A 57,671-nucleotide genomic window follows, 5' to 3' on the forward strand; every position below is an offset into this window, starting at 1 on the left:
CCAAGCTAACGATAGCAAAAATGGCTGGTGTTGAGGAAAATGATATTGACAGGCTTTTAGCCAATCCACCAGAAAAGATTGAAATCGAAGTAAAGTATAAAATTGCTGTGACGGTTATGGAACTGCGATTTTGGCTAAAAGATTGTGAATCACCGATATAATCGGGATTTGTGAGTAGAGGGCACTTATGAAAAATAAAAGTATCAATCAAGTTTCCATAATAAATGGTGAAGATGGTCCCACAAGTGTTTTTATATTTGGAGAAGCTCAAAAGCAATCTCTAAAGATTAGAATCCAGATAAAAGATCAAGTCTCAAAATAAATATTTTTTAGAGAAAATCAGAGATTTCGATAAAATGCAATATACCAATACATACACTTATGAAAATATATTTGAATAATTAAAATTATGGAGGACACAATGAAAGTTCAAGGAAATAGGTATATTAATAATCCAGAGATGATAAAAAATAAGGTTGAGAAGAAAACAACTGTTCCTCAGAATATTATTTCGGAGGATGATGTGAAAATCAGTGATTCAGCAAGAAAGTTAGTTGAGACTGCTCGTAATAAGGTATCGGATTTTCATACAATGCATTTTTCATCTATTAATGGAGAAATAAGAGAGATACCAGCAGAATATAAATGTGAAAATTTATTCAAATTAGATTTGAAAGCAACTTCCATTTCTGGAGAACAAAGTGCGTTTGAAGGCTGTTCGGAAAATCAGTCAGAGGTTTTTGAAAAATGGCTGGACGAAAATGCTTCTGAATATTTGACAGAAGATGAAATGAAAGATTTAAAAGAGAAGATTAATGCAATGACAGCAGATGTAGATTTTTTGAATGCTCAGGAGGGATATAGAGGAACTTCCTATGAATCTGTATTTTTGTTAAGTGCAAGTGAAGCGGGGCTAAGAAAAGTAAATGAAATGTATGTTCCAGAGCAATTACAAGCAGGTTTTTCAGACATGATTGACGAATATGTTCATTTTAATGATTCGGCACGTAATTCTATCATGGAGAAAATGACACCAGATTACATGGTTGTTGGAATTGGAAGCAAAACAGAATCTTATAAGTACAAGTCAGAAATAATCTCAGATGAGACAGCTTTTTATACAAATGAGAAGAAAGAGATAAGTGGTATCTGCAATCAGTTTTTAAATGGTAAAACAGATCAAAAATTATTTTGTAATGAGATGAAAGACCGTTTAAATGATTACTATGGAAGCAGGTATGAATTAAGGAATCAGCCAGAAGCTGTTGAAGGAAGAGTAAATAATATGCTGGACAAATTGCAGCATATGTTTGGCGTTTAATGTTGAAAAAGGGTTTGGAGAATAATTATGAAGACAGTGACTGATGTAAACACAGTAAACCAGCTATTGACATATTCAAAGCAGGCAGAGGCAGGAATACACCAAAAAGCAATACAGATGTTGCTTGGAGCAGGAAATAATAAAAAACAGGACAGTTTAAGTATTTCTGATGCTGCACGAGGCTTTTCAAAGCAATCCATAGCTGCACTGATAGATAAAAATGCGAATATTTCTAACAGTGAATTGGCTTATTATTTTGCAAATTATAATAATTCAAGTGCTATTTTGGATGCAATCAATTTTGGGGAGAATGTTTCCTGTGGATATAATTCTGATTTTAAGGAGTATGGGGTTATTTCCTTTGACCTTAATGGGAGCAGACAGGTAGTACCTAATTATGCAGTACCGAAAATGAATACAAGCACCATGTCAGGCATTTGTGCTGCAAATAATTCTTTGGTATTAAGTAATAAAAGTTATTATTCATGGACAACATCAAGTGGCGGTAAATATACATGGACGGTCAACAATGGAAGGATAGGCTGGGCAGCCTCGGAATCGTTGCTTGCAGAGAATACAAATCAAAAAGGGACAAATTATAAGTGGGAAATGTGTAAGGCAGGCAATATCCTGTCTGATCTGGCACAGGGAAAGAGTGTGTGGGGGTATCTTTACAGCAATGAGGAGGTATTGTCCGTCTGTGAGAAAGTCGGGATTTCTCCGGGATTCTTTTCTATAGAAGCGGGAGCAGGAAAACACACTTATTTATTGCAGGAATCAGGAAAGACCATAAATGTTGACGCAAAGATAAAACAGTTAAATGATATAAACTGGATAGAAATCGGATTTAAAGAAGGAGATACGTTTTCCGTTTATGGTAAAGAGTATGCTATTGACAGCAGTGGGCATATCAATGTTTCGGCAGAAGATGAATTTACATCAACGGAAATTAAATATCCAAGTCGTTCAATATAATAGAAATTATTTTAAGTTTCAATAACAGGGAGGTAGGATTATGGCAATTACAGGTATCAATAACAGCAGTTGCACATCGTATTATGCTTCAAATTACAAGAATACTGTTAAAAAAACAGATAGTGAAAAGGATAGTACAAATACAAAAGACGGCAACGTGACAACAAGTACAGTTGAATTAAAAACATCACGTCCCGGTGTGACAAAAACAGAGCAGATTAAGACGGGGTATAGCAATGTAAATGATTATTCAAAATACTTGCAAGGAAAATACCATTATATGAATATAGGGCTGACTTCAATGCAGGGTATTCCGACAACGGTATCTGTTTCAAGTGCATTTTTACAAAAGTGCATGAATGATCCGGAAAAAGCAAAGTATTTGGAGGAAAACTTAGCAGCCATTCCGGATTGTACAAAAGATACGATTAATGGATGTTTGGGCACTGTGACAAATCAGAGTTATATGATTGATGCAAACGGAAATATTATAGAGACAGCATCTTGTACAAATGATCCAGATGGGAAAATAGCGAAAGAGAATGCTGAACGAAAGGCAAAAGAGAACAGAGAAAAAGAGGGAAAAGTAAAAGAGAAAAGAGCTGCTAAAAAAGCAGAGGAAGAAAAAGCTGCAAAGAAACGTGCAGAAAAATCGGCAGAAGGAAAAGAAACGGGTGATTATACCTTATCCGTAACTGGTAATGATGTAAAAAGTATGACACAGAGCCTTGTAGCAGAATCTGTGAGTATTTCTGCACCTGATAGATCAAATTTTGATATTAAGGCATAAGAGGGTTCGGTAAAAGGAAAATATCAAATTGGTGCATAGGATGGCATCACCAGAGAGTAGAGTGGCAGAAAGTCAGTAGATATAAAGTTATAGATAGATTTATTTATGAACCGTGAGGTGGATTTATGGGAATCTCTTTTTCAAATATAGGAACAGTTGGAAGGGAACAGCTAATTACTTCTGGTAGTAATGGAGAACCAAACTGGTCTTATATTCCATCGAAAGGAAAAAGTACAAAAACGCAGACTGAATTTGTAAGTGAGATTAGGAAACTGGCACAAAAGGCTGCCAATGCTACTGATAAGACAGAACAAGACGCTATTTCAAGGCAGGTATTGCAGTTAAGGGCAGAATATTTGTCAGAGGTTGCACCGGATAGAAAGCAGTTATACCAACAGGCAAAAAGTGCAATGAAAAATCAAAATACCAATCCAAAATGTAAAGGGATTGGAGAATTAACCTTACTGGATTTTTTGGAACAGGCAGAGGGAAAAAATCAGAATCTTGCAGACAAGCAGATTGTATTGGCAGGAGGCGGAACATTAAAATTCACTATTTTAACATCAGGTGGTTATGGTGTTCAAATTCAGAGTCAGGGCGTGAATGTATTGTTAAATACCGGTGCCGGCTGGGGATACGAAATGACTCCGGCAGAACTTACAAAAAAAGATGAATTCTATTCCATTTACTGGAAGGAATATAAAGCCGTAAAGAATGGTATGAATTCTGAATTAAAAGAACTACCGGATTATCTGGAAAAAAGACCAGTTTTTGAAGCGAAAGCCTAATAAATGGAGGTGATTTTGATGTGATGTTTCAATAGGTGTACTTATATATTTATAAATCACTTGGACCATATAAGGAAAGTGATTGCAAATTCCGAATGACAGAGGAATAGCAACGAAAAAATGCAATGGGTATAACAGGCGTAGGAAGTTCTTATAATTTTGTTTATAACACAAAGACAGGTAAGCTATCTACAAAGGATGGCAGTAAAAATGAGTTTGTTGATTTTTGCAATGGAGATGTAAAGGGAGAAGATACAGAGTCACTGAATCATTTTGATGCACATACAAGGTATCAATTTCAAAGAATGCTCTATGTATATGGAACCGGAATGACAGGATAGAATCCTTTTGAAAATGATGAGGAAGTTGAGATTACAGCGGATATAGACAGTGCAACCCATACATCTTTTTATGTGAATGGGCAGAAAGCGTTTACTGCAATTACGGGTATGTCATATCTACCATATGAGATTAGAACTTTTGGAACAGTACAACAACCATTTAAAACTAGGGGATCAATACCATATGATCCACAGACGAATAGTATCACGATTGGAATTGGAAGCAGGTTTGATCTGGGAAATGGATATAGTGTGACGGTACAGGAAGATTGTGTCTGGGGTGAGGGCTATGGAAAGGGAAGCCTGGCGGATGATGAAAGATGTAATATGATGGTCGGGGGCTTAAGTTCCTTGATCCATTTTGCAGATCAGCAGTATTTTTCAAGTATGACGGATACATACACAGATTATATTTTAGAATTTCTTTCTTCTCAGGGAGTAGATACAAGTAGAGAATTTGTGATAAATGGGACACATTGTGAATTGGTAAATGGAAAAATAAGAGAAGTTGGTAACGATTATGTGGTGCCTAGTGCCATTCAGCAGAAAGCAGTGAAAAGATATGAAGAAAGAATGGCACAGCTTTTAAAGGATGGAAATTGGTATCGAATGGCATAGGTAAAAATTATAAGGAATGGTCTGCCAAAAACACTGGATGACCTGTTAAATAATCCGGGCGGGAATCTGATCTATCAGGATTACGCAAGTGATATCCGGGAAATTTTAGCATATAAACAGACGCAGCACAAAGATATTATGTCTGAGTTAAACGTACAGTTTTTCATGGCAGACGGTACAATTCAGATAAAAAAATAAAGCAAAGGTAATGAAATGAATAATCAATTTATACAAGGAGTAACATTCGATTGGGATAGAATTGATAACGATAGTTATTTAAAGAGAATTGAGGCTTTTGGGGGTGTTAAAAAACTTGATTTCAACAAACCGGTTACTTTTTTTGTCGGAGAAAATGGCAGTGGTAAATCCACTTTATTGGAGGCACTTGCCGTAGCACATGGTTTTAATCCTGAGGGTGGAACAAAGAATTATGTTTTTTCTACGCATGATACACATTCAGAATTATGTGATGCGATAAGAATTTCAAAAGGCTATCGGAAGGAAAAATGGGGATATTTTCTTAGAGCCGAAAGTTTTTATAATGTTGCAACGCAGGAAGAAGAATATGCAGATTTTGCGCATCCTTCTGCTAAATATCATGAAAGGTCACATGGAGAGAGTTTTCTCGCGTTAGCGCAGAACAATTTGCAGCCAAATGGTCTGTATCTTTTTGATGAACCGGAAGCTGCATTATCACCTCAGAGACAGCTTACATTGTTAATACAAATATATAGATGTGCAAAAGAGGGAGCACAATTTTTTATAGTTACACATTCGCCTATTCTGTTAGGCATACCAGATGCAGATATCTATTGTTTTGATAATGGAAGCATACATTTATGTGAATATGAAGAAACAGAGAGTTATCAAGTGACAGAAATGTTTATAAACAATAGGCAGATGTTGCTGGATAAATTGTTGATAGAGTAAAGAAACAATGTGTTAGGGCACAAATATGATAAAAACAAAAAATATTTCAGAAATGTTGACTTCTTTAAATGAGGAGTATCGTTTTAATAAAAATACTCTTTCAAAATATTTAGAAATAACTGAAGAAACAGTAGATGGAGTAGCAAAGGGAAATGTGGAATGTCTGCCAGATGATCCTGCATTGCGTCTTAAAATACTTAGTAAAGTAGGATTTCTGTATTTTGGAGCGATTGAAGATAAGGATAAGCAATTAAGCGGTTTTTTGGAAGTGCTTGTTTCCTATCATGGCATATCCAAGCTAACGATAGCAAAAATGGCTGATGTTGAGGAACAGGATATTGACAGGCTTTTAGCCAATCCGCCAGAAAAAGTTGAAATCGAAGTAAAATATAAAATTGCTGTGACTGTTATGGAACTGCGATTTTGGCTAAAGGATTGTGAGTTACCAATATAATCATGTGGTGCTTGGGAAACTGGTGGAATAACAGGAAATGTAATTAGAATAAAGAAAGATAGAAGGCGAGTAGCGGATTGGTGTCTGCTGCTCACTTTTCGTTTATGGGTATATGTCGCAATACGACTTTTGAAGTGTTGTATTGCAATCTGTTTTCGGGTATTCCTCGTTGGTATCATTACCATAAAAGCGAGGTGAATTCCATGAAAGCAGAGAAGAAGGAAATCAATATACAGATCGGAAAAAGGTTGCAAACCGCCAGAGAAAACAGTGGATATACGCAGGAAGTTTTTGCAGAGACGCTGGATGTAGGGGTAGAGCATTATCGCAAAATCGAAAGTGGTGTCTATGGCTTACAGCCGGAGAAAATGCTGATCTTGTATGAAAAGTACAGGATTGAGCCGACTTATCTGGTTACGGGGGATACAAATCATAAGGTTGATATTGAACTGTTCCTTGCAAACTGCAGCAGGGAGGAACGGGATGTATTTATAGACAGTATGCTTGCGTATATGAGAAAGCTGATGACAGGCCGTTAAAGCAGCACAGTCTCCGGGATGTATATTTGATCAATATATTTTGAGAAGGAGACGATATATGAGGGTAGTAATCTGCGATGATAATCAGCAGGACATTGAAAGGATCAGACGCTATACACTGCGTATGATCGACTATGCGGTGGAGTATGTGTTTTATACCAGACCGGAAGAATTATTGAGGGAATGTGCAGATGCGGAGCAAAAGCCGGATATGTACATTCTTGATATTGAGATGCCTGGAATGGACGGACTGGCGGTGGCAAAACAGATCCGTGAGACAGATTCCAAGGCATTACTGGTGTTTCTTACCAGCTATACCAAATACATGCCAAGTGTATTTGAAGTTGTCACATTTGATTTTATTCCAAAACCAATCTCAGAAGAAAGGCTCCGTGTGCTGTTTGAGAAGGCAGGAACCTATCTGAATCTGACCAATCAGAGTTTCTCATTTTGTTACCGCAGGGTGCGGTACAGTCTGAAGTTTGACGAAATCCTGTATCTGGAAAAGCGGGGGCGTCAGGCGATAATCCACACAAAGAAAATGAAATATCAGTCCAACATGAACCTGAATGAAATATGGGAGAAACTGGACGAGCGCATGTTTGCCGCCGTTCATGGCTCTTTTATCGTTAATTTGAAACATGTTCATTCCGTATCCAGCGGCATGGTCATGCTTACAGACGGCACAGAGTTGGGAGTGACAAGAGGGTACCGGAAGGAGCTGACGGAAAAGCACATCGCATTTGTGCAGGGAGGAATGTGACATGGCATTATATGGGGTGAGGCTTGTCATAAATCTTTTTGACCTCTGCATTTACCGCAGGTATTTAGAGGAGTTCATTGGAAACAGAAAAACTTCCATGGAGTTTTCTGTTCTTCTGCTGATAGTGTGCGAGCTGATTGGAAGTGCGGTGAACCAGATGGGGATAAGCTGGCTGAATTTTGTGACGATGGTGGCGATTCTCTGTGTATATGTCTGCCAGTATGAGGCAGGGATTGTAAGCAGGCTGATTGCGGTTCTGCTGTATATGGGGATTATGGGAGTTGCAGAACCGTTAGGATATTTGTTTAATAAGGCATTCATGGAAAAGGTGTTGGACGATACCACGGTTTCATATTATTTTATCGTGTTTTTTATGGCACTTTTGAAAGCAACAATTGTGGAGGTGTTTTGCAGACTGAAATCTGGAAAAAGCATTCGACTATCAGCAATGCCAAAAGAAACGCAATATATGTTGACAATGATACCTTTATGCAGCCTGATCAGTTGCTTTTTACTGATAGAGGTTGCAAAAGAATTAATCTCGGCACAGATGGTCGTGCTGTGCATGTGCATTATCTTTGTCATTATCATCACTAATTATGTAATTTTTCTGATGATTGAAAAGTATACGACAGTGGAAGAAAAACAGCACGAAGAGGAAATGATCCAGAGGGAAATCTTATACCGGAACGAATATTATCAGGACATGGAACGGTATCAGGAACAGATACAGGACATCCGGCATGATATGAAGAACCGGCTGACGGGACTGCTCGCAGCGGCAGAACAGGGAAGTGCGGAACTGATCAGGGACAGACTGCAGGAAGTATTGGGAGATATCCAGCTGGCAGAGGAAATCATCTATTCTGCAAATCCTGTGGTGAATGCCATATTAAAAGTAAAAAGCATAAAGGCAAAAGAGAAAGAGATACCGATGCAGGTTACAACTCTGCTCCCCCAGAGAGTATCTGTGGATATCGGGGACATGGGTGTTCTGTATGGGAATCTTCTGGATAATGCGATAGAGGCGGCGATGGCGGTGGAACAGGAAAAACGGTATGTTCATGTAGAATCAAAGTTTCAGGAGGGCAGACTGCTTTTATCCATTAAGAACAGCAAGCCGTCCGGGACAAGTTCCTGTCAACAGACAAGCAAAAAAGATAAAATAAAACACGGCAGGGGAATCCGTTCGGTGCGGAAAGTGGCAGAAAAATATGGCGGGGAGCTTCTGTTAAAAGATCAGGGGGAACATTTTGAGGCAGTCCTTCTGCTCAACGGAGTTGCAAAACTGGAGTGAGACTGCAACTTATTACAGCAAACCTGCAACTTGTTACAGATAGATTGATTTTTACATGGAAACTGTTAGAGTGAAAACATCAAAAAAAGGAGGGTTTTACTAAAAATGAAGAAAAGAAACTGGATGTACCGACTGAGCAGCAAATCCATGAGTGTGATGGCAGCACTGGCACTTATGGTGACAACCATGGCAACGAACCGTTCCTGCATGTGGTATCTGGGACAGGACAAGATGCCGGAAGATTCCAAAAAACTCAGAAGGTTTTAAATCATGACGAAATGGCTCAGCCATCGTATGGTTGAGCGGGGAATCATAAAAGAGGAGGAGCAGGAATTATACCAGTTTGGAATATGCAATGGTATGATCCTGCTTCTAAACGTTGTGACAGCACTGGTCATCGGCCTGCTTACAGAGCAACTGGCGGTTGTGGCAGTGTTTACCCTGTCTTTTATGGTTCTTCGCAGTTATACCGGTGGATATCACTCAGACAGCAGGATTTTCTGTTATCTTGGTTCTAATCTGGTGCTGCTGGTTCCGGTTTATACACAGGCTGTGTTTTACAAGACATCGCTGGCATGGCTGCTGGCAGTATTGCTGGTGTCCGCAGGGATCATTTTTTTACTCAGTCCCATGCACAGCAAGAACCGGAAGCTGGATAAAGAGGAACAAAAGCATTTTGGCAGAAAAGCAAGGCTGATCGCAGCTTTGGAACTGGCTGTGCTTGGCATTTTGTGGCATGCAGGCCAGATACCGTATGCTTACGCTGTTTATACGGGAATCTGCATCACGGCACTGTTCATGCTCGTAGGAAAAGCACAGTTATGGATACAGTCACATACCGAAAATGGATAGTCCTTTCCGAACATGCGGAAGGGACTTTTTTTCTGGAAAACAGGAGGGATGACAAGACGAAACGGTAACTTATTACAGGTACCGTAAGACTTATTACACTTATATTGAAGCGAACTTTCTTTCCAAGTATAGTACCGCAAAAAGGCTTAGGAGAAGAAAGGCGTGGCATGTTTTGGGGAATTCATGCCGCACCGGATTGCAGGGAGCGGCAGAAAGGGAAAAGTTCATAAGGATAACATCTGGGTGCAGTTTTGCATGCTTTATTTTGCATGGGAACAGCACCTTTTTTTATTGTCTTTTTCCAGTAAAGCAGAACCCAGAGGTCCGCCAGATGTCATTCATTTCAAAAAAATTACGAAATGGAGGACATTTGAATGTCAGAATGGATCAGGATCAGAGTAAAGGATTTTTATAAAGATGCAGTTGGTGAGCTGGAATACACCTATGTGACCAGAGAAGTCTACGAGGCACTTGTCGATACGTTCCGCAAAGAAGCCCACGCACAGGAAATGCGGGATATCAGACATACGACCAAGGACGGATATACAGAAGGAGAAACGGAAGATCTGGTGGAGCTGACCGGGGAATCGGTAGAGGATACGGTCATCCGGCAGATGGAAATAGAAACCCTGCAGAAAGCAATGCAGTCACTCACCCCAGTGCAGAGAGAGCGGCTGCATTTTTATTTTTTTGAGGGCATGACATACCGGCAGATTGCAGCGAAAGAAGGGGTCGGAGAGAAGAACATCCGGGAGAGCATAAACGGTGCGGTAAAGAAAATAAAAAAATATTTTGATTAATACCCCCTCAAAACGTGTTTTTCTGTGAGTACCTTATGAGAGGAACTTTTTCTGGACAGATGGTCTCTTCCGGGAATCCTCTCATGTCTCGTGTGTGGATACGACACAGGCAGACAAAACGCACATTGAAAAATGCCGGAGAGGAATGCAGGGCTCCGAGCGCAGGATGGAATCACGCCATATCCTGCCAGCTATATCCAGCAGTTCAGATACGTTAGCCGTTTCATGAGCCGTAACCGGGGCGCAGTGACACTCCTGCAGCAATCGGGCAGATGTTCTTTCTGCCAGCCATGCTGTGAAAAAGATCGCATCTAAGGAGCCGAGCGGGAAAGCCGGGGTACAGCCTGTCTGTGGTGGACAGGCGCGAAGAGGGGAATGGCCTATAATGATACACCTTGAGATTAGCCAGCACGCAGTGGTGGAGGTGAAATACCTGTGATGTCTGCCTGTCCGAGTGGCAGGGACCAAAGACAGTCTGGACTGACTGCCCATGAAATGCCGGCTTTGGGATTTTTTCTTCTCTGTTTTGGCGGCGTTTTGGTTCCGGGGAGTAGTGACGAATAGGGACAGACACTTTTTATTTATGAAATGAAGGATTATGGCAGTAAGACTTAATTACAGAAACCATGCGGCGGAGGGGAACTTCCGCCGTATTCTTGTGGAGTTAAGAAAAGCAGAAAAATGGGGAATGGAGGAAAACAGGAGATGAAGAAAGAAGATACCGAAATGATGTTAAGGATTTTTGAAACGGAGAGGGCAGGATATGCCTATCTTTATCTGAGTGATGGAGGGGAGCGGAAAGAGGACTATATCTCGACCACGGCAGAAAATATCGCAAATTATATCGGCAGCCACATGTTTGAAGCCGAAAAGATCGTCATCACAGATATGTGTGACAGGCTGATATTAGATACCTGCGGCTATTTTATCAATAGCTGTCCCAATCAGGAATTCTGTAAGGAAATCCATCCGTTCTTAATCCCGATCCAGATGGGAGAAAAGGACGCGGGAGAGGTGCTTTCAGTCAGCAGGGATGTATCGGAACAGTATTTCCGGGAAGAAGATGAGGCTGCAACCATGGCTGAAATCGGGATGATGTAAAGGTGTTTCTTCTGGGCAAAAGTGTTTGGCTTGGGAGAATGAATTTAACTTACTTAAATTGTGGGAGGAAAAAGGGGAGAGATGATGGAAAGCGGAGCGAATGAGGTGCGGTATAAGATTGCTGAATTTCTCTTAAAAAGGATGCATGAAGATAAGCTGTTAACCGAGGAAGAATGGGAAAAAATCCGGGTTTTGAATGTCAAGACCTTTTCCCCCGAACTGGCAAAAGTATATCTGTAATAACACTGGATATATATAAAACTATGTGGTAGTGTATGTTGCTGACAGGGAGTGAAAACCATTGAAAATACTGGGAAAGGAGAAAAAAGTATGGTAAAAAAAGTGACTGTCATAAAGGCAGCAAAAGCGCAGAAACATACACAGGAAGAACGCAGGCTGAAAGTGTGCGGATATGCCAGAGTCAGTACCGGCAGTCAGGCACAGGCAACTTCCTATACTGCACAGGTCGAGTACTATACGGAAAAAATCGAGAGCAACCCCCTGTGGGAGTTTGCAGGGGTGTATGCGGATGAAGGAATCAGCGGAACAAACGTAAAGCACAGGGATGAGTTCCAGATGATGATTTCAGACTGTGAGGATGGGAACATCGACCTGATCCTTACGAAATCCATCACAAGATTTGCAAGAAATACGGTGGAATGCATCCAGACCATCCGAAAGCTGAAGGAGATTGGCGTTGGAATCTACTTTGAAAAAGAGAATATCAACACGCTGTCAGAAAAAAGCGAGCTGTTCATTACCATCCTGGCATCGGTGGCGCAGGGGGAATCAGAAAACATCTCAAGCAACAACCGATGGGCGATACAGAAACGCTTTCAGGATGGAACCTATATCATATCGACGCCAGCGTATGGCTATGGAAAAGACGAGGATGGAAATTTAGTCATCATAGAATCCGAGGCAGAAACCGTAAGGTGGATTTATGAGTCTTACTTAAACGGCATGGGAGTGTATGTGATAGCAAAGGCACTGAACCAGAAAGGCATTCCAACAATCCGGGGTGCAGAAAAGTGGCAGGACGGGGTGATACAGGACATTCTGAAAAATCCCATTTATGAGGGAGATATGCTTCAGCAGAGGACATATACAGAAACAAGGTTCCCATTTGTCCGCAGGGTAAACAACGGACAGAGAAACCAGTATCTCATCAAAGACAGCCATCCGCCAATCGTCACTCATGAGGAGGCAGAAGCGGTGCGGAACCTAATGGATTACCGGGTGGATGTACTGCACATGAACAAGAGTGACTACACCAAAAGATACCTGTTTTCCGGCAGAATCATCTGCGGGGAGTGCGGAAGAACCTTCCGGCGGCAGAAAATCTACATTGGGAAACCTTATGAGAAGATCATCTGGACGTGCAGCGGACATGTGGAGGATAAAGAGAGCTGCTGCATGAAAGCCATCCGGGAGGATGTGCTGCACCGGGCTTTTACAGACATGTGGAACAAGCTGTACACCAATCAGGGAATGATATTAGAGCCGCTGTTAAAAGAGCTGACAGAACTTGTGGCAGCAAGGCAGGACAGTGAGGAAATCAGACAACTGGATAGGGAAATCAAAGATATAAGCGGGCAGAGCCAAATCCTAAACCAAGTCATGAGGAAAGGATATATGGACTCTGCTCTTTTTATGGAGAGCAGTAATAAACTTGGCTGGCAACTGACGGAATGCAGGAGAAAAAAGACACTTTTGACCAGAAAGCTGCGGAGGACAAAAGAAATCGTGCGGACCGAACAGCTTATCCAACTGATCGCAGAACAGGACGGATTAAGGGAGGAGTTTGACGAGCAACTGTTTAAAATGACAGCGGAGAAGATCGTGGTCTCCAAAGAACACGACATCACCTTCTGCCTGCACAACGGACTGAAACTGACGGAGAGGGGAGGCGGACAGGATGCAGTGGCACATGCCAATCGGCTATAAAGTTGTGGATGGAAAAATCACCATCTGCGAAGAGCAGAGAAAGATTGTGGAACAGATATTTACAGACTATGACAGCGGGGTGGCGGCAGGCAGGATTGCCCAGAACCTGAAAGGGAGAAACATATGCAATGCAAAAGGGAAAGTGTCCTGGACCCATGCATCCATCGGCAGGATACTGGAAAACCCAAGCTACCTTGGCACAGAATACTATCCGCAGCTCATAGGAGAAGAACTGTTTGAGAGAGTCCAACGCAGACGGGAAAAGGTGAGGGCAGAGCTTGGAAGGGCAGACCACCGGCCCGGCAGGGATGAGAGAATCCTCTTCGGAGGTGTCATCTGGTGTGCAGAATGTGGGGCAGTATGCAGCCATATCCAGCCGAACCACAAAAAAGAGCGTGGCGGCACTGCCAAGTGGAAGTGCAGGAACTATGTGACTGGCAGAGCAAAAAACTGCAGGAACAGTTTTATTACAGACGGGCAGGCAAAGCAGGTGTGTGTGGAAGCCATCAATGCAGTGATACGAAACAAAGGCCTGCTCCGGGTACACAGGCAGGAGGAAAAGGTCAGCCCTCAGTACCGGGTTCTGGAGCGGAACCTGCAGCGGATGAAAGAAGAACAGGAACGCACAGAAACAGACCTGATGAAATTGCTCTATGAAAGGGCAGAGGAACGCTACCGGACACTGGAGGTCAGGGATGGGGAGTTCCGGACAGAGGAGGTCAAAAACATCCTTGCAGGAAAAAAGGAACTGGAAACGTTTGATGAAAATTTATATAGAAAAATAATCGCACGCATCTGGGTGCATAGCGGAAACATGGCAGAAGTGGAGTTTATCAATGGGAGCCGTGTCACAGTCGGATATAAGGATTAGGAGGGAGAGCAGATGGCAGAAACAGCAAAAAAGATCAGCATGATACCTGCCAAGGTGCAGTATGACCGGAATGTGAAACTGTCAGAGAAGAAAATGAAGGTCGCTGCCTACTGCCGTGTCAGTACGGAACTGGAAGAGCAGGACAGCAGCTATGAGGCACAGGTGGAGTATTATACCAGCAAGATATCCGAAAATGAAAACTGGAAAAATGCCGGCATCTATGCGGATGACGGAAAGAGCGGAACAAACACCAAAAAGAGGGCAGACTTTAATGCCATGATACAGGATGCCCTTGCAGGAAAGATCGACATGATCCTTACAAAGTCGGTCAGCAGGTTTGCGAGGAACACGGTAGACTCGCTGGTGACCATCCGAAAACTCAAGGAAAAGAATGTGGCGGTGGTGTTCGAGAAAGAGGGAATCAATACACTGGAGGGAACCGGCGAAATCCTTATCACCATCTTAAGCAGCCTGGCACAGGAGGAGAGCCGCAACATCAGTGAGAACATCCGCTGGGGAGTCGTGAGGAAATTTGAAAAAGGCAAGGTCATCGTAAACTGCACAAAGTTCATGGGATACACCAAAAACGAGGATGGTGACCTGGTCATCGTACCCGAAGAGGCAGAGATCGTAAAGCTGATCTTCCGCCTTTATCTGGAAGGCTACAGTACCGGGAAGATCGCAAAGCATCTGGAAGAGCAGGGAATCAAGACCGCCACAGGGCAGGACAAATGGCATTCCACGGTAATAGACAAAATGCTCCGCAATGAAAAATACATGGGAGATGCATTACTGCAGAAAACCTATACGGTGGATTTCATGACAAAAAAGAAAGTCAAGAACACTGGAATCGTACCGCAGTATTATGTGGAAGATGACCATGAGGCAATCATTCCGAAAGAGCTGTTCTACAGGGTACAGGAAGAGATGATGCGGAGGGCATCCTTATGCAAGGCGGCTGTCACCCGGAAGAAGAACCAGAAAAGCAGGTATTCCTCCACCTATGCACTGACCGGCATGCTGATCTGCGGAAAATGCGGACAGGAGTACAGGAGAGTCACCTGGGCGAGAAACGGGAAAAAGAAAGTGGTCTGGAGATGCAGCAATCGGCTGACCAACGGAGTGAAGAAATGCGGGGAATCCGAGACACTCGAAGAGAACGCATTAAACAGGGCGGTGATGGAAGCCATCCACAGGATCACAAGTGATGATATGGAATTTATGGAACACTTCCGGCAGAACATCATCCATGTCATCGGGAGCTATGGCACCGCAAAAGAGTCCGGGGAATACGAGGAAAAGATAAAAGAAAAACAGGAAGAGATGGTGGCACTGATTGCAGAGAATGCAAAGACCGGTTCCTACACACCGGAGTTTGATGAACGCTACCGAATCATAGCAGAAGAAATCAATGCCTTAAAAGAGGCACAGAAAACAGCCAGAAACGAGAAATGGATGGCTGACAGCTATGAACAGAGAATCCAAGATATCGACCATTACTTAAGCACAAGCACCTGCCAGATACAGGAGTTCGACAATGACCTTGTCAGACGGCTGATCTCGACCATCAAAGTGGAATCCAGCGAGAAGCTGCTGATACAGTTCCAGTCAGGCATTGTCATGGAACAGGAGATTCGATATGAGTAAGACTGCGGCAGGAATGGCAGCAAGCAAATAGGAAACGTTGTTCCTGCCAGTTTATGGTAAGAATAAAATGCCCGATGATCCGGGCGTTTTATTGTTGGCATAAAAATAGGAAACAAATGCAGAACAATAGGAACAGAAAAGTGTGCAATAGGGAAATAAACGGAAGAACGATTATAGAAAGAAACACAAGATTGTGTGACAGGAGAGGAGGAGAAAAGCGTATGAATTATGAGCAACTGATAGAAGAACTGAGGGAGGAAATGTTACAGCTTGTAAACACCAAATGTGATGCACTGCTCCAGATGTACCGGAGTGGCGAGGTGCATACAAGTGTGAAAGATACGATCCGGGAAAGCAGCCTTATCACAGTGTCCCCGGCAGAACTGAAAGGGAAAAGACCGCTGGCAGTCCAGTTCGCACCGGGAGAATGGATAGAGACACCTACATGGAGAAAGGTGGCACAAAGGATTTTGCAGACCTGTAATGAACAGCCGGATATCCATGAAAGATTTATGGAAATGTGTGGAAAAGTAGCCGGACGCTGGAGGACGATCCTTGGCAGTTCACCGGAAGAAATGGATGTACCGATAAAGGTGGATGAGGAACTTTATTTTGAGGGAAAATTTGACACCGAGGCGATGTTAAACATGTTAGAGAAAAAAGTGCTGGAACCGGCAGGGGTTGATTACAGCAGCATTAAAATCCGGTATATGGTAAAAGTGCAGGAGCAAGCAAAAAGTATAGAGCATGTGCCAGAGCAGGATGTTTTGGAGCATGAGGAGCAGGAACAACATGCACCGGTGCAGACAATGTAAAAAATGGATGGAATCAAGACTCCGAGTCTATGACAGGTTTGGAGTTTTTCTTATGTTCCTTTTTCAAATGTAAAAATTGATTGTATAAAAGAAATGGGTAAGTTATAATATAGGTGTGGTCAGATGCCTTTTTGGGGATGACTATATCTGTTACCAAAAGGAGGAAGGCCAGTGAATACAGAATTAAAAAATGCAGTGAAAGCAACAGACAAGGATGCACAGTATGATACGAGTGCAAAGCGTCTGTTAGGGCAGAAGAGCATACTGGCACATATACTGGTAAAAACAGTTGATGAGTTTAAGGGCATGAATCCCAAGGATGTGGTCAACTGCATCGAGGGAACACCACATATCAGTACGGTACCGGTAGAGCCTGGACTCACAAATGCAGCCAGCGAAAAAAATGGTGAGAGGCTGGTCGGTTTCAACACAGAAAATGAAGAAATTAATGAAGGTCTGGTAAGATTTGATATCGTTTTCTATGTGCGCATGAAAGATGGATTGTCACAGATCATCATCAATGTGGAAGCACAGAAAGACGAGCCGAAGGGATACGAAATCTTAAACAGGGCAATCTTTTATGTAAGCAGACTGATCTCATCACAAAAAGAACGTGATTTTGAGAACTCCAGCTACAATGACATTAAGCGTGTATATTCGATCTGGGTATGTATGAACATGGAAGAGAGCAGCATGAGCCATGTGCATCTCACTAAGGAAGATTTGATCGGTTCCTATGAATGGAAGGGAAATCTTGACCTGCTGAATATCATCATGCTTGGACTGGCAAAGAATCTGCCGGAACATGATGAGACGTATGAACTGCACCGTCTGCTGGGAGCATTGTTATCCAAGGAACTTACAATAGATGAAAAACTAAACATAATTGGAAATGAATACGATATTCCTATTGAGGAGAACTTCAGGAAGGATGTGAGCGTTATGTGTAACTTGAGTCAGGGAATAAAAGAAGATGGTATTGCGATTGGAGAGGCAAGAAAAGAAGAAAAAATTATTCTTAATATGCATAACAATGGTTTTACTGTAGAGCAGATTGCTATGGCTACAGATAAAAACGTAGAAGAAGTGAAAGCGATTATTGCAGGGAAGGAACCTGCGCTTGCATAAAGTTATGTAAGAAAAAGAGAGCCTTTGAGTTTAAATAACTTGGAGGCTCCTGTTATATGAAGATTTGGGAAATAATAGATACAGTTAAATTATCTGATGAAAAAATGGGTATATGTGGAAATACAGATGGAGAGTGAATGTGTAAATGAATGAAAAACAATTCTTAAAGACAATGATAGAAACTATAAAATATGATGAAGATATTCAGAACAAAGATGATTTGTTGGGGATTTTAAGATATTCTATAGTTACATTTAGAAAAACCGGTGCATATACCCATGTATCGAATCAGAGGCAGGAATATATGGATTTAAGAGTGCCAATTCCAATGCTGAAAAAAGCAAAGGAATATAAAGATGTTTTTTTTGACTTAGCCAATGATATTTATATTCCAGATGATGACTATGATTTGTATGGAGTTGAGATTAAACCTAAATTGGTAGAGTTGGAAGATGATGGACAAAATGAACATGATGTAGCATTTGATGGAATCAAAGATGTAATTATTCAAGGCATTCGGAATGCAAAGTATACAATCTGGGTAGCGGTTGCGTGGTTTTCTGACCGAGATATCTTTCAGGAATTACTTGCAAAGAAAAAGCAGGGCATAAGTATTAGAATTATTACATCAAATGAAAAATCTAATATGACGTTGATGAGTGAATTGGAAAGTAATTTTGAGGTGGTAAAAGTGCCACTTAAAGGAGCATATTTGTCCAATCGGCTGCATGATAAATTTTGCATTATAGATTTTGAATTTGTAATGCATGGTTCATATAATTGGAGCAAAGCAGCACAGTATAATGATGAAACATTGGCAACTGCTTTGGATAGAGATTTTGTAAAGAAATTTGCGGATGAATTTATGAGACTGTACAATAATCATAATGAGTAGTTTGCTAAAAGCTTTAATTGTATAAATGGCTGGGATCAAGCCTCCAAGTTTGCAACAGATTTGGAGGTTTTCTTCTGTCCATTTGCGAGGAAGGGAAATTCCAAAACATAATCATCTGTGATACAATATATAAAAAATTGAAGTGAAAGTTAAACGATGTAGATAATATACTAGGGTGAGGAGGATTAAGCTATGGCAGAGAGAATTAGAAAACTTACTAATTCAGAAGTTGAGGTTTTGGCGCGTATAATTGCAGATACCATGACGGGAAGTCAGATGAATGAAATTTTTCAGGAATGTGGAGTTCAGGATGTCAGTAATGAAAGTACAAAATGGAAGAGAATTTATTATACATTTTTAGCAAGACAAGAACAGGATGGAGCATCGAATTCATTTCTTAATTTTATAAAAAAGAGTCTGAAACCGGTAAGGTTTATCAGTGGCCAGAATGGTAATTATGATGAGATTTTATTAGAAATTAACAAACCGTTAATGTTAATTGGACTTCAGATGACAAACGAAGGAAAATTGTTAAAGGTTCAGGCAGCAACTACAATTTCAGAAGTTGAAAGAAGAACCAGAAATCTGGTGAGTGAATTACAAAAAAGACATATTCATCAGGATGTAATAAAGTGTTGCAAAGAGGAATATTTACAAGAAAATTATTTTCATGCAGTTTTTGAGGCGGCTAAGAGTTTGTCTGAGAAGGTAAGAGAAAAAACAGGAATGCAGGAGGATGGTTCAAATTTATTTAATAATGCTTTTGCAGTTAATAATCCTCGATTAGCAATAAATTCATTACAGACACCTTCGGAAAAAAATGCTCAAAACGGTCTAAAAGAAATGTTAAATGGGGTTACGCATATGGTAAGGAATGTAACAGCACATGAGTTGAAAATAAAATGGATTGTAAATGAGCAGGATGCAATTGATATATTAACTACAATTTCTTTTTTACATAAACAGTTAGATGAGAGTTTTGTTGTTCCGCAACATATAGCATAGATTTCTTTGAAAAAGAGTAAATGGTCGGAATCAAGCCTCCAAGTCCACAACAGATTTGGAGGTTTTCTTCTGCCCATTTGAGAGGAAAGTGATTTCCAAAACAAAATGATCTGTGATACAATATATGAAAGAAATTTTGGAAGTATTGGATCATAGAGAAAGAGCAGAGTCAATCGTAAGCTAATCTGGCTTACATCTAAAATACAATGCAATCTTTTTCTATGCGGGGGCAGGAGAGAGTGCATCATGTCAATTTTTTGCAGCCTCATCAGAGAGGAGTGCAACACTTTTCACTCCCAGAGTACAGTGAAAACTCTGGAAAGTGCATCTCAATTACCCTATCGACACATGTAGAAACTGTTGTTTTACTTTCTAAGGGTATAATCGACTCGCAGAAAGTAAAGGTTGAGATGTCTCTCGAAGATATGGATATGTCTGGATTTCAATAGCATGTATTTATAAGTAGATGGATATTATATTATAAGTAATACTAAATTGACCGCATAGCCTTATGCTCGTAAAATAATTTTGTGATTTTTATTAAATAAGAGTATAAATATTTGGAGGAACCAATGAAAAAGACAACAAACTCTTCACCTTACCAGTTTGAGGGCAGAATACCTCTGTCTCAGGCTATTCCGCTTGGACTGCAGCATGTTATGGCTATGTTCATCGGAAACCTTACACCTCTTATCATAGTTATGGGAGCATGTGGACTCACAGCGGACGCAGGCTTTGCGGAGCTTAGAACAGCTCTCTTACAGAATGCCATGATTATCGCAGGTATTGTCACATTAGTACAGATGTTTTCCATCGGACCGGTCGGCGGAAAGGTACCTATCGTTATGGGAACCTCTTCGGGCTTTCTTGGAGTATTAAATAATACAGTTGCAGCGTGTGGCGGCGGAGTTATAGCATATGGAGCTATTATGGGAGCCTGCATTGTAGGAGGTATTTTCGAAGGCATACTCGGAGCCTTCTTAAAGCCTTTACGCAAGTTTTTCCCTGCAATCGTTACAGGCTCAGTTGTTATAGCAATAGGACTTTCACTCCTTGGAGTGGGAATCAACTACTTCTGCGGTGGCACAGGCAAAAATGATTACGGCTCACTGCCAAACCTTTTTCTTGGAATGGTTGTACTTATGGTAATCGTGCTTCTTAAGCATTTTGCACCGTCGCGCAGTATTTTTTCATCATCTGCCATCCTTTTTGGTATTCTGGCAGGATATGTTGTAGCAATCATTATGACACTTACCATGTCACATACAGGTGTGACTGCTGACGGTGTCAAATACACATATTCATGGGTAGTAAACTTTGACGAGGTTAAAAATGCAGCATGGATAGCAGTTCCAAGCTTTATAGGCTTTGGAAAGCTTTCAGATGTGGGAATTTCCTTCCATGCCAATGCAATCATCCCAATCGGCATCATGTTTATCGTTACTGCAATCGAGACAGTTGGCGATATCTCAGCCTGTGTGGAGGGTGGAATGGACAGAGAGGCTACAGATTCAGAGCTTTCCGGCGGTGTTATCTGTGACGGTCTTGGTTCATCATTTGCAGCGCTTTTCGGAGTACTGCCAAATACCTCATTCTCACAGAATGTAGGTCTTGTTTCAATGACAAAGGTTGTCAATAGATTTGCTATTTCAATGGGAGCTATATTCCTCATCATTTGCGGCTTCTGCCCAAAAATTGGAGCTCTCATGTCAATCATGCCTCAGTCGGTGCTCGGCGGAGCTGCGGTTATGATGTTTGCCTCTATCCTGATTTCCGGAATTGAGCTCATCACAAAGGAGCCAATCGGCAGCCGTGAGATTACAATTATCTCAGTTGCAATCGGTTTAGGCTACGGACTTGGCGCTACAACAGGTGCTACATCACACCTGCCATACTATATACAGCTTATATTTGGCGGTTCAGGTATCGTGCCTTGCTCACTTTGCGCTATTCTTCTCAATATTATTTTGCCGAAGAAATCTAAGAACGCACCATATATGTGGGATATGGAAGAAAAAGATGATGTGAAGCGTGTGGATGATTAACGCTTAGGATTTTAAAGTCGTCCGGTGCATTAAGTACACCGGCGGCTTTATTATTTGTGGGAAAGTATGGAAATATATGGAAAAAGTGATTTCAATAGTGGGCGCAGGTGGAAAGACCACACTCGTCCATAAGCTTGCAAGGGAATATCACAGGAGAGGAAAAGGTGTGCTTGTCACAACAACAACGCACATGTATGTCGAAGCTGACACTGACCTATCCTGCGATTTTTTTGCGTTAAGGGATAAAATAATAAAAGATGGATATTGCATGGCGGGGCAGAAAATATCAGAACAGTCAAAGCCAAAAATGTGCGGACTGCCGTATGATTTGCTTGATAAACTGATTAAAGACATGCCACAGGCGTTAGATTATGTTATAATCGAAGCAGATGGAGCAAAGCACCATTCTCTCAAATATCCGGCAGCGGATGAGCCTGTCATATATCCGCTCACCACAGATGTTATCATAGTGCTTGGCACGTGGGAAAAGGGCAAGCTGTGTAAAGACGTTGTGTTCAGATATGAGCTTATGCAAAACGAGCTAGGAATGGCAGAGGATGTAGTGGTTGATGACTCGGTTATAGACACGCTGCGTCAGGTCTATGTCAAAAAGCTTCGCGACAGCGGGTTTGAAGGACGGATTTCGACATATTACAGATAAACATGGAAATAATAAGTTAACAGGGTAACTAATTATATGAGCAATAATCAAATAAAAGAGAAAAATTTGTTAATCATATGCCGTGGTGCAGGCGATCTTGCGACAGGCATCATCCACAGACTGCACCGTGCAGGACATCGGGTGATAGCGCTTGAGACAGACTATCCGGCAGCCATACGGCGTCAGGTGTCCTTTTGCGAGGCAGTGTATGATGGGAGCGCAACTGTAGAGGGTCTGACAGCCAGACTGCTTCCTGCCTTGAATGATGCAGAGACAATTTCCGGGATAAATGACACACCGCAAGCTCATATTGCATCGCAAAAGTGGAAGAGCTCAGCTATCGAAGCTGTGCTTGAGGCCGGAGAGGTTCCGCTTCTCATAGACCCAACCGGTGAATCAATTGCACTTTTTAGACCGGATGTTGTGGTAGATGCCATAATAGCAAAGAAAAATCTGGGCACCACAATAAATATGGCACCGCTTGTGATAGGAGTAGGTCCGGGCTTTACGGCAGGCAAGGACGTGCATCTGGTGATTGAGTCCATGCGTGGGCACAATCTGGCGCGCATCATTACCGATGGCATGGCACAGCCCAACACAGGGGTTCCGGGAAATATCGCAGGCTTCACAAGTGAGCGTGTGATACATGCCCCGGCAGCAGGATATATTTATGATGTCAGAAAAATCGGAGATATTGTGCAAAAGGGCGATGAGATAGCGCGGATATATCCGGATAAAGGAAGCTATGACAATAAATTGTCTGAATATGTTCCGGTAAATGCTACAATTACAGGCATCATACGAGGTCTTATCCGTGAGGGTTATTATTTCAAGGAAGGCTTCAAGATAGCGGATATCGATCCACGCGAAGGGGAGCTTTCAAATTGTTTTACGATCTCTGACAAGGCAAGGAGTATAGCAGGCAGTGTGCTTGAGGCGGTATCGGCATTTGAGCACGGCATAAGGATTTATTAAATGTGCAGTTACTAATAGATAATAAATTATGGTAACTGAACAGTTACAATGAGGATTAATTAATTGACGCAGCAAAACGGATTAGATATCAATAATCAGGAACAAAATAAAGAAAAGCTCACACATTTTAATGAGGCAGGGGAAGCCCACATGGTGGATGTGCACGCAAAGGATGACACATACCGCGTGGCGAAAGCCTGCGGCACGATAAAGGTAAATGACGCTGTATACAGGGCTGTATCTATGGGCACGGCTAAAAAGGGTGATGTGCTGGGAGTGGCAAGGATTGCAGGAATCATGGGAGCAAAGAACAATTCCATGCTTATTCCGCTCTGTCATCCTATTGCTATGACAAAGTGTGATGTTGAGTTTGAGCTGGATGAAAAAAACAGCAGTATCACGGCAATTTGCACGACAGCCTGTGTGGGCAAAACCGGTGTAGAGATGGAGGCCATGACAGGGGTCAGTGTGGCGCTTCTTACCATATATGATATGTGTAAGGCGCTAGACCGTGGAATGGAAATCGGGCAGATACATCTGCTTGAAAAATCCGGTGGAAAGAGTGGACACTATACAGCTGAATAGTTAAAAATACACATTTAATCAAGGATAACAGGGTGATGTAATGTATACTGTAGGGATTATAACGATAAGTGATAAAGGCGCAGCGGGCCGGCGCGAGGATAAAAGCGGCCCGAAAATAAGACAGATGCTTCCCAAAGATGAGTACGAGGTGGTTTCATATAAAATCATACCGGACGAGAGAAAACAGATTGCAGACGAGCTTGTCAGGTTGAGTGATGACATGAAATGCAATCTGGTGCTTACAACCGGCGGCACAGGTTTTTCACCTAGGGATATCACGCCGGAAGCTACAATGGATGTTGCACAGCGCAATGCACCAGGTATCGCTGAGGCACTGAGAGCGTACAGCATGAGTCTTACACCGCGCGCCATGCTTGGCAGAGGCGTTTGCGTCATCAGGAAAAACACACTGATAGTTAATCTGCCCGGCAGTGTGAAGGCAGTGTCGGAGAGCATGGATTTTCTGATGGGAAATATAGAGCATGGGCTTGATATTTTACTGCAGTATGACAGTGAGTGCGGTCGGTGTACTAGGTGTGGTTTGGAATAGTTAATATTTACAGAGATAATAATTGGAGTGTGGGATTATATGAAGCTTATGAAGACAACTGAGGCAGTCGGACAGGTGCTCTGCCACGATATCACACAGATTATTCCCGGCGTGAAAAAGGATGCAGTTTTTCGCAAGGGGCATATCATAACAAAAGAGGACATACCGGTGCTGCTTAGTGTCGGAAAAGATACCATATATATATGGGAAAATGATGAGACCATGATGCACGAGAATGAGGCTGCGGAGGTGCTTTATCGTATGAGCGCATGTGGCACAAAGAAAATTGAAGCAGACACACAATCAGGCGTTTCTTGCGGCACTGTGAGTAAAATGCATCCGTCCCCCGTAAAGGAGGGCAAGATAGAGGTAATCGCAGACTGTGATGGACTGCTTAAGGTGGATAGCAAAAAGCTTGAAAAGGTCAACTCCTTTGGAGAGCTGATGATAGCCACAAGGCACGGCAATACCACTGTGAAAAAGGGTGATAAGCTCGCCGGAACAAGAATCATACCGCTTGTCATAAAAAAAGATAAGCTAAAGGAAGCTTCTAATATATGTGAGGATGGTCCAATCCTTGATATTAAGCCGTTTGTGGTCAGAAAAGCAGCAATAATTACAACCGGAAACGAAGTGTACCATGGCAGGATACAGGATGCATTTACACCTGTTATAGAAAAAAAAATAGCAGAGTTTGGCGCACAGATGATGTTTCATGAGGTGTTTGATGATGATGACAAAAAAATCACAGACGGATGCTTACGCGCGATAGAAGCAGGAGCGGAAATTGTATTCTGCACAGGTGGAATGAGCGTGGATCCTGATGATAAAACGCCGCTTGCCATCAAAAATACAGGCGCACGGATTGTGTCATACGGCTCGCCGGTGCTTCCGGGAGCCATGTTTTTGCTGTCGTACTATGATGCAGGTGACAGGCTGGTGCCGATATGTGGGCTGCCCGGCTGTGCCATGTACAATAAGCGCACGATATTTGATATTGTGTTGCCTAGGCTTATGGCACGTGATATGATTTATGCAGATGAGCTTGCCGGACTTGGAGAAGGCGGCCTCTGCCTGAATTGTGATGTCTGCACGTTTCCTAACTGTGGTTTTGGAAAGGGCTTTTAACATGCGCGATGGATTTGGCAGAGAGATTGACTATATGCGCATATCGGTGATAGATAGCTGTAATTTAAACTGCTATTACTGCAATCCCTGTGACAATAATGAGCACTGTCATGCACTAAATATACTTAGCGTAAAAGAGGTGCTTTACATAGTCCGCGCAGCCACAAGGCTTGGAATTAAGCATTTTCGTCTGACAGGCGGTGAGCCGCTTTTGCATCCGCAGCTTGATGAAATGGTTTTACAAATCAAAAAGATACCGGGTGTCAGCAGCGTATCGCTTACTACAAATGCAGTACTGCTTGCGCAGCATGCAAAGTGGTTAAAGGAAGCAGGCATAGACAGCATAAATGTGAGCCTGGACACTATAGATGCGTCAGAATATGAACGCATCACAAAAAAACCGCTGCTTGAAGAAGTAAAGCATGGAATCAATGCCGCTATAGAGTGCGGAATAAGAGTGAAAATCAATGTGGTGCTCACACCGCAGACAGATGTGGTGGCGCTCACACGATATGTTGCAAAAAAAGGTACAGATATCCGCTTTATAGAGATGATGCCGGTAGGTGAAGGACACACCAACGGAGTCGAGCCATATAAGAAGGTTATTGGTACACTTTCAAAACTGTATGGAGAACCTTGCCGTATAAATACTGAAAAAACAAAAGAAATTAATTCGGGAAATGACAAACGGAAAATTCCGGATAACGGCCCGGCAGAGTATTACATTTTTCCGGAACTTGGTATCAGAGTAGGTCTGATTCAGGCAATTCATGGGAAGTTCTGCGACACCTGCAACCGCATACGTGTTACGGCTGACGGCAGGCTTATGCCATGCCTGGGAAGCAGCGTGACGATGGATTTAGTACCTGATTCATGGGATTTTGCAGATGATGTGGAAAAAGATTTTGCAATAGTCCGGGCACTAAGGGCTGCCATAAAGGCAAAGCCAAGGTGTCACAATTTTAATGATAATGCAGTGACATATACAAAAACTACAGAGACAAAGACTACAGAGATAGAAGCTGCGGAAGTAAATGCAGCAAGAAATATGAGCCGGATAGGGGGCTGATAGAAAATAATGGGAAAGCTTCTTGCAATCAATATAAGCAAAGAGAGAGGAACTGAAAAGAGAGAGGTGCCACAGGCGGAGCTTGTTGCAGACTACGGCATCATGGGAGATGCACATGCCGGAAAGTGGCACAGGCAGGTCAGCCTGCTTTCCGCGGAGAAAATAGATGACTTCAGGGCAAGAGGGGCACAGATAGACAACGGTGCATTCGGTGAAAATTTAATTATTTCAGGATTTGATTTAGGAAATCTGCCTCTTGGTACACGCTTTTGCATAGGAGATACCATCCTTGAGATGACGCAGATAGGCAAGCAGTGCCATTCGCATTGTGCCATATACAAGAGGATGGGCGAGTGCATTATGCCAAAGGAGGGTGTGTTTGCGGTAGTCGTAAGAGGTGGTCAGATTCATGCCGGTGACGAGGTGAAGTTGATTCCGGCCAACATATATGCTTCGATAAAGGACAGACCTGTGGACAGCCGCTGTGAGCTTTTGACAGTCATAGAAGGAGCACATGCCGGGGCAAAGGCACTCTATATAGATGGCAGAATAAGAGTGGCATACGGCAATGTGTGGGCAGATGAAATAGATGACAATGATAATTCCATTGTGATGTTCAGACAGCAGATAGGCAGCAGACCACGTCTCATAATCTGCGGTGGAGGGCATGTATCGGCGGCACTTGTACGCATGGCATCGCTTTTGGCATTTGACATATGGGTGATAGAGGACAGACCTTTGTTTGCAGACAATGCAAAGCGCCAAGGCGCAGACCATGTGATTTGCGGCGATTATAAAGAAACTCTCGCCAAGCTACAGCCGCAGGCGGATGATTACTATGTATGCATGACAAGAGGACATCGCTTCGATATGGAATGCCTCACAGAGATATTCAAAAAGCCCTATGCCTATGTGGGTATGATGGGCTCAAAGAAAAGAGCTGTGATAGTGAAAAAAGACCTTGAAGAATCGGGGTTTTCACAGGAAATTATATCAGGATTACATTCTCCGATAGGCCTTGCAATAGGTGGACAGACACCGGAGGAAATTGCTCTTTCGGTGATAAGCGAGATAGTAAAGTGTAAAAATGAGCGTACAAGCTGCACTCAGATAGATAACGAAGTGCTTGACGCACTTACTGAGGTGGCTGGGCATTGTGCATCAGTTACACACTCCCCGGATGAGAAGTACATACTGTGTACCATCATAAAAAAGAACGGCAGTGCACCGCGCGGAGTTGGCACACAGATGCTTGTGAGCTCAGACAACCGTATTGTTGGAACAATAGGCGGAGGCTGTGCGGAGGCTTTAGTTATAAGCCGCTGCAGGAGGCTGTTTCGCAATCAGGAGTTCAAATGTGAGCTGATTGATGTCAGCATGAATACTGACGATGCCGAGAATGAGGGAATGGTGTGCGGAGGCAGCATTTCAGTGCTGCTGGAGCAGATCAGATGATGAATAAATAAAAAGAAAAGAGAGATTAAAAGTGTGATTTTAAGAAGAGCAACAGGCACTGATAAATCAGTAAAGGAGCGCAAGGGTTTAAAGAGAAAATTTGCAGCATATGCAGGACTTACGCTTGGACTTATTCTTACAGCAGGACTTTTTGCAGGCTGCGGAAAGAAGGATACTGCAGAGAGCGGTAATGTAGATGTAGATTTATCGATTTTTGCGGCAAAGAGCTTAAACAGTGTTATGGATGAAATTTGTGCAGCCTACACCAAGGAGCATCCAAATGTAAACTTCCAGAACAACTATGACAGTTCGGGAACTCTGATGGCACAGATTAAAGAGGGTGCGAAGTGCAATATCTTTTTCTCAGCAGGAGTGGCACAGATGGATGAGCTTCAGAATGGTTATGAAGCAGGAAGCGTGGTTGATGATACTCGTGTTGACCTTTTAAATAATCAGGTGTGCCTTGTTACATATAAGAATAGTGGCACGGCAGTTACCAGCTTTGCAGACATCTCAAAGGCTAAAAATATGGCACTTGCTGACGGAACAGTTCCTGTAGGACAGTACACCAGAGTAGCACTTGTAAATTCAAAAATGGTTGAAGGAGATGCTTCAAAGCCACAGGATATTTCAGATTCTGATATCTCAAAGGCACTTGGCGGTCTGGAAATCAACAGCTGTGCAAATGTAGGTGCAGTTGCATCTGCCGTAGCTGAGGGTGCAAACGAAATAGGAACAGTTTATTACTCAGATACATTCGGATACGAGAATCAGCTTGACATTATAGAAAAGCTTCCAAACAGTTTAACAGGTGATGTTATATATCCGATAGCAGCCTTAAAGGGTGACAACACTACAGCAGACGAGCTTGAAGCCGCAAAGGAATTTATTGCATATCTTCAGACAGATGAGTCAATGTCAGTATTTGAGAAATATCATTTTACGGTAAATGAATAATGGGAACGATTGATTTCGCACCGCTTTGGATAACATTAAAAACAGGAATAGTAGCGTCGGTTTTTTCATTCTTTATTGGAATAGCTTTTGCTGAGCTTGTTATAAACACAAAGGGCAGAGTGAGGGCATTCTGGGATGGACTGCTGACACTTCCGATGGTATTGCCGCCTACCGTGGCTGGATACATCCTTTTAAGGATTTTCAGTACAAGACGTCCCTTTGGAAGTTTTTTAAGCAATAGCATGGGTATACAGGTAGTACACACGTGGCTTGGCTGTGTGGTTGCAGCGACCATCATTGCACTCCCTCTCATGTACAGAAATGCGAGAGCGGCATTTGAGCAGATAGACGAAAATGTCATATATGCGGCGCGCACTCTCGGCATAAGTGAGTGGAAGGTTTTCTGGAAAATACGTTTGCCGATGGCAAAGCCCGGCATCATATCGGGTGTCACACTGGCCTTTGCCAGAGCTATCGGTGAGTACGGCGCCACATCAATGCTTGCCGGAAATATAGCGGGAAAGACATCGACCATATCACAGCAGATAGCAATGGTCATCCAAAGTGGTGACTATGCCACAGCGGGCTTCTGGTGCATAGTAATCATAGCGATTTCGTTTGCATGCCTTGTATCGATAAATATGATATGCGGCAAAAGCAAGGGCATAAAGAGAAAGAGAAAAAATAATGTCGCTCATAGTAAAAATAAAAAAACAGTTGGATAATTTCATGCTTTCGGTTGACATGGAGCTTACGGACGAGATTGTGTCCGTAATTGGTATGTCGGGCTCAGGAAAGAGTATGACACTCAAGTGTATAGCAGGGATAGAGACTCCTGATTCAGGCTTTATATCATTAAATGACCGGGTGCTGTATGACTCAAAAAATCGCATAAATCTGCACCCCGGTAAGCGCAGGGTAGGCTATCTGTTTCAGGACTATGCACTTTTTCCTACAATGACCGTGATGGAAAATATATGCATAGCAATGGGACATCGCGATGAAAAAAAGGTGAAGGTCTGGCTGAAGCGGTATGGGCTTGATGGCATGGCAGACACATATCCGGATCATCTCTCGGGAGGCCAGAGGCAGCGCGTGGCAATGCTTCGCATGCTTGCGGCTAAACCGGAGTGTATACTGCTCGATGAGCCTTTTTCGGCACTGGATGAGCATGTGAAAAGAAGTATGGAATCAGAGCTTATGGAGATGCTTTCCGATTTTCACAATCCTGTTATCTTTGTGTCACACAATCGCGATGAGGTGTATCGTCTGGCAGAGCGTATCGGAAGTATTGAGAGCGGCATGCTGAGTGCAGTCCGCGACAAAAAAGATTTCTTCATGCGGCCTATGTCTGTGGAGCAGGCACTGCTTGTGGGCTGCAACAATATATCACAGGTGAAATGGCAGGATAAGCATCATGTTCTTGCCGTGGAATGGGATAGCGTATTTGAGGTCACTGATGAGCAGATTGAACAGCTTGCGATGGATACGGACAACATATCACACATAGGTGTTTTCCCTCAGGATATAATAATATCTGCAAGTAAAGCAAAATCGGTACTTGCATATAACAATAAAAATATAATCAGGATTAAAGATTATAAAATAGTTGAAGAACTAAAAACATGGGAAGTATCGTGTGGATTAAATAATGATTCAACAATTTATGCAAATCTTCCAAAGCATACAGAAGCAAATATGCTTAGCAAAAATATAAATGATGAGCTTTATATAAAGAAATTTTATCTGCTTGGATGAGAAGTAAATGAGGACATACTATGATTTACCTGGACAACGCTGCCACAACAATTAAAAAGCCGGATGCGGTATATGATGCTGTGCTTGATGCAATGAAGCACTGCGGCAATTCAGGTCGGGGAATGTCGGATGCATCGCTTGATGCGTCAAGGAAAATATATGAGGCCAGAATGTGCCTTACAGAATTTTTCGGCGGGGAGGATGCGGATAGACTTGTTTTTACGGCAAATTCCACTGAGTCGCTCAACATTGCAATCCACGGACTGCTTGAGCCGGGGGAGCATGTGATTACGACACAGCTCGAGCACAATTCGGTGCTCAGACCTCTTTATATGCAAAGGGAGAGGGGAGTGTGCGTGGATATTGTGCCATGCAGTGATGAAGGAATAAAAAGAGGGATAATTTCCCCGCGGGATATAGAGGCTGCAATTTGTCCGGAAACAAAAGCCATCGTCTGCACACATGCTTCAAATCTCACAGGCAATGTGGTGGACATTAAGTCAATAGGGCAAATCGCACGAAAGCATGACCTTTTATTTATAGTTGACGCATCGCAGACAGCCGGTGTGCTTCCGATAAATGTAAAAGACATGAATATTGATGTGCTCTGCTTCACAGGGCACAAGGGGCTGATGGGTCCACAGGGGACCGGAGGACTTTATGTGGGAGAAAGAGCAGATATAAAGCCGGTTAAAAGCGGTGGCACCGGCGTGCTCAGCTTTCTTGAGAGCCAGCCTATGGAGCTTCCGACAAGACTTGAGGCCGGTACCTTAAATGGCCCGGGAATTGCAGGGCTTTTGGCAGGAATAAAGGCGATTGAAGAAATTGGTGTGGATAACATATATGCTAAAGAGTATATGCTGATGAAGGCTTTTCTAAAGAAAATAAAGATAATCCCGGGAATCAGGATATATGGGGATTTCGACATGCTGCCCGATAATGGAGCACATTGTGCGATTGTTTCAGTAAATATAGCTGATATGGATTCTGCTGAGGTGTCGGATATACTTATGAATGAGTATGGCATTGCAACAAGAAGCGGCATACACTGCGCACCACTGATGCATAAATTCTTTGGAACACAAAAACAGGGTATGGTGAGATTTTCATTTTCATATTATAATACAAATGATGAGATAAATGAGGCCGCTGAAGCGCTTATGCAGATTGCGGCATTGAGATAAACAGTATTAAACAATTGAAAGGAGCAAACATGCCACAGGAAATAGTGTTTTGCAAAGGCGGTGGCTGTACTGCAAAGCTTGGTCCGGATTTGTTAAGTCATGTTTTAGCAAAGTTACCAAAGGGCGAAAAAGACAGCAATCTGCTCGTCGGATATGATAGCAGCGATGATGCGGCAGTGTACAGAATTTCAGATGACACGGCGATAGTCCAGACGCTTGATTTTTTTCCACCGATGGTTGATGATCCATATACGTTTGGACAGATAGCGGCCGCAAATGCGCTCAGTGATATCTATGCGATGGGCGGCACAGTTAAGAGTGCGTTGAACATCGTTTGTTTCCCTGAGAAAATGGATTTGAATATACTCGGTAAAATAATGCAGGGAGGCGCTGACAAGGTGATAGAGGCAGGCGGTACACTTGCAGGTGGTCATTCCATAGCAGACAGCGATGTGAAATACGGACTTTCTGTCATGGGCACAGTTCATCCCAAACACATCTACAGCAACAATACAGGGCAGCCGTCAGATGTGCTTATACTGACCAAGAAGCTCGGAGTTGGGCTTGTGTGCAACGCAAACCGTGTCGGGGAAGCTCCGTTAGGTGCAATTGAGGATGCGGTAAGCTCCATGACCACACTAAACCGCGCGGCATCAGAGATCAGTCACAGCTTCGAAATACATGCATGCACAGATGTCACGGGCTTTAGTTTTTTAGGACATCTGAGCGAGATGTTAAATGATGATATAACAGCACTTATCGACTCGATTTCCATCCCGGTCATTACCGGAGCACTGCGATGCGCAGATGAGTTTTTCCTCACGGCAGCGGCGCAGCGCAACAGAAACCATGTAGGTGACAAGGTGCGTTTTGCAAAAAATATACCTTTCTCAATGGAGGAGGTGCTCTTCGATCCGCAGACCTCAGGAGGACTGCTGTTTGCAGTAAAAGCCTTTGAGGCAGATACCTTTTTGCATGAGCTTAAAGCCACAGGGCTTCCGGCTGCAAAGGTGGGACGATTTGTTAAGCGCTGCGATGTGCCGATATATGTGAACTGATTTTAAGCGATCATAGCTTATGTAAATATGCTGACAGGCTGCATGCCCTGCATTTTGAGGGTTGACAAGTTAAATAACATAGGGAGGATTATAAATATGATTACAGTAAATGCAATCGGGGATACATGTCCAATCCCGGTAGTAAAGACAAAGAAGGCAATTGAGGCTCTCACACAGCCGGACACAGTGGAGACACTTGTGGACAATGAAATTGCAGTAGAAAATTTAAAAAAGATGGCTGCACAGAAGGGCTATAGCTGCGACAGCAATAAGCTCGACGACGGAAGCTACAGTGTAAAGCTGACAATTGAGACTCTTAACACAGGAGCGTTTTCGGATACAGACGAAGCTTCACAGTACACATGCAGGCCGGCTACAGATAACAGAGTCGTTGTAATCCGCTCTTCCTATATGGGAGAGGGCAGCGAGGAGCTGGGCAGTGTACTCATAAAGGGCTTCATCTATGCACTTTCGCAGCAGGACAATCCGCCTGAAACCATGCTTTTCTACAATGGAGGAGCAAAGCTGACCTGTGATGGCTCAGAGTGCCTTGAGGATTTAAAGGAGCTTAAGAATCGTGGCGTGAAAATCTTTACCTGCGGAACATGTCTGAATTACTATGAGCTGTCAGATAAGCTTGCAGTCGGAGAGGTGACGAACATGTATGATATCGCCGAGAAAATGGCTGCAGCCTCTCTTATTGTGAGTCCTTAGTGTTATATTAAGTGTGATGTGATGGATAATAATTTGGTAAGAGAAAAGAAAAAGCGGCTAATCATTACCTTCGAGACTACCACAGCGCCGTTAAAGCTGGATATCAAGGGCAAGGCATGTGGTATTCCGGGGCGCACGATTCCTCTTCCGTCTGCTATATCGGCGGGCTGTGGTCTGGCATGGCGTGCAGAGCTTTCAGACAGGGAGAGCCTCATAGCCTTTATGAAGGAGCAGGACATTAGGTGGGAAGCCATGTATGAGCTTGAAATGTATTGATATAGGAGAAAAATATGTTTTATTACAATCAGTATGTGAGGGCGCAAAGCCTTGATGAAGCCTATGAGCTTTATCAGAAAAAAACGAATTTTGTGCTGGGCGGCATGCTCTGGCTCAAAATGAAAAATAAGACACTTGGCACGGCAATTGATTTGTGCGATCTCGGACTTGACTGGATTGATGAGGATGAAAACGAGTTTAGAATCGGTGCATATGCAACCCTCAGGCAGATAGAGACACATGAAACCCTGAATGCATATACACACGGTGCAATCGCAGAGTCGGTCAGACATATCGTCGGAGTGCAGTTTAGAAATGTGGCGACTGTCGGAGGAAGCATCTGGGGCAGATTTGGATTTTCAGATGTCATGACGATTTTCAGGGCGCTGGGAGCAAAGGTGCAGCTTCACAAGGCAGGAATTATGGATTTGGACGAGTTTGCGGCACTTCCAAGAACCACGCGCGATGTGCTCGTATCAGTAATAGTGCCGAAAAATGCAAAGGGCGTAGTATACTTAAGCCAGAGAAACCAGTCAACAGACTTTCCTGTGCTCACATGTGCAGTGGCAAATAGAAACGGCAGGTATGTGGCGGTCATCGGAGCATCACCATATATGGCAGAGCCTGTGTGGGATAAGGACGGCATACTCGATGGTATAGTAGATGCAAAGACGCACGGTAATGTAGCTTTGACGGAGAACTCCGAGAACAATGCAAAAATAGATAAATTTGCAGAATATGTTGCAGAGCATATCCGTTTTGGAAGCAATATCAGAGCAGGAGCCGAGTACAGAGAGATGATCTGCCGGGTGCTTACACGCCGCGCTGTCACACAGTCGCTTGACATCTGCGATGATATAAGGTAATCGCTACCGGATGCATGGAAGTTATGCAGGAAACTTTGGGAGCTTTATTAGTGTAATGACATCAATGCACGAGCATTAAGTAGGAAGGAATTCATGTATATGGATGTTAAAATAAAATTAAATGGAAAGTTAATAATCGACTCGGTTGACCAGGATATGGTGCTTTTGGACTTCTGCCGCAAGCACAACTGCTTTTCAGTGAAGAGGGGCTGTGAGTCAGGCAACTGCGGTCTTTGTACAGTGCTTCTGGATGGAAAGCCTGTGCTGTCATGCAGCATGCCGATAGGCAGGGCAGACGGCAGAGCCGTGGATACCCTTGAGGGACTTGAGGAGGAAGCTAAGCAGTTTACAGGATTTTTTGCTGCACAGGGAGCGGATCAGTGCGGCTTCTGTAATCCAGGTTATATTGTAAATATTGTGGCACTTTTAAGAGAAAATCCTGACCCGACTGATGAGGAAGTTCTTGAGTATCTTTCAGGAAATCTGTGTCGTTGTACAGGATATCAGAGTCAGCTCCGCTCAATCAGAAATTTCTTAAACAGTAAGAAGGAGGGCGCACCTCTTAATCTCGAGGCAGGCGTCTACGGAGAGGATATCGGAAAGGAGTGGCAGGATGAGCACAAATCAAACTAATGTAAACAGCTTCAACCGCGCGAGAAGGGATTACCACGCAGTTGGAAAATGTATACCGAAGAAGGATTCGAGCCAGCTTTTACTCGGAAAGCCGGTATTTACTGATGATATCACACCGCGTGATGCGCTTGTCATAAAGCTTCTTAGAAGCCCCTATGCGAATGCAATTGTCGAGGATGTAAAGACAGATATTGCTCTTAAGGTACCGGGCATGGTCGCAGTATACACCTGGGAGGATGTTCCGAAAAAGCGTTTTTCTATCGCAGGCCAGACCTTTCCGGAGCCGTCACCGTACGACAGACTAATCCTTGACCGTCATGTTAGAAGTGTAGGTGACGCTGTCGCTATTGTGGTAGGTGAATCGGAAAAGGCTGTAGACAAGGCTCTTAACATGATAAAAGTAAAGTACACGATTCTTGAGCCGGTGCTTGACTTCAGAAAGTCGCTGGACAACAAGGTGCTTGTGCATCCTGAGGATGACTGGTCATCCAGCATAAATACAGGCGATGTAAAGCGCAATCTCATTCATCATGAGGAGGATGAGCATGGAAATGTAGAGAAAATTCTGTCGGAGTGCGATGAGATTATTGAGCACACCTATCGCATAAAGGCAGCGCAGCAGGCATATATGGAGACCTGCAGAGCATACTGTGAGATAGACAGATACGGCAGGCTTCACTGCATCAGCTCGACACAGATTGTTTTCCACCTGCGCCGAATACTGTCCAATGCACTCGATATTCCTAAGTCCATGGTGCGTGCTGAAAAGCCGCGTATCGGAGGAGGCTTTGGTGCCAAGCAGACAGCGGTCTGTGAGGTATATCCGGCATTTGTTACCTGGAAGACAAAGCGTCCGAGCAAGATAATCTACAGCAGAAAAGAGTGCCAGACTATCGCGTCACCGCGTCATGAGATGGAGGTCACCGTGCGTCTTGGAGCAATGAGGGATGGTCATATAAGGGCGATAGATCTTTATACGCTGTCAAATGGTGGAGCATACGGAGAGCATAGCACTACAACAGTAGGACTCTCAGGTCATAAATCGCTCCCTCTTTATACAGGAGGCTGCGAGGCAACCAGATTTTCGTGCGATGTTGTGTACACAAACGTGCAGGCGGCAGGAGCATATAGAGGCTATGGAGCTACACAGGGTATCTTTGCACTTGAATCAACTGTCAATGAGCTCGCTGAAAAGCTGCATATAGACCCGGTTGAGCTTCGTTTGAAAAATATCGTCCGTGAGGGCATGTTTATGCCGGCATATTTTGGCGAGACAGCCAATGCATGTGCACTCGACAGATGCATAATGCACTGTGCGGATAATTTCCATTGGGCAGACAAGTATCCTGTCCGCGATATGGGAAATGGCAAGGTTCGTGCGGCAGGCATGGCACTTGCAATGCAGGGCTCCTGCATATCAAATGTAGATGTCGGATCGTGTACCTTAAAGCTTTCAGACTGTGGCACCTACAATATGATGATAGGCGCGGCAGACATGGGAACAGGCTGTGATACCATACTTGCGCAGATGGCGGCTGAGGTACTCGACTGCGAGCCGGATGATATAACCGTGTTTGGAGCGGATACGGATGCTTCTCCTTATGATTCAGGTTCATATGCCTCATCAACCACCTACATTACAGGAATGGCCACACAGAATGCAGCACTTGAGCTTCGTGAAAACATAAAGAAAATCGGTGCACAGATGCTGGGCCATGCTGCATCAGAGGTGGATTTTGACGGCAAAGAGGTGTATATCATAAATCCGGACGGTGCAGACAATGGAGAGGTTTGCGTAAGTCTTTCCGATATAGCAACAAAATCACAGGTCAACAACACGATACCTGTAGATGTCACAGCGACATATTCATCACCTGTTTCACCTCCTCCATACATGGTAGGAATGGTCGAGATAGAGCTTGATAAGGAGACAGGAGCAGTTAAAATACTTGATTATCAGGCTGTTGTGGACTGCGGAATTCCGGTCAATCCAAACCTCGCGCGTGTACAGACCGAGGGCGGCATAGGTCAGGGAATAGGCATGGCGCTTTATGAGAATGTCACCTACAATGCCGGTGGAAAAATCGCAGAAAATGACCTCATGCAGTACAAGATACCGACACGACAGGATGTGGGCAATATCAACGTCGAATTTGAGACAAGCTATGAGCCGTCAGGCCCATTCGGAGTTAAGTCAATCGGTGAGATAGTTATCAATACACCGGCTCCTGCGCTGGCACATGCCATTTATCGCGCAACAGGCGTATGGCACAGGACAGTTCCGTTTACCCCTGAAAAAATACTTATGGGAATGGTAGACCCAAACTGGCACGAAAAGGACCTTAGAGTGAAATGATTCATATCATATACATGGCGGCTGGAAACAGCCGCCGTTTTGGAAGTAACAAACTGTTTTATGAGCTGGATGGAAAACCTATGTACAGGCATTTGCTTGATCGCTTGGCGAAAATTAAAAATAGATATAATAAATCAAAATCATACAGCCAGACTATAGATATAACAGTTGTCACCCGTTACCGGGAAATATTGGACTACTGCGCATGTATCCCAGATTGCCATGCAGTCATAAGTCCGGACAGCGAAAAAGGCATATCCTACACTATAAAGGCAGGAATTATGGCGGTGCAGGAGCAGAAAAAGCTTAAGAAAAGCAGTGAAGTGACGCATCATACTGCCGAAACAGAGGAATATTACATGTTTGCAGTAGCTGACCAGCCATATTTAAAAAGTCAAAGCGTGATTAAATTAATAGACAGGGTGCTTAAAAATACAGGGGGTAAGCGATTGACGTTTTCACTTCGTTGTGGAGATGCTGTAGGCAACCCGTGTGTATTTAATTCATCGCTTATACCACAGCTTTTATCACTGGAGGGTGATAAGGGTGGCAGAAGTGTGGCAAAGAAGCATGACTGTGTATATGTAGATATTGCAGATGAGAGAGAGCTGATGGATATAGATACATATTTAATCCGCTAATTTACTGCCTTTAAGCAGTAAATTGCTACTTTCTCGGTGTAGTGTGGGTCAATAAGACATACATCGAATTGCATGCAAGCATGCATAGATGATGTCTTTTCCCCCTTGAATTATACATATTTCATACAGATTTCCATATATTACCTCCAAAGCATGAATGCAAATGCAAAAGTAACGGAGGACAATAAAGTGAAAATTACAGGATTGACCAGAAGAGTAGACTCACTCGGCAGAATAGTCATACCGAAGGAACTGCGCAGGATGCTCCATATCAAGGAGGGCAGCCCGCTGGAAATATATATGAATTGACAGATGACGAGACAGAGTATTTGCGGACGAATTTTTCGACCGCAAATATAAGCTCAAAAAGTCGTTATAATCCACATGTATTTACAGAGCAAGGACTATATATGCTGATGACTGTTTTAAAAGGACCATTGGCTGTTAAACAGAGTAAGGCATTAATAAGAACGCTGGTGCATCTTAAAAATTCTCCGACAGGAGTAAATATTATTTTATTCAGTGACAATGTTGGAAATAATAAACTTCACAACATAGAATATACGGATTTCTGTAAGGAATATCCAACTGTAAAACTGTCAATGAAGAAGACTGGCGGCATATTCCATGATCGTTTTATCGTGTTGGATTATGGAACGGCGGATGAGCGAGTCTTTCTGTGTGGCGCTTCTTCCAAGGATGCCGGGGCTAGAATAACAAGCATTGTTGAGGATTATGGAACAGCCAAATACAACTCTGTTGTTGCAGGATTATTGAAAAATTCGCCATTAGTATTACCGAAATAGGAGTGTGAGATTATTGAAGAAGAAAACAAGATGTTACATATATACTCGTGTGTCTACGGCTATTCAGGTTGACGGATATAGTCTTGATGCACAGAAGGACAAGCTGAGAAAATATGCAGAATTTCAGGACATGGAGATAGTGGGGGAGTATTCGGATGAAGGACATTCCGGAAAGACGTGAAGATAGTAATTGGATTAGGAATATCAAATTTCGGTTTCCACTACCGATTCTTAGAGATGGCAAGGAAGTAGTTCGAGTCGATGGTATTTCTTTGGATAAAGAGCAGCCTGATGAGCATACTGTTACCTTGGAAAAGTTTCCGACACTTGAGACTGTGGTAGCACTACACCATCAAAGGCCGACTGTAGGATCCCAAAACAATCCAATATCCGGTGGGCAATAGGTGAACACGAAAAATGCAACCGTAAGCAACAGCAGGACAGCGGCTGCGGCTTTCGTCGACAGAAGAGAAGACTTGCGATACCGTTTGTTTTCGACAAACAATGACAGAAGAACCCCTGCAAAATACAAAGCGATATTTAAAGCATCGTAGTTTCGGCCAAGCACACCCCGCAGCGTATAAAATCCGACCACAATCCCGCCCATTCCGGCGAGGATACCGAGAACTCTTGCCGGGAGAAACTGTTCCGGAAGCATATTGCCGCGGAGCAGCACTTCGAGGATGGTCAGAAGCAGAAACGGGAAAAACAAAAGTTTTAAATGCTCCCAGGTGGACTCATTTACAGCTGAGAATAACCCGACGACAGCGTTATCTCCGGACCATTCATAGGTGAAATGGAGAAGAACACCCAGTACAGAAATAAAAATAAAACGGAACAGATTGGTTTTTAAAGACATAGATTCCTCACGGTTTTATAATTGTTAGAAACAGTATATGAAATTTGAACAGCTTTATGCAGGCATCAGCCGTTTTTTGTGAAAATATGGAAAATTCCTACGTTTTTCTTAACCCATTTGAAACCGAAAGCATACCATGGTAAAACAGGGGTAGCAAAAAAGAAGCAGGAGGAAACGAAAAATGAAACGATTAATTACAACAATTTGTGCCGTTTTTGTTTTCTGTTTTGTTCTTTCAGGAACAGCAGTCCAGGCGGCAGCAGAGTATCAGGGAACCTTATCAAAAGATTACCGTATGAGCTGGTCGAACGGAACGAATAAAGTTTATTATGCGACCTATCCGGAAGGTGGAACACACATGAATAAGATGAATGTGTATCGCTGTGACCGGAACGGAAAGAATAATAAACTGTTATTCACACAGAATGTTGATGACGAAAATGGCTATATTATTCCGGAAGAATTTACTGCAAAGAAGATAACATTTGCAGTAAGTTCAGAGAAACTGTCCGGTTCCGAAGAAGATCCGGTAATAGAATATGTTTATGACTGCACCACAGAGCAGATCACAAAAGTGGAAAAATAGTTACTGTTCGCAGGGAGACCTGCGAACAGTGACAGAAAATAAATGATCATATTACATAATGATACATAAAGATAAAGTGACAGACACTTCCACCCATCACGAACAGATGGAAAATTTCATGGCTGCCGAAGTATTTGTGAAGTGCGTTAAATACCGGAAGTTTCAGAGCATAGATTACACCACCGATGGTGTAGATGATGCCGCCCGCTAAAAGCCAGCCAAATGCGGCATGCGGGAGATCCGTCCACAGCCGGGCAAATACCGGCAGGCACGTCCAGCCCATGGCAATGTAAATGATGGAAGAAAACCATTTCGGACAGGTGATCCAGAGTCCTTTGACAATGATTCCTGCCACTGCAATTCCCCATACAAGAGCCAGAAGGGTATATCCAATTCTGCCGCCCAGGATGATCATGCAGACAGGGGTATAAGATCCGGCAATCAGAACGAAGATCATCATGTGATCAAGCTTCTGAAAATTCCGGAGTACTTTGGTAGATACATGACAGATACTGTGATAGATTGTGCTTGCCGCGTACAATAAAACCATACTTGTGGCAAAAATTGTCATGGCAAGCATATAGGTTGCATTTCCGTGAGCTTTTATTAAAAGTGGTGAGGCTGCGATCAAAGCCATCAGGCAGCCGATAAAATGTGTGATGGCGCTTCCGGGTTCCCGAATTGTTAATTGCATAGTAAAATCTCCTTTCTTACAATGTATAAATAAAAACTAACTAATGTAGTATTGAAAACTATATCTAACATAAATAAATACTATGATATATTGGTACGCATGTCAATAATAATTATGCATAAAAAAACGGGAATAAAATGCCGTTTCATTGACACAAGTTCAATGTTTGTGTATTATGCAGTTAGTTAAAACTAACTGCGTGAATAGTATGAAAAGAAAGGATTTCTGATGTATGAATAAAAATAACAGGAAAGAAAAAAAAGACAATTTAAATATTTTGAAGTTTATCGGCCCCGGACTGCTGGTAACAGTCGGGTTTATTGATCCGGGAAACTGGGCATCCAATATTGCAGCCGGATCGGGATATGGATATACCCTGCTCTGGATGGTAACTCTTTCAACGATTATGCTGATTATTTTACAGCACAATGCAGCACATCTTGGGATTGTGACGGGATTGTGTCTGTCCGAGGCAGCAAGCCGTTACATAAACAGGACATTGAAGAATGTGATTCTTGTAACGGCAGTAGCCGCTGCCATTGCGACTGCGATGGCAGAGATTTTAGGAGGTGCCATTGCACTGCAGATGCTGTTCCACATTCCGATTAAAGTGGGCAGCATGCTGATCCTTGTCGTGGTCTTGTTCTGTGAATTTACCAATGCATATAAAAGGATCGAAAAACTGATCATGCTTTTTGTCTCTCTGATTGGTTTTTGCTTTTTAATTGAAATCTGTATGGTGAAAATTGACTGGGGAGCTGCCGCCACAGGATGGGTAAAACCGGTATTTCCATCGCATGCGATGCCGGTTATCATGAGCGTGCTTGGCGCGGTTGTCATGCCGCACAATCTGTTTTTACATTCGGAGATCATTCAGAGCCGGAAGTGGAATCTGAAAGAAGAAGCGGTGATTCAGAGACAATTGAAATTTGAATTTAAGGATACGCTGTTTTCCATGATCATCGGATGGGTGATTAACAGCGCCATGATTCTCATGGCGGCGGCGACGTTTTATCAGAGAGGGGAAAACCAGGTGGATGATCTGACGACTGCGGGAAATATGCTGACACCACTGCTTGGAAATGAAGCAACGGTGATTTTTGCCATTGCCCTTTTACTTGCCGGGCTTTCTTCAAGTATTACCGCAGGGATGGCGGGAGGAACGATTTTTTCCGGAATTTTTAATAAACCTTATGATATTGCGACGAAAGAAACCAGACAGGGTGTTTTGATTACGATGATTCCGGCAGCGCTTATCATTCTGCTGATCCGGTCTCCGTTTCAGGGATTGATTTATTCCCAGATGCTTCTTGCAGTACAGCTTCCGATCACTATTTTTACGCAGATTTATCTTACCTCGTCCAAAAAAGTGATGGGAAAGTATGCAAACAGTACCGGACTTAAAATGGTTCTCTGGGCAATTGCAATTGTAGTTACAGCATTAAATATCGGGCTTTTTGTGACGGGCTTTTAAAAAGACGATAGTTTTTTCAGAAATTCTCTGGGTGTCATGTGGAATTTCCGTTTAAAAATTTTATGAAAATAGGAAAGGTTGTGGAATCCTGTGGCGAGAGAGACCTCCAGAATGGAGGTGTTTCCCTGTTCAAACAGTTCTACAGCCTTTTCTAATCGCAGATTGTTGAGGTATTCCACTACGGTCATGTTCATGTGTTTTTTGAAAAAACGCATAAAGTAATATTCGCTGAAATAGCACTGGGCAGCGAGACCGGCAACCGTAAGCGGCTCGGCATAGTGCAGATGGATATAGTCCAGTACGGTTTTTAATTTTTCAGAGGCGTTTGCGGTGTCGACAGATCGTTTCCCGTCCGGGGTACGGTACTGCAGGAGCAGGAAAATAACCTGCAGCAGTAATGCCTTAATGGCCAGTTCGTATCCCTCAACCGGATTTGCAAAGAGAGAACTGATCTGTGCAAAAATTTTGCGCAGAGATACATAAGCCGGATGGGTCGGACGGATCAGACACGGAACCGACAGTTCTTCATTGGTCAGTGGCATCAGATAACGGGTGGAGCAGATATCGGTCGCATTTCCACCGAGAAAGTTCATGTGAAACACATAGGTTTCGGACTGGTAAAGCGCAGACTGTCCGCGGGAGACCGAGTGCAGCAACAGAGGCGGGATAAAAATCAGATCGTCTTTTTCCACAGCGTAGGAAGTAAGGTCGATCTGGTAGCTGGCATCTCCTTCGGTGATGAGTGTAAATTCAGCCTCTTCGTGCCAGTGCGTTGTCACGACCGGATAATCCGGCTTTAAAGAAGTGATATATTTCTGTATGGGGAAGGTCGCGTCACCGTGACGGGCATCTTCTTTCTGTTCAAGGGCAAGTGTCTGTAACCGTTTCATGGAAAATTCTCCTTTGTCTTATGAGAGCAGTATTGTGTTATAAAAAGTAAGAATTATGCAAGATAATTTTGAAATTCCAAACTATAATGACAGTATAATGTTACAGAAACAAATTGTCAAAGGACATGGAGATACAGGCGAAGGAGGACATGGACATGCAGAAAAAATGGTGGCATGACAAGGTGGCATATCAGATTTATCCAAAGAGTTTTTGCGATACAAACGGAGATGGGATCGGTGACCTGCGGGGCATTATTTCCAAACTGGACTATTTAAAGGAGCTGGGAGTTGACATTATCTGGCTTTCTCCAATCTATAAGTCCCCGTTTGTGGATCAGGGCTATGATATTTCGGACTATTATGCAATCGCTGAAGAATTCGGAACGATGGAGGAATTCGACGAACTGCTTGCGGAGGCCAAAAAGAGAGATATGTATCTGATTATGGATCTGGTTGTCAATCACTGCTCCGACAAGCATGAATGGTTTCAGAAAGCACTGGCGGATCCGGACGGACCGTATGCCGATTATTTTTATTTCCGGAAGGGAAAAAATGGAAATCCACCGAGCAATTACCGTTCTTATTTCGGGGGAAACTGCTGGGAGCCGGTACCGGGATCGGACAAATATTATTTCCATATGTTCGCAAAGGAGCAGCCGGATTTAAACTGGGAAAATCCAAAACTGAGGGAAGAAATCTACCGGATGATCAACTGGTGGCTGGACAAAGGACTGGCAGGTTTTCGGATTGATGCGATCATCAATATTAAAAAAGATCTGGCATTTCCGGATATGGAGCCGGATGGTGACGATGGACTGGCAAGCTGTTGGCGTATGGTCGAAAATGTAGAAGGTGTCGATGAGCTGCTTGAAGATTTAAAGAATCATACATTTGCCAAAAAGGATGCATTTACGGTAGGGGAAGTATTTAACATTGGGGTGGAAGACCTGCCGGACTTTATTGGAGAAAATGGACATTTTTCTACAATTTTTGATTTCAGCGCCCATATGCTCAGTGACGGGAAACACGGATGGTACGATGCGCCACCAATTTCTTTTGATGCGTGGAAAAAAGCAATCACAGATTCCCAGATGCGGGTACAGAATGTCGGGTTCGAGGCAAATATCATTGAAAATCACGATGAGCCGCGCGGCGTTTCCCGTTTTCTGCCGGATTATGCGCAAAATGCGGACGGGGCAAAGATGCTTGGTACAGTAAGTGTTCTGCTGCGTGGAATTCCGTTTATCTATCAGGGACAGGAGATTGGCATGCAGAATGCCAGATGGAACAGTGTGGATGAATTCGATGATATCAGTACCAAAGACCAGTACAGGATGGCGCGTGAGGCCGGACTTTCGGATGCAGAAGCACTTGCCGTATGTTCGGTCATGAGCAGGGACAATGCACGGACGCCGATGCAGTGGAAGGATGCGCCGCAGGCGGGCTTTACCTCGGGAACTCCATGGCTGAAAGTCAATGATAATTATCCGGTGATCAATGTGGAAAAAGAGGAAGGGCAGCTGGATTCGGTTCTGCATTATTACAGAAAGCTTATCGCATTGCGCAAATCCGGGGAATATCGGGAGTTGTTTACTTATGGAAAATTTGAGCCGGCATATGAGAATGCAGATCACGTAATGGCATATTACCGCATCCTGCAGGGGCGCCGGGTTCTGGTAGCGGCAAATTTTGGAACAGATACCATAGAACTGGATTGGGAAGTTCCGGCAAAAAAGGTACTTTTATCAAATAAAAAACGAACAAATGCTGAAAATAAGCTGATTTTAGAGAAATGTGAAGTGTTTGTGACGGAATGTAAATAGCGTTGCAATCTTATCGGATTTTGATATAATGAGAGCATACACGAATGTCTGTTTGGGGAGAGGAAAGGTATGCCGCAGTATATCGCAATTGATCTGAAATCATTTTATGCATCCGTAGAATGTGTGGAGCGTGGACTTGATCCGCTGACCACCAATCTGGTGGTGGCGGATGAAAGCCGCACGGAAAAAACCATCTGCCTGGCAGTTTCTCCATCCCTGAAAAAATATGGGATTCCGGGAAGAGCCAGGCTTTTTGAAGTGGTTCAGAAAGTAAAACAGGTAAACCGCAGCCGAAAAACCGGTGAGCCGGAATTGTCGTATATTGCGGCATCTCCGCGGATGGCACTTTATGTGGAATACAGTACGCGGATCTATGATATATATCTGAAATATGTGGCGCCGGAAGATATTCATGTATATTCGATTGATGAAGTGTTTATGGACGTGACACATTATCTGAAAACCTATGGAATGACAGCTTATCAGCTGGCGCAGACTATCATTCTGGATGTGCAGGATCACATTGGGATCACGGCCACTGCCGGGATCGGAACCAACCTGTATCTGTGCAAAATCGCAATGGATATTGTGGCAAAGCACATCGATGCGGATGAAAACGGTGTGCGCATTGCCCAGCTGGATGAAAAAAGTTACCGTAAACTGCTTTGGGACTACCGGCCGATCACGGATTTCTGGCGTGTCGGACCGGGATATGCGAAGAAACTGGCAGAAAACGGAATGTATACCATGGGAGATGTGGCGCGCTGCTCCATCGGAAAAGAAACAGATTATTATAGTGAAGATCTGCTTTACAAACTGTTTGGTGTGAATGCAGAACTTTTGATTGATCATGCCTGGGGGTACGAACCGTGCACGATTGCACAGATCAAAGCGTATCGTCCGCAGGCGAACAGTTCCGGATCGGGACAGGTATTGCAGTGTCCGTACCCGGCAGATAAAGCAAGGATTGTTGTGCAGGAAATGACAGACCAGCTGGTACTGGATCTGGTGGAGCATGGACTCGTGACGGATCAGATAGTGCTGACGGTTGGCTATGATATCGAAAATCTGACAGACCCGGTGCGGGCAAAAAGATATCACGGGGAAGTGACTACGGATCGTTACGGAAGAAAGATTCCAAAGCATGCGCATGGGACGGCAAATTTGCAAAATCATACATCTTCTGCCATTACGGTAGTAGAAAAAACACTGGAATTATATGACAGAATTATAAATCCGGATCTTTTGATCCGCAGGATCTATGTTACGGCATGCCATGTACGCACAGAGCAGGAGGCACAAAAAGAACAGACGTATGAGCAGATGAGCCTGTTTGATTTTGCGGAAGAAACCGAGGAACAGAAGGCACAAAAGCAGGCATTGCAGAAGGAAAAACAGATGCAGAAAGCCATGCTTTCCATTAAGCAGCGTTATGGGAAAAATGCCATTTTAAAAGGAACCAATTTCAAAGAAGGGGCAACCATGCGGCAACGCAACGGACAGATTGGAGGACATCGGGCATGAACCGGCTGGAAAATACGCATCGTTATGATGACATCATAGATCTGCCGCATCCGGTTTCGAAAAAGCATCCGCAGATGCCATCGGAAGACCGGGCCGCACAGTTTTCTCCGTTTGCAGCATTGACCGGTTATGAACGCGCCATCCGGGAAAAAGAAATGCAGCATGAGGAACGGATGATGCTCGGGGAGGGCATCAGCAGGGAAACTTATGATTCAGAATAAGGACAACATATTTTTTATGATTAAATTCATACGATATACTAAGCAGGAAATTTGTGTGGTATGAAATGGCAGACAAAAAACAATGGAAAAGATATGTGGGGTATGCACTGTTTCTTTTCCTGTCATACAGCATTGGAAACGCAGCGGCTGTTGTAAGTACAATGACACTGCAGCCGGAGAAAGTGGAGAAAGAAATGAAAACAGTTGCAATTACCTTTGATGACGGGCCGAATCCGGAATATACACCGAAATTGCTGGACGGATTAGAAAAACGTGGTGTAAAAGCCACTTTTTTTCTGCTGGGAGAAGAGGTAAAACAGTATCCGGATGTCGTCAGACGGATGCATGATGACGGACATCTGATCGGTGTTCATTCTTATAAACATGTTAATTTTAAGGAAGTGGGAACGGCATGCACTTTGCAGCAGATTGAAAAAACACAGAAGGCGATTTATGATGTGACGGGAGAATATGCAGGATATATCCGTCCACCTTACGGATGCTGGCAGAAGGAACTGGATGCGCAGGTAAATCTGATCGAAGTACTGTGGAATGTAGATCCGCGGGACTGGGCAACGACCGATGCGGATACTGTGGTTCAGAGAGTTTTAAAGGATACTAAGCCGGGGGATATTATTCTGCTTCACGATGCTTCGGCGTCATCTGTACAGGCGGCATTTACGGTCATAGATACCTTGCAGAAACAGGGATATTCGTTTGTCACGGTCGAGGAGCTTTTGTTAGAGTAGCATACTTGAATGTTCCGGTGATCTCGTGGTAAAATAACCAGTAGACCCAATCATTACAAGCTGAAAAAGAAGGAATAAAAAATGAGTAACGATAAATTTGACACGGCACGGCAGGTGCTTCGTCAGCAGAAATTAACAGGAGAACGCGCACTGTTTCAGTCTGAAAATCTGGCGGTATATGACAGTGTGTTTGAGGATGGGGAATCCCCGTTGAAGGAGAGCAGCAGTCTTTATCTGGATAATTGTCTGTTCCGGTGGAAATATCCGCTCTGGTATTGCAAACATGTCGATGTAAAGGAATGTACCTGGTTTGACATGGCGCGGGCCGGGGTATGGTATACCGATGATATTTCGGTAAGAGATTCCATTGTAGAAGCACCAAAAAATTTCCGCCGTTGCAGGGGAGTAACCCTGACCAATGTAAATTTCCCGAATGCAGAGGAAACCCTCTGGAACTGTACCGATGTAAACCTGTCCTATGTGCAGGCGCACGGGGATTATTTTGCCATGAATTGTAAAAATATGCAGCTGGATCATTTTGAACTGGTTGGAAATTATTCATTTGATGGTGTGGAAAACATGGAGATCCATCATGCACGCATGCTTTCCAAAGATGCATTCTGGAACAGCAATCATGTTACTGTGTATGACAGTTTTATTTCGGGAGAATATCTGGGATGGAATGCCAGAAATCTTACACTTGTCAACTGTACGATTGAGAGCCTGCAGGGCATGTGTTATATAGAAAATCTGAAAATGGTGAACTGTAAATTGATTAATACGACACTGGCATTTGAGTATTCCACGGTGGATGCACAGATTGTAAATACCGTGGACAGTGTGCTTAATCCTTCCGGCGGAATCATCCGGGCGGATAAGATTGGAAAACTGATTTTGGAAAAAGACAAGGTAGATCCAGGGAAAACCACAATTATATGTACAGAAGATGAAGGGGAGGGACAACGATCATGAAAGCAAGTCACAGAAAAGACGTCATTATTGCCAGAATTATTTTTGCCATAATCTGCGCAGCACTGCTCGCAGGAATTATAACACTTATCGTATGGCTTCATGGGCGGAATGCAGGGAAAAACCAGACACCGGAAACGGAAATCACAAATAATGCACCGCCGGCAGACAACAGCAATCTGCCACCGGTAACGGAACAGCCGCTGGACGAAGACGGACAGAGTGTATGGACAAGCACGGATGGCGTAAATTTCCGTGCAGAGCCGAATACAGACAGTGAAATTCTTACCGTTCTCGTGACGGGAACGAAGCTGACACTGCTGGGAGAAGAAAATGGATGGGTGCAGGCAGAATATAACGGACAAAAAGGATATGTCAGTTCAGACTATGTTACCGATCAGGAACCGGATACAACAACGCAGGAAACAGAGTAACGGAAAGGGGAAACAATGAGTACAGCAGGAAAAATTATGTCCTTCCGACAGGATGGAAATGAGATTTGTGTGAAGTATGAACAGCAAAAACTGGTGGTGAAAGCCATAAGGGATGATATTGTCAATATTTTTGTGCCTTACAGAACAAAGGAACATTATTCTAAGGCCATTGATGGAGACAAGGCGGTTGCGACAGAACTGACGGCAGAGCAAAAAGGAGAAGATCTGGTAATTGCAACCGATAAGATCCGGATGCAGTTTGGAGAAAATCTGGAAATGGTGATTACGAGACCGGACGGGACTCCGCTTGTCCGGACACACCGGCAGGGCAGAAGTGTTTGCAGGGAAGTCAGTGAGCAGATGAAACAGATTCTGGAGTCGGAAGGGCATGATACGTCGAATCTGGGCGCACATGATTATCCGGTACAGATGATGTTTGATCTGGACGAGGGGGATGATTTTTACGGTCTGGGTGATAAGACCGGATTCCTGAATAAAAAAAATTATGAGTATGAGAACTGGAATTCCGATATTCCACAGGCACACAATGAGGACTATCATGCGCTGTACAAGTCGATTCCGGTGCTCTTTTGCAAGAAAAAGAATGACGTATATGGCATGTTTTTTGATAATACGTTCCACAGCTATCTCAATCTGGGCAAAGAAAATCCGGAATATTATTTTTACGGCGCGGATGATGGCAATCTGGATCTGTACTTCCTGGGTGGAGAAAAACTGACGGATCTGATTGAAGAATATACATATCTGACCGGGCGGACACCGCTGCCGCAGCGATGGACGCTTGGATACCAGCAGAGCCGCTGGGGCTATCAGTGCGCAGAAGATATCCGTGATGTGGCAGAACATTTCCGTGATCTGGATATTCCGTGTGATGCCATTCATTTTGACATTGATTATATGGATGGGTATCGTGTGTTTACATGGAATGATGCAAAGTACGGAAAACCTGGGGATCTGATTGCGGAAATAAAAAAACAGGGCTTTAAAACGGTTACGATCATTGATCCGGGAACCAAAGTCGATCCGGACTATTTTATGTGTAAAGAAGGCGAAGAGAACGGATATTTTGCGACCGATACACAGGGAACTACCTATGTCAATGAGGTTTGGCCGGGAGATGCAAATTATCCGGATTTTGGACGCCGCAAAGTACGCGACTGGTGGGGAAAACACCATAAGTTTTTGGTCGACATCGGTGTGGACGGTGTATGGAATGATATGAATGAGCCGGCAAGTTTCCGTGGCGAGCTGCCGCAGGATGTTGTATTTCATGATGAGGAGCGTACGACAAATCATGCGGAAATGCACAATGTATATGGACATTATATGAGCCGTGCGACCTTTGAGGGACTGCAGAAACTTTCCGATAAGCGTCCGTTTGTTATCACACGTGCAGCGTATGCAGGAACACAGAAATATGCGACCGTGTGGACCGGAGATAATCAGAGTCTGTGGTCGCATCTGCAGATGATGGTGCCGCAGCTGTGTAATCTCGGTATGAGCGGATTTGCGTTTGCCGGAACCGACATTGGCGGATTCGGTGCGGATACGACCCCGGAACTTCTGACCCGGTGGATCGAGGCTGCCGTATTTTCTCCGCTGTTTCGAAATCATTCCTGTCAGGGAACACGCAGACAGGAGCCGTGGCAGTTTGATGATCAGGTGGTGGGAATCTATCGAAAATATGTAAAGATGCGTTATCGTTTCCTTCCGTATCTGTATGATCTGTTTTATCAGGGAGAACAGACCGGACTTCCGGTTATGCGTCCTCTGGTTCTGCATTATCCAAAGGACCCGGAAACCTATAACCTCAATGGAGAGTTCCTGGTAGGAGAAAATCTCCTCGTTGCCCCGGTATTGGAGCAGGGAGCTACGAAGAAAATGGTGTATCTGCCGGAAGGGGAGTGGTATGATTACTGGACCGGAGAGAAAATTACCGGAGGAAAGTATTTCCTGCGGGATGCACCGATTGATTTGTGCCCGATGTACCTGAAAGAAGGAACGATGATCCCGATGTATGAAAAAATGGCGTATGTTGGAGAAAAGCCGTACCGTACGCTGTATCTGCTGACAACTCCGGGAGAGGCTTCTTACGATCATTTTCAGGATAATGGAGAGGACTATGCCTACCGTAAGGGTGTGTATAATTTATATCATTTCCATAAGAATGCACAGGGAGTACTGGAAACGGAAATGCGGCACAAAAATTATCCGGAATACGAGCAGATATGCTTAAAAATAGTAGGAAAATAAGCACAAAAAACCGTTGCATGGCATAGTCTATAATGATGACAGGATGGAGCATGCAAGTGGATTATTCAAACGATTTTTACCCAAAGATTCCGTTTTATATGACATATCCGATGCAGAGTATGTACCTGACAGAGATGGAATATGAAAAAGATATGGAACGAATGAAACAGTACTATCCGGCAGAGACAAAAGAGATCATGGAGCTGGTGGAACAGAGGCTTGACCAGCTGGAGTATGAGGGAAGCCGCATCTACGATGAGGAACCGGACCGTCTGATGATACAGATGGAAATTGATGGAATTTACCGGAAGCTGTCCGAAGTGCAGAAAAAGAAAGAGAACCGGATCGAAGGAAACATGCAGGCGGCATCATATTTCGAAATGGTTCCGGCTTCTATCGCCGGAGAAACTATGACAACACAGGAACGGGAATGTGGGAATCCGTGGCTTTGCAGTATGATCGGTGTGCTGTTTGGTGCGGAAATGTGCAAACGGCGCTGCCGGCATCGCAGATGCAGGAGATGGATGTAACGGCGGAAATTACAGCCATAGTAAGAAGGAAAAGATAAATGAACAGGAAAGTAATTAAACCAGTGGTGCTGTCAGGGCTTTTTCTGGCAGCACTGATTGTTTTCAGTATCATAACCAATCAGGATAATAAAGATATGACAACGGCGATGAAGGAGGCAACCCTTCCCATCGTCCAGTTTTATGAAGGAAATAACAGCGTGGCACAGCTGCACGGATACGTATCGGAAATGAATATTACAAAGATGCGGGATGGAATTGTGCCGGTAGACCATACACGACTGCTTCCGCTGAAAATTAATACATATGGACAAAAAATCAGAGGCATTGCTTATGAAATCCGGAGTCTTGATGATTCCCGGCTGGTTGCAAAGGGAAATGCACAGGAGATCAAAGAAAAAAATGATGAAATCTCTGCAAACCTGAAAATCCAGAATATCCTCGGAAAAGGGGAAGAATATGAACTGATTGTTATTCTTGCTTCAGGAAAAAATAAGATCCGGTATTACACCCGGCTGATGCAGACACAAAACGATGATACTCAGGCATGTATGGATTTTGCACTGCAATTTCATGAATATACATTCCGGGATGATGCAAATAAATTTATTCCGAAATATATGGATGCGGCAACAGGCGATACCAGTACACTCAATTATGTGGATTTAAGCTGTACCTTAAACCAGATTACCTGGGCAGATTTAAAACCGGAGCAGATGGGAGAACTCGAGGCATCTTTCAAGGAAATCAATGATTCCTATGATGTGATCACGCTCCGGTATGTGGTGACCACCAAAGGAACCGGTGGGGAAACCGAGTATTATAATGTGGAAGAATATTATCGTCTGCGTATGACGGAATCCCGTATGTATGTCTTAAATTTTGAGCGTACTTTAAATCAGATTTTCCGTGGGGAAAACCGGTTTATTACAGATAATAATCAGATCCAGCTTGGCATACGTGACAAAAATATTGAATATGCTGTAAGTGAGACCGGAGATGTGATCGCGTTTGTACAGCAGGGAGAACTCTGGTGCTTTGACCGTGTAAATAATAAGATTGTACAGGTATTCAGTTTCCTTGGGGCAGAGGGGATCAATGCGAGGGATAACTGGGATCAGCATGATATCAAAATTGCCCGTGTGGATGAAGCGGGAAGTATTGATTTTGTTGTATATGGATATATGAACCGTGGGGATCATGAAGGCGAAGTGGGCACGGCAGTATATCATTATGACGGTCTGGTACACACTATAGAGGAAGAAATTTTTATCCCGTCGGATGTTTCTTATGAAATACTCAAAGCACAGATGGGGCAGTTAATGTATGTGAACGAAAAGGGGACATTTTACCTGATCATGGATCAGAAACTTTACAGTATAGATACGGACAAGCGGACTCCGGAAGTGCTTGTGAAAGATCTGAAAGAAAGCTGTTATAAAGTGTCGGAATCGAATCAGTATTTTGCGTGGGTAGACAGCGACAAAGAATACAAAAGCGATGTGATTCACCTGATGAATTTGAAAAATGCTTCTGTCTATGATATCAAGGCAAAAAAGGGAGCGTATATTCTTCCGCTTGGGTTTATCGATGAAGATTTTATTTACGGAGCAGCAAAGAAAGATAAGGTGATGGTTGCAGCAGCGGGAAATACGGTTTTCCCGATGAAAAATTTAACCATCATGGATACTTCCGAAAATTCACACAGTATCTTAAAGACGTATGAACCGTCCAGGGGAAGTATCGGTTTCATTTCGGTGGAGGATTATACAATTACCATTCATCTGATCAAAAAGTCCGGCGGACATTATGTGGCTGCAGGAACCGATGCGATCATGAACCGTGAGGGAGACACGGAAGAAAAAGTTACCGTGGGATCAACCGTGACAGATCGCAAGGAAACACAGTACCAGCTTATGATGAAAAACGGGGCGGATGCATCCAAAATTAAAATGCTGACTTCCAAATCTGTTTTACTGGAAAATCCGCGTGACGTTTCCGTGAAAAATAAGGAGTCGCAGGAATACTTTTATGTGTACAAAAAAGGTGATGTGCTGCTTGCAACCGATGAGATCGCGGATGCCATCGTCTGCGCCAATAATCATATGGGAGTTGTGGTGGATTCCAAGCAGCAGTATGTATGGATGCGTGCGCGTAAATCGGCACAGACGGCATTTAGCAGCCTGAAAGTAAACGATGCGGATAAGAGTTCATCATCCGTGGTTCAGGCGGTCAGTGCCATGCTTAATTACAGAGGAAACGGGCTCAGTGTAAAAGAACTGATTGACAATGGAGGAACCCCGAAAAGCGCGATTGAAAATACATTAAAAGATTCAGTTGTTCTTGATATATCCGGCTGCACAGTAGAGGAGATTCTGTTTTATGTCAGCAAGGGCAGCCCGGTATTTGCAATGACCGGAACAGACAGTGCCGTATTAGTGACGGGATATACCTCTGGAAGCATTTATTATTATGATCCGCAGACCCATTCCACGAGGTCAAAAAGTTATAAAGATGCGGATGACTGGTTCCGGAAAGCAGGATACATTTTCTTTACTTATTTGGACCGTTAATTTTCATTGTAAAAATGAACAATTAAGGACAAGGTTTTATGGATGATTCGTGAAGATTTAACAGAAATAAAGTTCGTATATTGCAATTCCTGGATAAGTGAGATATATTTGAGAATGAGTTATACAGTTTTGGAAAGGGAGAGCGTATGAGTAAGAAAAATGTGATCGTTTCTAATGTGTCAGAAGGACACGACAATCCAATCGCAGAACTTGTTCAGGTAGCATGTCAGTTCGACAGCGATATTATGTTGGAGAGCGATAACCGCAGAATTAATGCAAAGAGCATTATGGGAATTATGGCGTTTAATCCATCCGATGGAATGTCGGTTGATATTGTGACGGAGGGTGCCGATGAAGAAGCAGCACTTGATGCAATTGAAAAATTTTTAGTATGTGAATAATTCTGGTTAGGAGGAATCGTTATGCAGGAGAAGAAGTTAAACAAAGCAGTTTCTGACGTGAAGCTGATGAAGACACCAGAGGGAAAGACAGAAGTTAAAAATGCGGTTAAGGATGCTACAAAAAAAGTAGAATCAAAAGTCGGGGATGTTGCTGAGGCAGCAGCAAAGAAAGCAGAAGTTGTAGAAGAGAAGGCAAAAGAAGTTGCAAAGGCAACAACAAAGGCTGTTGTTGAGAAGGCAGAACCTGTTGTGAAGAAAGCTGCAACGAAAGCAAAGGCTGCTACAAAGGCAAAGAAAGAAAAACAGCCGGCAAAGACCGAAATCATTGTTCAGTATCAGCAGAATGCTGCAAATCTTGGAGAACTTGAGGATAAGGTAAAGAAACAGTTTGTAGCTGAGGGACATCGTGCCGGATGCATTAAGACATTAAATATTTATGTAAAGCCGGAAGAGTACAAGGCATATTATGTAATCAATGACAAGTTCTTTGGAAGTGTAGATCTCTTCTAAGCGAGTTTTATTACCCATACATGATATAAAGGACGACTGCAGATGCAGCCGTCCTTTTTACGTGGTATGAGACAGGATATTCATAAAAAAGAGTATAAAAAAAGAAACCGGATAAACAGTTTCTTTAAAAGAGCGGGTGATGGGAATCGAACCCACGTATCCAGCTTGGAAGGCTGGTGTTCTACCATTGAACTACACCCGCATATAGTGCCTAGTTCCGGAATCGAACCAGAGACACGAGGATTTTCAGTCCTCTGCTCTACCAACTGAGCTAACTAGGCATTGCAGTGGATTTCTAAATTGAAAATCTCACGCGGAACATTTAGTATTATATCCGAGTGAGATCTTCTTGTCAAGAAAAAAATCATTATTTTTGATTTTTTTGAATATCCTGTGTGTAGCAGCGCAGAATTTCTCCAACGCTCCATGCCTGGGCATAGCAACCACGGCAGGTATGCGGGGCATCACCGTCAAAAATTTCGGAAATAGAACCAATGCAGCCCTCTTCCAAAAGGTGGGTCTGTACCGGTGCAAGATATGCCATTGCCTGTTTTTTTGCTTCCGGAGAGTGGTGGTGGACTTTCATGTAAGCGGTCAGAAAGCCGCCCATCAGAAATCCCCATGCGGTTCCCTGATGGTAAGCGGCATCTCTTTTCGGAAGAGAGCCACAGTAGATCCCGTGATAGTCTTTGTGTTCCGGAGAGAGGGAGCGTATGCCGGGACCGGCAAGCAGCTTTTCCTCTACGGTATTTACCACCTGCAGAGCCTGTTTGGCCGTGAGCATGGTATGTGGAAGGCTGACGGCATAGATCTGGTTGGGGCGGATGCTTGCATCTTTGCCGTTTTCTTCAATAACGTCATAGAGACATCCGTCTTTTTCGTTCCAGAATTCTTTTCGGAAGGAAGCAGATACACGAGTGGCAAGCTGGCGGTAAACGGAGGAATCTTCTTTGAAATGTTCTGCCAGTTCCGCAGTCACGCACAGCGCATTGTACCACAGTGCATTGATTTCTACCGGTTTTCCGTGACGCGGGGTAGCTACCCAGTCACCGACACGGACATCCATCCAGGTTACCTGGTCCAATCCGCTTCCGGCATGGATGAGGGCGTCATCATCCATATAGATGGAAAAATCCGTGCCGTGTGCATAGGCATGAATAATTTCACACAGAACGGGGTAAATACGCCGCTGTATATAGTCATAATCCGATGGTTGTCCGGTAACCTTCAAATATGCGTCCACGGCATAAAAATACCACAGAGAGGCATCTGCAGTGTTATAGAGAGGGTCCTGCCCGTCATCCGGAAACATATTCGGGACCATGCCGTGATGGACATACTGCGCAAAGGTTGAAAGAATTTCCCGGGCATCCGAAAACCGCCGGGTGGCCAGTGTCAGCCCGGAAAAAGCGATCATGGTATCTCTGCCCCAGTCGGTAAACCACGGAAGACCTGCAAGGATTGTCATAAGTCCGGTGGAATCGCGCCGGGCAAGAAACTGGTCTGCTGCCACGACAAGTGTATTGGCAAAAGCATCATCGCCATATCCCGCCTGTTGTTTTAAGGAAT

61 protein-coding genes, 2 tRNA genes and 3 pseudogenes (1 of these 66 running past the window's edge) are annotated in these 57,671 nt (G+C 43.5%); 60 read left to right on the plus strand and 6 right to left on the minus strand.

Annotation, left to right across the window (positions count from 1 at the left end; genetic code table 11):
- Positions 1-11 precede the first annotated feature (11 nt).
- The 47 genes and pseudogenes from DXD06_RS18010 to DXD06_RS11795 form a co-directional block, all read left to right on the plus strand.
- Entirely contained in the window at positions 12-161 is a 150-nt protein-coding gene (locus DXD06_RS18010; RefSeq protein ID WP_334294443.1) for an HTH domain-containing protein, read from the plus strand.
- 26 nt (positions 162-187) lie between these two features.
- Positions 188-322, plus strand: coding sequence for a hypothetical protein (locus tag DXD06_RS17725; protein WP_278308206.1), 135 nt, complete (start codon positions 188-190; stop codon positions 320-322).
- Positions 323-421: 99 nt separating this feature from the next.
- A complete protein-coding gene (locus tag DXD06_RS11575; protein ID WP_055232117.1) occupies positions 422-1,321 on the plus strand; it encodes a hypothetical protein in 900 nt (299 codons plus the stop codon).
- A gap of 27 nt (positions 1,322-1,348) precedes the next feature.
- On the plus strand, positions 1,349-2,296 hold the full coding sequence (locus DXD06_RS11580) for a hypothetical protein (RefSeq protein ID WP_117831964.1): 948 nt from the start codon (positions 1,349-1,351) through the stop codon (positions 2,294-2,296).
- 40 nt (positions 2,297-2,336) lie between these two features.
- Positions 2,337-3,086, plus strand: coding sequence for a hypothetical protein (locus DXD06_RS11585; RefSeq protein ID WP_117831966.1), 750 nt, complete (start codon positions 2,337-2,339; stop codon positions 3,084-3,086).
- Between the two features lie 125 nt (positions 3,087-3,211).
- The gene (locus DXD06_RS11590; RefSeq protein ID WP_117831968.1) at positions 3,212-3,874 is read left to right on the plus strand and encodes a hypothetical protein; all 663 of its coding nucleotides are present in this window, start codon (positions 3,212-3,214) and stop codon (positions 3,872-3,874) included.
- A 125-nt stretch (positions 3,875-3,999) separates the two neighbouring features.
- Positions 4,000-4,215 carry a hypothetical protein gene (locus DXD06_RS17530; protein WP_243001051.1) on the plus strand — a complete coding sequence of 72 codons (216 nt, stop codon included), beginning with the start codon at positions 4,000-4,002 and terminating at the stop codon, positions 4,213-4,215.
- Positions 4,216-4,323: 108 nt separating this feature from the next.
- Positions 4,324-4,833 carry a hypothetical protein gene (locus DXD06_RS17535; RefSeq protein WP_243001053.1) on the plus strand — a complete coding sequence of 170 codons (510 nt, stop codon included), beginning with the start codon at positions 4,324-4,326 and terminating at the stop codon, positions 4,831-4,833.
- Positions 4,834-5,046: 213 nt separating this feature from the next.
- Positions 5,047-5,763: an AAA family ATPase gene (locus DXD06_RS11600; RefSeq protein WP_117465412.1), complete on the plus strand. Its 717-nt coding sequence runs from the start codon at positions 5,047-5,049 to the stop codon at positions 5,761-5,763.
- A 25-nt stretch (positions 5,764-5,788) separates the two neighbouring features.
- Positions 5,789-6,217, plus strand: a complete 429-nt coding sequence (locus DXD06_RS11605; protein WP_117831970.1) for an HTH domain-containing protein — start codon at positions 5,789-5,791, stop codon at positions 6,215-6,217.
- Between the two features lie 203 nt (positions 6,218-6,420).
- The gene (locus DXD06_RS11610; RefSeq protein ID WP_117831972.1) at positions 6,421-6,756 is read left to right on the plus strand and encodes a helix-turn-helix domain-containing protein; all 336 of its coding nucleotides are present in this window, start codon (positions 6,421-6,423) and stop codon (positions 6,754-6,756) included.
- 58 nt (positions 6,757-6,814) lie between these two features.
- On the plus strand, positions 6,815-7,519 hold the full coding sequence (locus DXD06_RS11615; RefSeq protein WP_117831974.1) for a LytR/AlgR family response regulator transcription factor: 705 nt from the start codon (positions 6,815-6,817) through the stop codon (positions 7,517-7,519).
- Position 7,520: 1 nt separating this feature from the next.
- The gene (locus DXD06_RS11620) at positions 7,521-8,816 is read left to right on the plus strand and encodes a sensor histidine kinase (RefSeq protein ID WP_117831977.1); all 1,296 of its coding nucleotides are present in this window, start codon (positions 7,521-7,523) and stop codon (positions 8,814-8,816) included.
- A 105-nt stretch (positions 8,817-8,921) separates the two neighbouring features.
- The gene (locus tag DXD06_RS11625; RefSeq protein WP_006859203.1) at positions 8,922-9,083 is read left to right on the plus strand and encodes a cyclic lactone autoinducer peptide; all 162 of its coding nucleotides are present in this window, start codon (positions 8,922-8,924) and stop codon (positions 9,081-9,083) included.
- Positions 9,084-9,086: 3 nt separating this feature from the next.
- On the plus strand, positions 9,087-9,668 hold the full coding sequence (locus DXD06_RS11630) for an accessory gene regulator B family protein (protein WP_117831979.1): 582 nt from the start codon (positions 9,087-9,089) through the stop codon (positions 9,666-9,668).
- Positions 9,669-10,042: 374 nt separating this feature from the next.
- Complete coding sequence (locus DXD06_RS11640; RefSeq protein WP_006859205.1) at positions 10,043-10,468, plus strand: RNA polymerase sigma factor; 426 nt, start codon at positions 10,043-10,045, stop codon at positions 10,466-10,468.
- A gap of 705 nt (positions 10,469-11,173) precedes the next feature.
- Positions 11,174-11,569 carry a hypothetical protein gene (locus DXD06_RS11645; RefSeq protein ID WP_199535220.1) on the plus strand — a complete coding sequence of 132 codons (396 nt, stop codon included), beginning with the start codon at positions 11,174-11,176 and terminating at the stop codon, positions 11,567-11,569.
- Positions 11,570-11,650: 81 nt separating this feature from the next.
- Complete coding sequence (locus DXD06_RS17275; RefSeq protein WP_182435217.1) at positions 11,651-11,809, plus strand: SHOCT domain-containing protein; 159 nt, start codon at positions 11,651-11,653, stop codon at positions 11,807-11,809.
- A 90-nt stretch (positions 11,810-11,899) separates the two neighbouring features.
- Complete coding sequence (locus DXD06_RS11650; protein ID WP_199535221.1) at positions 11,900-13,516, plus strand: recombinase family protein; 1,617 nt, start codon at positions 11,900-11,902, stop codon at positions 13,514-13,516.
- Positions 13,488-14,387 carry a recombinase family protein gene (locus DXD06_RS11655; RefSeq protein ID WP_243001055.1) on the plus strand — a complete coding sequence of 300 codons (900 nt, stop codon included), beginning with the start codon at positions 13,488-13,490 and terminating at the stop codon, positions 14,385-14,387. Before DXD06_RS11650 ends, DXD06_RS11655 begins: the two co-directional genes overlap by 29 nt.
- Before the next feature lie 12 nt (positions 14,388-14,399).
- Positions 14,400-16,034, plus strand: a complete 1,635-nt coding sequence (locus DXD06_RS11660) for a recombinase family protein (protein ID WP_117831988.1) — start codon at positions 14,400-14,402, stop codon at positions 16,032-16,034.
- 221 nt (positions 16,035-16,255) lie between these two features.
- Positions 16,256-16,849: a hypothetical protein gene (locus tag DXD06_RS11665; protein WP_117831990.1), complete on the plus strand. Its 594-nt coding sequence runs from the start codon at positions 16,256-16,258 to the stop codon at positions 16,847-16,849.
- A gap of 171 nt (positions 16,850-17,020) precedes the next feature.
- Entirely contained in the window at positions 17,021-17,977 is a 957-nt protein-coding gene (locus DXD06_RS11670; RefSeq protein WP_117831992.1) for a PD-(D/E)XK nuclease family transposase, read from the plus strand.
- Positions 17,978-18,122: 145 nt separating this feature from the next.
- Positions 18,123-18,872: a phospholipase D-like domain-containing protein gene (locus DXD06_RS11675; protein WP_117831996.1), complete on the plus strand. Its 750-nt coding sequence runs from the start codon at positions 18,123-18,125 to the stop codon at positions 18,870-18,872.
- Between the two features lie 192 nt (positions 18,873-19,064).
- Entirely contained in the window at positions 19,065-19,877 is an 813-nt protein-coding gene (locus tag DXD06_RS11680; protein WP_117831998.1) for a TIGR02391 family protein, read from the plus strand.
- Between the two features lie 572 nt (positions 19,878-20,449).
- Positions 20,450-21,922 (plus strand): uracil-xanthine permease family protein, encoded by a 1,473-nt coding sequence (locus DXD06_RS11690; RefSeq protein WP_117832002.1) that lies wholly within the window; start codon positions 20,450-20,452, stop codon positions 21,920-21,922.
- A gap of 76 nt (positions 21,923-21,998) precedes the next feature.
- On the plus strand, positions 21,999-22,583 hold the full coding sequence (gene yqeC, locus DXD06_RS11695) for a selenium cofactor biosynthesis protein YqeC (protein WP_117832004.1): 585 nt from the start codon (positions 21,999-22,001) through the stop codon (positions 22,581-22,583).
- A 36-nt stretch (positions 22,584-22,619) separates the two neighbouring features.
- On the plus strand, positions 22,620-23,558 hold the full coding sequence (gene yqeB, locus DXD06_RS11700; protein WP_117832006.1) for a selenium-dependent molybdenum cofactor biosynthesis protein YqeB: 939 nt from the start codon (positions 22,620-22,622) through the stop codon (positions 23,556-23,558).
- A 150-nt stretch (positions 23,559-23,708) separates the two neighbouring features.
- Positions 23,709-24,143 (plus strand): cyclic pyranopterin monophosphate synthase MoaC, encoded by a 435-nt coding sequence (moaC, locus tag DXD06_RS11705; RefSeq protein WP_243001057.1) that lies wholly within the window; start codon positions 23,709-23,711, stop codon positions 24,141-24,143.
- Positions 24,144-24,183: 40 nt separating this feature from the next.
- Positions 24,184-24,693 (plus strand): MogA/MoaB family molybdenum cofactor biosynthesis protein, encoded by a 510-nt coding sequence (locus tag DXD06_RS11710; RefSeq protein WP_055067021.1) that lies wholly within the window; start codon positions 24,184-24,186, stop codon positions 24,691-24,693.
- A gap of 39 nt (positions 24,694-24,732) precedes the next feature.
- Positions 24,733-25,821: a molybdopterin-binding protein gene (locus tag DXD06_RS11715; RefSeq protein WP_055067020.1), complete on the plus strand. Its 1,089-nt coding sequence runs from the start codon at positions 24,733-24,735 to the stop codon at positions 25,819-25,821.
- Between the two features lies 1 nt (position 25,822).
- The gene (locus tag DXD06_RS11720; RefSeq protein WP_117832008.1) at positions 25,823-26,890 is read left to right on the plus strand and encodes a GTP 3',8-cyclase MoaA; all 1,068 of its coding nucleotides are present in this window, start codon (positions 25,823-25,825) and stop codon (positions 26,888-26,890) included.
- Positions 26,891-26,899: 9 nt separating this feature from the next.
- Positions 26,900-28,345, plus strand: coding sequence for an XdhC family protein (locus DXD06_RS11725; RefSeq protein WP_117832010.1), 1,446 nt, complete (start codon positions 26,900-26,902; stop codon positions 28,343-28,345).
- Between the two features lie 33 nt (positions 28,346-28,378).
- Entirely contained in the window at positions 28,379-29,302 is a 924-nt protein-coding gene (gene modA, locus DXD06_RS11730; protein ID WP_117832012.1) for a molybdate ABC transporter substrate-binding protein, read from the plus strand.
- The gene (modB, locus tag DXD06_RS11735; RefSeq protein WP_022045575.1) at positions 29,302-30,027 is read left to right on the plus strand and encodes a molybdate ABC transporter permease subunit; all 726 of its coding nucleotides are present in this window, start codon (positions 29,302-29,304) and stop codon (positions 30,025-30,027) included. The genes modA and modB overlap by 1 nt, the downstream gene beginning before the upstream one ends.
- Positions 29,990-31,060 (plus strand): sulfate/molybdate ABC transporter ATP-binding protein, encoded by a 1,071-nt coding sequence (locus DXD06_RS11740; protein ID WP_117832014.1) that lies wholly within the window; start codon positions 29,990-29,992, stop codon positions 31,058-31,060. Before modB ends, DXD06_RS11740 begins: the two co-directional genes overlap by 38 nt.
- A 20-nt stretch (positions 31,061-31,080) precedes the next feature.
- The gene (locus DXD06_RS11745) at positions 31,081-32,244 is read left to right on the plus strand and encodes an aminotransferase class V-fold PLP-dependent enzyme (RefSeq protein WP_055262341.1); all 1,164 of its coding nucleotides are present in this window, start codon (positions 31,081-31,083) and stop codon (positions 32,242-32,244) included.
- A gap of 29 nt (positions 32,245-32,273) precedes the next feature.
- The gene (gene selD, locus DXD06_RS11750) at positions 32,274-33,302 is read left to right on the plus strand and encodes a selenide, water dikinase SelD (RefSeq protein WP_117832016.1); all 1,029 of its coding nucleotides are present in this window, start codon (positions 32,274-32,276) and stop codon (positions 33,300-33,302) included.
- Between the two features lie 96 nt (positions 33,303-33,398).
- Positions 33,399-34,016: a sulfurtransferase-like selenium metabolism protein YedF gene (gene yedF / locus DXD06_RS11755; protein ID WP_022045571.1), complete on the plus strand. Its 618-nt coding sequence runs from the start codon at positions 33,399-33,401 to the stop codon at positions 34,014-34,016.
- A gap of 21 nt (positions 34,017-34,037) precedes the next feature.
- Positions 34,038-34,292 carry a DUF3343 domain-containing protein gene (locus DXD06_RS11760; protein ID WP_022045570.1) on the plus strand — a complete coding sequence of 85 codons (255 nt, stop codon included), beginning with the start codon at positions 34,038-34,040 and terminating at the stop codon, positions 34,290-34,292.
- A gap of 14 nt (positions 34,293-34,306) precedes the next feature.
- The gene (locus DXD06_RS11765) at positions 34,307-35,158 is read left to right on the plus strand and encodes an FAD binding domain-containing protein (protein ID WP_117832018.1); all 852 of its coding nucleotides are present in this window, start codon (positions 34,307-34,309) and stop codon (positions 35,156-35,158) included.
- Between the two features lie 99 nt (positions 35,159-35,257).
- A complete protein-coding gene (locus tag DXD06_RS11770) occupies positions 35,258-35,791 on the plus strand; it encodes a (2Fe-2S)-binding protein (RefSeq protein ID WP_055067129.1) in 534 nt (177 codons plus the stop codon).
- Complete coding sequence (locus tag DXD06_RS11775; RefSeq protein WP_055067011.1) at positions 35,772-38,147, plus strand: xanthine dehydrogenase family protein molybdopterin-binding subunit; 2,376 nt, start codon at positions 35,772-35,774, stop codon at positions 38,145-38,147. The genes DXD06_RS11770 and DXD06_RS11775 overlap by 20 nt, the downstream gene beginning before the upstream one ends.
- Positions 38,144-38,788 carry a nucleotidyltransferase family protein gene (locus tag DXD06_RS11780; RefSeq protein ID WP_117832020.1) on the plus strand — a complete coding sequence of 215 codons (645 nt, stop codon included), beginning with the start codon at positions 38,144-38,146 and terminating at the stop codon, positions 38,786-38,788. Before DXD06_RS11775 ends, DXD06_RS11780 begins: the two co-directional genes overlap by 4 nt.
- Positions 38,789-38,941: 153 nt before the next feature.
- Entirely contained in the window at positions 38,942-39,097 is a 156-nt protein-coding gene (locus tag DXD06_RS11785; RefSeq protein ID WP_155175258.1) for an AbrB/MazE/SpoVT family DNA-binding domain-containing protein, read from the plus strand.
- A pseudogene (locus DXD06_RS11790) lies at positions 39,085-39,594 on the plus strand (ORF6N domain-containing protein); the annotation flags it as partial. The gene DXD06_RS11785 and the pseudogene DXD06_RS11790, both read left to right, overlap by 13 nt.
- Before the next feature lie 13 nt (positions 39,595-39,607).
- Positions 39,608-39,772: pseudogene (locus tag DXD06_RS11795) on the plus strand (recombinase family protein); the annotation flags it as partial.
- 174 nt (positions 39,773-39,946) lie between these two features.
- Here DXD06_RS11795 and DXD06_RS11800 read toward each other — a convergent pair.
- Complete coding sequence (locus tag DXD06_RS11800; RefSeq protein ID WP_117832024.1) at positions 39,947-40,453, minus strand: DUF6512 family protein; 507 nt, start codon at positions 40,451-40,453, stop codon at positions 39,947-39,949.
- Between the two features lie 181 nt (positions 40,454-40,634).
- Between DXD06_RS11800 and DXD06_RS11805 the strand changes: the two genes are divergently transcribed.
- On the plus strand, positions 40,635-41,039 hold the full coding sequence (locus DXD06_RS11805) for a hypothetical protein (RefSeq protein WP_117832026.1): 405 nt from the start codon (positions 40,635-40,637) through the stop codon (positions 41,037-41,039).
- A 46-nt stretch (positions 41,040-41,085) separates the two neighbouring features.
- On the opposite strand, the gene trhA is transcribed toward DXD06_RS11805, so the two are convergent.
- A complete protein-coding gene (gene trhA / locus DXD06_RS11810) occupies positions 41,086-41,733 on the minus strand; it encodes a PAQR family membrane homeostasis protein TrhA (protein ID WP_117832028.1) in 648 nt (215 codons plus the stop codon).
- 232 nt (positions 41,734-41,965) lie between these two features.
- On the opposite strand from trhA, the gene DXD06_RS11815 reads away from it, so the two are divergent.
- Entirely contained in the window at positions 41,966-43,207 is a 1,242-nt protein-coding gene (locus DXD06_RS11815) for an Nramp family divalent metal transporter (RefSeq protein WP_117832030.1), read from the plus strand.
- Here the strand turns inward: DXD06_RS11815 and DXD06_RS11820 are convergent.
- The gene (locus DXD06_RS11820) at positions 43,204-44,097 is read right to left on the minus strand and encodes an AraC family transcriptional regulator (protein ID WP_117832032.1); all 894 of its coding nucleotides are present in this window, start codon (positions 44,095-44,097) and stop codon (positions 43,204-43,206) included. The genes DXD06_RS11815 and DXD06_RS11820 overlap by 4 nt on opposite strands.
- A gap of 155 nt (positions 44,098-44,252) precedes the next feature.
- Here DXD06_RS11820 and DXD06_RS11825 point away from each other — a divergent pair, with 155 nt between their 5' ends.
- From DXD06_RS11825 to DXD06_RS11875, 11 genes and pseudogenes are all read left to right on the plus strand, one after another.
- Positions 44,253-45,920 carry an alpha-glucosidase gene (locus DXD06_RS11825; protein WP_117832034.1) on the plus strand — a complete coding sequence of 556 codons (1,668 nt, stop codon included), beginning with the start codon at positions 44,253-44,255 and terminating at the stop codon, positions 45,918-45,920.
- Positions 45,921-45,989: 69 nt separating this feature from the next.
- A complete protein-coding gene (locus DXD06_RS11830) occupies positions 45,990-47,444 on the plus strand; it encodes a Y-family DNA polymerase (protein ID WP_117832037.1) in 1,455 nt (484 codons plus the stop codon).
- A pseudogene (locus DXD06_RS11835) lies at positions 47,441-47,632 on the plus strand (hypothetical protein); the annotation flags it as partial. The gene DXD06_RS11830 and the pseudogene DXD06_RS11835, both read left to right, overlap by 4 nt.
- Before the next feature lie 86 nt (positions 47,633-47,718).
- A complete protein-coding gene (locus DXD06_RS11840) occupies positions 47,719-48,414 on the plus strand; it encodes a polysaccharide deacetylase family protein (protein ID WP_022044765.1) in 696 nt (231 codons plus the stop codon).
- Positions 48,415-48,495: 81 nt separating this feature from the next.
- Positions 48,496-49,386, plus strand: a complete 891-nt coding sequence (locus DXD06_RS11845) for a DUF3737 family protein (RefSeq protein WP_055066999.1) — start codon at positions 48,496-48,498, stop codon at positions 49,384-49,386.
- Positions 49,383-49,817: an SH3 domain-containing protein gene (locus DXD06_RS11850; protein WP_117832039.1), complete on the plus strand. Its 435-nt coding sequence runs from the start codon at positions 49,383-49,385 to the stop codon at positions 49,815-49,817. The genes DXD06_RS11845 and DXD06_RS11850 overlap by 4 nt, the downstream gene beginning before the upstream one ends.
- Positions 49,818-49,832: 15 nt before the next feature.
- Positions 49,833-52,091 carry a glycoside hydrolase family 31 protein gene (locus tag DXD06_RS11855; RefSeq protein WP_117832040.1) on the plus strand — a complete coding sequence of 753 codons (2,259 nt, stop codon included), beginning with the start codon at positions 49,833-49,835 and terminating at the stop codon, positions 52,089-52,091.
- 56 nt (positions 52,092-52,147) lie between these two features.
- Positions 52,148-52,621 carry a hypothetical protein gene (locus DXD06_RS11860; RefSeq protein ID WP_070103604.1) on the plus strand — a complete coding sequence of 158 codons (474 nt, stop codon included), beginning with the start codon at positions 52,148-52,150 and terminating at the stop codon, positions 52,619-52,621.
- A gap of 38 nt (positions 52,622-52,659) precedes the next feature.
- Positions 52,660-55,191 (plus strand): hypothetical protein, encoded by a 2,532-nt coding sequence (locus DXD06_RS11865; RefSeq protein ID WP_117832042.1) that lies wholly within the window; start codon positions 52,660-52,662, stop codon positions 55,189-55,191.
- Between the two features lie 146 nt (positions 55,192-55,337).
- Positions 55,338-55,592, plus strand: coding sequence for an HPr family phosphocarrier protein (locus DXD06_RS11870; RefSeq protein ID WP_022044771.1), 255 nt, complete (start codon positions 55,338-55,340; stop codon positions 55,590-55,592).
- A gap of 21 nt (positions 55,593-55,613) precedes the next feature.
- Positions 55,614-56,102, plus strand: coding sequence for a DUF6465 family protein (locus tag DXD06_RS11875; RefSeq protein WP_022044772.1), 489 nt, complete (start codon positions 55,614-55,616; stop codon positions 56,100-56,102).
- 131 nt (positions 56,103-56,233) lie between these two features.
- Here the strand turns inward: DXD06_RS11875 and DXD06_RS11880 are convergent.
- The 3 genes from DXD06_RS11880 to DXD06_RS11890 all read right to left on the minus strand — a co-directional run.
- A tRNA-Gly gene (locus DXD06_RS11880) sits at positions 56,234-56,304 on the minus strand.
- Between the two features lie 6 nt (positions 56,305-56,310).
- Positions 56,311-56,383, minus strand: a tRNA-Phe gene (locus DXD06_RS11885).
- A gap of 86 nt (positions 56,384-56,469) precedes the next feature.
- A protein-coding gene (locus DXD06_RS11890; RefSeq protein ID WP_117832044.1) for an amylo-alpha-1,6-glucosidase crosses the window boundary here: on the minus strand, positions 56,470-57,671 show its 3' portion. The gene runs 832 nt beyond the window's last position; only the last 1,202 of its 2,034 coding nucleotides appear in the window; the start codon falls outside the window, past its right edge; its stop codon occupies positions 56,470-56,472.

The organism is Roseburia sp. TF10-5, assembly GCF_003462365.1.
GTDB classification, from domain to species: Bacteria; Bacillota; Clostridia; order Lachnospirales; family Lachnospiraceae; genus Roseburia; species Roseburia faecis.

Bases quoted from the DNA above. Each gene is read 5' to 3' on its own strand.
- DXD06_RS17725 (WP_278308206.1), top strand. From the start codon at position 188: ATGAAAAATAAAAGTATCAATCAAGTTTCCATAATAAATGGTGAAGAT.
- DXD06_RS11575 (WP_055232117.1), top strand. From the start codon at position 422: ATGAAAGTTCAAGGAAATAGGTATATTAATAATCCAGAGATGATAAAA.
- DXD06_RS11580 (WP_117831964.1), top strand. From the start codon at position 1,349: ATGAAGACAGTGACTGATGTAAACACAGTAAACCAGCTATTGACATAT.
- DXD06_RS11585 (WP_117831966.1), top strand. From the start codon at position 2,337: ATGGCAATTACAGGTATCAATAACAGCAGTTGCACATCGTATTATGCT.
- DXD06_RS11590 (WP_117831968.1), top strand. From the start codon at position 3,212: ATGGGAATCTCTTTTTCAAATATAGGAACAGTTGGAAGGGAACAGCTA.
- DXD06_RS17530 (WP_243001051.1), top strand. From the start codon at position 4,000: ATGGGTATAACAGGCGTAGGAAGTTCTTATAATTTTGTTTATAACACA.
- DXD06_RS17535 (WP_243001053.1), top strand. From the start codon at position 4,324: ATGTCATATCTACCATATGAGATTAGAACTTTTGGAACAGTACAACAA.
- DXD06_RS11600 (WP_117465412.1), top strand. From the start codon at position 5,047: ATGAATAATCAATTTATACAAGGAGTAACATTCGATTGGGATAGAATT.
- DXD06_RS11605 (WP_117831970.1), top strand. From the start codon at position 5,789: ATGATAAAAACAAAAAATATTTCAGAAATGTTGACTTCTTTAAATGAG.
- DXD06_RS11610 (WP_117831972.1), top strand. From the start codon at position 6,421: ATGAAAGCAGAGAAGAAGGAAATCAATATACAGATCGGAAAAAGGTTG.
- DXD06_RS11615 (WP_117831974.1), top strand. From the start codon at position 6,815: ATGAGGGTAGTAATCTGCGATGATAATCAGCAGGACATTGAAAGGATC.
- DXD06_RS11620 (WP_117831977.1), top strand. From the start codon at position 7,521: ATGGCATTATATGGGGTGAGGCTTGTCATAAATCTTTTTGACCTCTGC.
- DXD06_RS11625 (WP_006859203.1), top strand. From the start codon at position 8,922: ATGAAGAAAAGAAACTGGATGTACCGACTGAGCAGCAAATCCATGAGT.
- DXD06_RS11630 (WP_117831979.1), top strand. From the start codon at position 9,087: ATGACGAAATGGCTCAGCCATCGTATGGTTGAGCGGGGAATCATAAAA.
- DXD06_RS11640 (WP_006859205.1), top strand. From the start codon at position 10,043: ATGTCAGAATGGATCAGGATCAGAGTAAAGGATTTTTATAAAGATGCA.
- DXD06_RS11645 (WP_199535220.1), top strand. From the start codon at position 11,174: ATGAAGAAAGAAGATACCGAAATGATGTTAAGGATTTTTGAAACGGAG.
- DXD06_RS17275 (WP_182435217.1), top strand. From the start codon at position 11,651: ATGATGGAAAGCGGAGCGAATGAGGTGCGGTATAAGATTGCTGAATTT.
- DXD06_RS11650 (WP_199535221.1), top strand. From the start codon at position 11,900: ATGGTAAAAAAAGTGACTGTCATAAAGGCAGCAAAAGCGCAGAAACAT.
- DXD06_RS11655 (WP_243001055.1), top strand. From the start codon at position 13,488: ATGCAGTGGCACATGCCAATCGGCTATAAAGTTGTGGATGGAAAAATC.
- DXD06_RS11660 (WP_117831988.1), top strand. From the start codon at position 14,400: ATGGCAGAAACAGCAAAAAAGATCAGCATGATACCTGCCAAGGTGCAG.
- DXD06_RS11665 (WP_117831990.1), top strand. From the start codon at position 16,256: ATGAATTATGAGCAACTGATAGAAGAACTGAGGGAGGAAATGTTACAG.
- DXD06_RS11675 (WP_117831996.1), top strand. From the start codon at position 18,123: ATGAATGAAAAACAATTCTTAAAGACAATGATAGAAACTATAAAATAT.
- DXD06_RS11680 (WP_117831998.1), top strand. From the start codon at position 19,065: ATGGCAGAGAGAATTAGAAAACTTACTAATTCAGAAGTTGAGGTTTTG.
- DXD06_RS11690 (WP_117832002.1), top strand. From the start codon at position 20,450: ATGAAAAAGACAACAAACTCTTCACCTTACCAGTTTGAGGGCAGAATA.
- yqeC (WP_117832004.1), top strand. From the start codon at position 21,999: ATGGAAAAAGTGATTTCAATAGTGGGCGCAGGTGGAAAGACCACACTC.
- yqeB (WP_117832006.1), top strand. From the start codon at position 22,620: ATGAGCAATAATCAAATAAAAGAGAAAAATTTGTTAATCATATGCCGT.
- moaC (WP_243001057.1), top strand. From the start codon at position 23,709: ATGGTGGATGTGCACGCAAAGGATGACACATACCGCGTGGCGAAAGCC.
- DXD06_RS11710 (WP_055067021.1), top strand. From the start codon at position 24,184: ATGTATACTGTAGGGATTATAACGATAAGTGATAAAGGCGCAGCGGGC.
- DXD06_RS11715 (WP_055067020.1), top strand. From the start codon at position 24,733: ATGAAGCTTATGAAGACAACTGAGGCAGTCGGACAGGTGCTCTGCCAC.
- DXD06_RS11720 (WP_117832008.1), top strand. From the start codon at position 25,823: ATGCGCGATGGATTTGGCAGAGAGATTGACTATATGCGCATATCGGTG.
- DXD06_RS11725 (WP_117832010.1), top strand. From the start codon at position 26,900: ATGGGAAAGCTTCTTGCAATCAATATAAGCAAAGAGAGAGGAACTGAA.
- modB (WP_022045575.1), top strand. From the start codon at position 29,302: ATGGGAACGATTGATTTCGCACCGCTTTGGATAACATTAAAAACAGGA.
- DXD06_RS11740 (WP_117832014.1), top strand. From the start codon at position 29,990: ATGTCGCTCATAGTAAAAATAAAAAAACAGTTGGATAATTTCATGCTT.
- DXD06_RS11745 (WP_055262341.1), top strand. From the start codon at position 31,081: ATGATTTACCTGGACAACGCTGCCACAACAATTAAAAAGCCGGATGCG.
- selD (WP_117832016.1), top strand. From the start codon at position 32,274: ATGCCACAGGAAATAGTGTTTTGCAAAGGCGGTGGCTGTACTGCAAAG.
- yedF (WP_022045571.1), top strand. From the start codon at position 33,399: ATGATTACAGTAAATGCAATCGGGGATACATGTCCAATCCCGGTAGTA.
- DXD06_RS11760 (WP_022045570.1), top strand. From the start codon at position 34,038: ATGGATAATAATTTGGTAAGAGAAAAGAAAAAGCGGCTAATCATTACC.
- DXD06_RS11765 (WP_117832018.1), top strand. From the start codon at position 34,307: ATGTTTTATTACAATCAGTATGTGAGGGCGCAAAGCCTTGATGAAGCC.
- DXD06_RS11770 (WP_055067129.1), top strand. From the start codon at position 35,258: ATGGATGTTAAAATAAAATTAAATGGAAAGTTAATAATCGACTCGGTT.
- DXD06_RS11775 (WP_055067011.1), top strand. From the start codon at position 35,772: ATGAGCACAAATCAAACTAATGTAAACAGCTTCAACCGCGCGAGAAGG.
- DXD06_RS11780 (WP_117832020.1), top strand. From the start codon at position 38,144: ATGATTCATATCATATACATGGCGGCTGGAAACAGCCGCCGTTTTGGA.
- DXD06_RS11785 (WP_155175258.1), top strand. From the start codon at position 38,942: ATGAATGCAAATGCAAAAGTAACGGAGGACAATAAAGTGAAAATTACA.
- DXD06_RS11800 (WP_117832024.1), bottom strand. From the start codon at position 40,453: ATGTCTTTAAAAACCAATCTGTTCCGTTTTATTTTTATTTCTGTACTG.
- DXD06_RS11805 (WP_117832026.1), top strand. From the start codon at position 40,635: ATGAAACGATTAATTACAACAATTTGTGCCGTTTTTGTTTTCTGTTTT.
- trhA (WP_117832028.1), bottom strand. From the start codon at position 41,733: ATGCAATTAACAATTCGGGAACCCGGAAGCGCCATCACACATTTTATC.
- DXD06_RS11815 (WP_117832030.1), top strand. From the start codon at position 41,966: ATGAATAAAAATAACAGGAAAGAAAAAAAAGACAATTTAAATATTTTG.
- DXD06_RS11820 (WP_117832032.1), bottom strand. From the start codon at position 44,097: ATGAAACGGTTACAGACACTTGCCCTTGAACAGAAAGAAGATGCCCGT.
- DXD06_RS11825 (WP_117832034.1), top strand. From the start codon at position 44,253: ATGCAGAAAAAATGGTGGCATGACAAGGTGGCATATCAGATTTATCCA.
- DXD06_RS11830 (WP_117832037.1), top strand. From the start codon at position 45,990: ATGCCGCAGTATATCGCAATTGATCTGAAATCATTTTATGCATCCGTA.
- DXD06_RS11845 (WP_055066999.1), top strand. From the start codon at position 48,496: ATGAGTAACGATAAATTTGACACGGCACGGCAGGTGCTTCGTCAGCAG.
- DXD06_RS11850 (WP_117832039.1), top strand. From the start codon at position 49,383: ATGAAAGCAAGTCACAGAAAAGACGTCATTATTGCCAGAATTATTTTT.
- DXD06_RS11855 (WP_117832040.1), top strand. From the start codon at position 49,833: ATGAGTACAGCAGGAAAAATTATGTCCTTCCGACAGGATGGAAATGAG.
- DXD06_RS11865 (WP_117832042.1), top strand. From the start codon at position 52,660: ATGAACAGGAAAGTAATTAAACCAGTGGTGCTGTCAGGGCTTTTTCTG.
- DXD06_RS11870 (WP_022044771.1), top strand. From the start codon at position 55,338: ATGAGTAAGAAAAATGTGATCGTTTCTAATGTGTCAGAAGGACACGAC.
- DXD06_RS11875 (WP_022044772.1), top strand. From the start codon at position 55,614: ATGCAGGAGAAGAAGTTAAACAAAGCAGTTTCTGACGTGAAGCTGATG.